Annotated in this window: 54 protein-coding genes and 1 tRNA gene (2 of these 55 running past the window's edge); 22 read left to right on the top strand and 33 right to left on the bottom strand. The window is 29.4% G+C overall.

Annotation, left to right across the window (positions count from 1 at the left end):
• Positions 1 to 395 carry the 5' end (the start) of a quaternary amine ABC transporter ATP-binding protein gene (locus PB7211_RS03920; protein ID WP_008544913.1) on the bottom strand. The gene continues 652 nt to the left of window position 1, outside the view, so 395 of the gene's 1,047 nt are visible here — the first part of the coding sequence; its start codon is at positions 393 to 395; its stop codon lies beyond the left edge, outside the window.
• Between the two features lie 78 nt (positions 396 to 473).
• On the opposite strand from PB7211_RS03920, the gene PB7211_RS07835 reads away from it, so the two are divergent.
• The 4 genes from PB7211_RS07835 (at position 474) to PB7211_RS03895 (ending at position 7,280) form a co-directional block, all read left to right on the top strand.
• On the top strand, positions 474 to 2,603 hold the full coding sequence (locus PB7211_RS07835; RefSeq protein ID WP_008544309.1) for an ABC transporter permease: 2,130 nt from the start codon (positions 474 to 476) through the stop codon (positions 2,601 to 2,603).
• Positions 2,600 to 4,930 (top strand): molybdopterin guanine dinucleotide-containing S/N-oxide reductase, encoded by a 2,331-nt coding sequence (locus PB7211_RS03905; protein ID WP_008543996.1) that lies wholly within the window; start codon positions 2,600 to 2,602, stop codon positions 4,928 to 4,930. The genes PB7211_RS07835 and PB7211_RS03905 overlap by 4 nt, the downstream gene beginning before the upstream one ends.
• Before the next feature lie 10 nt (positions 4,931 to 4,940).
• Positions 4,941 to 6,119, top strand: a complete 1,179-nt coding sequence (locus PB7211_RS03900) for an aminomethyltransferase family protein (protein WP_008545163.1) — start codon at positions 4,941 to 4,943, stop codon at positions 6,117 to 6,119.
• A gap of 156 nt (positions 6,120 to 6,275) precedes the next feature.
• Positions 6,276 to 7,280 (top strand): glycine betaine ABC transporter substrate-binding protein, encoded by a 1,005-nt coding sequence (locus PB7211_RS03895; protein WP_008544287.1) that lies wholly within the window; start codon positions 6,276 to 6,278, stop codon positions 7,278 to 7,280.
• A 62-nt stretch (positions 7,281 to 7,342) separates the two neighbouring features.
• On the opposite strand, the gene rpoZ is transcribed toward PB7211_RS03895, so the two are convergent.
• Both rpoZ and PB7211_RS03885 read right to left on the bottom strand, forming a co-directional pair.
• Complete coding sequence (gene rpoZ / locus PB7211_RS08130) at positions 7,343 to 7,858, bottom strand: DNA-directed RNA polymerase subunit omega (protein WP_008544530.1); 516 nt, start codon at positions 7,856 to 7,858, stop codon at positions 7,343 to 7,345.
• Between the two features lie 43 nt (positions 7,859 to 7,901).
• Positions 7,902 to 9,095 (bottom strand): MFS transporter, encoded by a 1,194-nt coding sequence (locus PB7211_RS03885; protein ID WP_232208831.1) that lies wholly within the window; start codon positions 9,093 to 9,095, stop codon positions 7,902 to 7,904.
• 26 nt (positions 9,096 to 9,121) lie between these two features.
• Between PB7211_RS03885 and PB7211_RS03880 the strand changes: the two genes are divergently transcribed.
• Positions 9,122 to 9,991: an NAD(P)-dependent oxidoreductase gene (locus tag PB7211_RS03880; protein WP_008545382.1), complete on the top strand. Its 870-nt coding sequence runs from the start codon at positions 9,122 to 9,124 to the stop codon at positions 9,989 to 9,991.
• A 6-nt stretch (positions 9,992 to 9,997) separates the two neighbouring features.
• Positions 9,998 to 10,597, top strand: coding sequence for a flavin-binding protein (locus tag PB7211_RS03875; RefSeq protein WP_008545474.1), 600 nt, complete (start codon positions 9,998 to 10,000; stop codon positions 10,595 to 10,597).
• A 9-nt stretch (positions 10,598 to 10,606) separates the two neighbouring features.
• Here the strand turns inward: PB7211_RS03875 and PB7211_RS03870 are convergent, their stop codons facing one another.
• Positions 10,607 to 10,897, bottom strand: coding sequence for a DUF1330 domain-containing protein (locus tag PB7211_RS03870; protein WP_008545951.1), 291 nt, complete (start codon positions 10,895 to 10,897; stop codon positions 10,607 to 10,609).
• A 12-nt stretch (positions 10,898 to 10,909) separates the two neighbouring features.
• Positions 10,910 to 11,422 carry a gamma carbonic anhydrase family protein gene (locus tag PB7211_RS03865; RefSeq protein ID WP_008545612.1) on the bottom strand — a complete coding sequence of 171 codons (513 nt, stop codon included), beginning with the start codon at positions 11,420 to 11,422 and terminating at the stop codon, positions 10,910 to 10,912.
• 20 nt (positions 11,423 to 11,442) lie between these two features.
• On the opposite strand from PB7211_RS03865, the gene PB7211_RS03860 reads away from it, so the two are divergent.
• The 3 genes from PB7211_RS03860 to PB7211_RS03850 are packed head-to-tail and all read left to right on the top strand — an operon-like array spanning position 11,443 to position 14,006.
• A complete protein-coding gene (locus PB7211_RS03860) occupies positions 11,443 to 11,997 on the top strand; it encodes a thioredoxin family protein (RefSeq protein ID WP_008544365.1) in 555 nt (184 codons plus the stop codon).
• Entirely contained in the window at positions 11,997 to 13,079 is a 1,083-nt protein-coding gene (locus tag PB7211_RS03855; protein WP_008546141.1) for a glycosyltransferase family 4 protein, read from the top strand. Before PB7211_RS03860 ends, PB7211_RS03855 begins: the two co-directional genes overlap by 1 nt.
• A gap of 39 nt (positions 13,080 to 13,118) precedes the next feature.
• On the top strand, positions 13,119 to 14,006 hold the full coding sequence (locus PB7211_RS03850; RefSeq protein ID WP_008545626.1) for a DMT family transporter: 888 nt from the start codon (positions 13,119 to 13,121) through the stop codon (positions 14,004 to 14,006).
• On the opposite strand, the gene PB7211_RS03845 is transcribed toward PB7211_RS03850, so the two are convergent.
• From PB7211_RS03845 to PB7211_RS03835, 3 genes are read right to left on the bottom strand one after another with little or no spacing between them, the layout of a single operon-like run.
• A complete protein-coding gene (locus tag PB7211_RS03845; RefSeq protein ID WP_008545422.1) occupies positions 14,003 to 15,502 on the bottom strand; it encodes a tripartite tricarboxylate transporter permease in 1,500 nt (499 codons plus the stop codon). The genes PB7211_RS03850 and PB7211_RS03845 overlap by 4 nt on opposite strands.
• Positions 15,499 to 15,969 (bottom strand): tripartite tricarboxylate transporter TctB family protein, encoded by a 471-nt coding sequence (locus PB7211_RS03840; protein WP_008544892.1) that lies wholly within the window; start codon positions 15,967 to 15,969, stop codon positions 15,499 to 15,501. Before PB7211_RS03840 ends, PB7211_RS03845 begins: the two co-directional genes overlap by 4 nt.
• Before the next feature lie 27 nt (positions 15,970 to 15,996).
• Positions 15,997 to 16,977 carry a tripartite tricarboxylate transporter substrate binding protein gene (locus PB7211_RS03835; protein WP_008545417.1) on the bottom strand — a complete coding sequence of 327 codons (981 nt, stop codon included), beginning with the start codon at positions 16,975 to 16,977 and terminating at the stop codon, positions 15,997 to 15,999.
• 215 nt (positions 16,978 to 17,192) lie between these two features.
• On the opposite strand from PB7211_RS03835, the gene PB7211_RS03830 reads away from it, so the two are divergent.
• Complete coding sequence (locus PB7211_RS03830; protein WP_008544782.1) at positions 17,193 to 18,269, top strand: AbrB family transcriptional regulator; 1,077 nt, start codon at positions 17,193 to 17,195, stop codon at positions 18,267 to 18,269.
• Here PB7211_RS03830 and PB7211_RS03825 read toward each other — a convergent pair.
• Positions 18,259 to 19,200, bottom strand: coding sequence for a glycosyltransferase family 9 protein (locus tag PB7211_RS03825; RefSeq protein WP_008546017.1), 942 nt, complete (start codon positions 19,198 to 19,200; stop codon positions 18,259 to 18,261). The genes PB7211_RS03830 and PB7211_RS03825 overlap by 11 nt on opposite strands.
• Positions 19,201 to 19,232: 32 nt before the next feature.
• Between PB7211_RS03825 and PB7211_RS03820 the strand changes: the two genes are divergently transcribed.
• The gene (locus tag PB7211_RS03820) at positions 19,233 to 19,622 is read left to right on the top strand and encodes a DUF6165 family protein (protein ID WP_008545440.1); all 390 of its coding nucleotides are present in this window, start codon (positions 19,233 to 19,235) and stop codon (positions 19,620 to 19,622) included.
• Here PB7211_RS03820 and PB7211_RS03815 read toward each other — a convergent pair.
• The 8 genes from PB7211_RS03815 to PB7211_RS03780 are packed head-to-tail and all read right to left on the bottom strand — an operon-like array spanning position 19,612 to position 26,345.
• On the bottom strand, positions 19,612 to 20,400 hold the full coding sequence (locus tag PB7211_RS03815; protein ID WP_008544197.1) for a phytanoyl-CoA dioxygenase family protein: 789 nt from the start codon (positions 20,398 to 20,400) through the stop codon (positions 19,612 to 19,614). The two genes, PB7211_RS03820 and PB7211_RS03815, sit on opposite strands and share 11 nt — an antisense overlap.
• Before the next feature lie 9 nt (positions 20,401 to 20,409).
• Complete coding sequence (locus PB7211_RS03810; RefSeq protein WP_008545224.1) at positions 20,410 to 21,084, bottom strand: ABC transporter permease; 675 nt, start codon at positions 21,082 to 21,084, stop codon at positions 20,410 to 20,412.
• Positions 21,084 to 21,776, bottom strand: coding sequence for an ABC transporter permease (locus PB7211_RS03805; RefSeq protein WP_008544056.1), 693 nt, complete (start codon positions 21,774 to 21,776; stop codon positions 21,084 to 21,086). The genes PB7211_RS03810 and PB7211_RS03805 overlap by 1 nt, the downstream gene beginning before the upstream one ends.
• A 44-nt stretch (positions 21,777 to 21,820) precedes the next feature.
• Positions 21,821 to 22,672: a transporter substrate-binding domain-containing protein gene (locus PB7211_RS03800; RefSeq protein ID WP_008544944.1), complete on the bottom strand. Its 852-nt coding sequence runs from the start codon at positions 22,670 to 22,672 to the stop codon at positions 21,821 to 21,823.
• Between the two features lie 59 nt (positions 22,673 to 22,731).
• The gene (gene speD / locus PB7211_RS03795) at positions 22,732 to 23,772 is read right to left on the bottom strand and encodes an adenosylmethionine decarboxylase (RefSeq protein ID WP_008544956.1); all 1,041 of its coding nucleotides are present in this window, start codon (positions 23,770 to 23,772) and stop codon (positions 22,732 to 22,734) included.
• Between the two features lie 4 nt (positions 23,773 to 23,776).
• The gene (locus PB7211_RS03790; RefSeq protein ID WP_008545483.1) at positions 23,777 to 24,409 is read right to left on the bottom strand and encodes a class II aldolase/adducin family protein; all 633 of its coding nucleotides are present in this window, start codon (positions 24,407 to 24,409) and stop codon (positions 23,777 to 23,779) included.
• Positions 24,406 to 25,476 (bottom strand): S-methyl-5-thioribose-1-phosphate isomerase, encoded by a 1,071-nt coding sequence (mtnA, locus tag PB7211_RS03785; protein WP_008544556.1) that lies wholly within the window; start codon positions 25,474 to 25,476, stop codon positions 24,406 to 24,408. Before mtnA ends, PB7211_RS03790 begins: the two co-directional genes overlap by 4 nt.
• Positions 25,473 to 26,345 (bottom strand): S-methyl-5'-thioadenosine phosphorylase, encoded by an 873-nt coding sequence (locus PB7211_RS03780; protein ID WP_008545804.1) that lies wholly within the window; start codon positions 26,343 to 26,345, stop codon positions 25,473 to 25,475. Before PB7211_RS03780 ends, mtnA begins: the two co-directional genes overlap by 4 nt.
• A gap of 41 nt (positions 26,346 to 26,386) precedes the next feature.
• Between PB7211_RS03780 and PB7211_RS03775 the strand changes: the two genes are divergently transcribed.
• Complete coding sequence (locus PB7211_RS03775) at positions 26,387 to 26,914, top strand: adenine phosphoribosyltransferase (RefSeq protein ID WP_008544537.1); 528 nt, start codon at positions 26,387 to 26,389, stop codon at positions 26,912 to 26,914.
• Position 26,915: 1 nt separating this feature from the next.
• On the opposite strand, the gene PB7211_RS03770 is transcribed toward PB7211_RS03775, so the two are convergent.
• Positions 26,916 to 26,992, bottom strand: a tRNA-Met gene (locus PB7211_RS03770).
• A gap of 82 nt (positions 26,993 to 27,074) precedes the next feature.
• On the opposite strand from PB7211_RS03770, the gene PB7211_RS03765 reads away from it, so the two are divergent.
• Positions 27,075 to 27,785 (top strand): class I SAM-dependent methyltransferase, encoded by a 711-nt coding sequence (locus tag PB7211_RS03765; protein ID WP_008545662.1) that lies wholly within the window; start codon positions 27,075 to 27,077, stop codon positions 27,783 to 27,785.
• 57 nt (positions 27,786 to 27,842) lie between these two features.
• On the opposite strand, the gene PB7211_RS03760 is transcribed toward PB7211_RS03765, so the two are convergent.
• The 4 genes from PB7211_RS03760 to PB7211_RS03745 all read right to left on the bottom strand — a co-directional run bounded on the left by PB7211_RS03760 (position 27,843) and on the right by PB7211_RS03745 (position 33,643).
• The gene (locus tag PB7211_RS03760) at positions 27,843 to 28,055 is read right to left on the bottom strand and encodes a hypothetical protein (RefSeq protein WP_008544423.1); all 213 of its coding nucleotides are present in this window, start codon (positions 28,053 to 28,055) and stop codon (positions 27,843 to 27,845) included.
• Between the two features lie 51 nt (positions 28,056 to 28,106).
• Positions 28,107 to 30,551 (bottom strand): GcvT family protein, encoded by a 2,445-nt coding sequence (locus PB7211_RS03755; protein WP_008545370.1) that lies wholly within the window; start codon positions 30,549 to 30,551, stop codon positions 28,107 to 28,109.
• A gap of 93 nt (positions 30,552 to 30,644) precedes the next feature.
• Positions 30,645 to 31,391: a hypothetical protein gene (locus PB7211_RS03750; RefSeq protein WP_008544699.1), complete on the bottom strand. Its 747-nt coding sequence runs from the start codon at positions 31,389 to 31,391 to the stop codon at positions 30,645 to 30,647.
• Between the two features lie 122 nt (positions 31,392 to 31,513).
• Entirely contained in the window at positions 31,514 to 33,643 is a 2,130-nt protein-coding gene (locus PB7211_RS03745; protein WP_008545235.1) for a GumC family protein, read from the bottom strand.
• Positions 33,644 to 33,781: 138 nt separating this feature from the next.
• Here PB7211_RS03745 and PB7211_RS03740 point away from each other — a divergent pair, with 138 nt between their 5' ends.
• The gene (locus PB7211_RS03740) at positions 33,782 to 34,912 is read left to right on the top strand and encodes a polysaccharide biosynthesis/export family protein (protein ID WP_008545259.1); all 1,131 of its coding nucleotides are present in this window, start codon (positions 33,782 to 33,784) and stop codon (positions 34,910 to 34,912) included.
• Here PB7211_RS03740 and PB7211_RS03735 read toward each other — a convergent pair.
• Both PB7211_RS03735 and PB7211_RS03730 read right to left on the bottom strand, forming a co-directional pair.
• Positions 34,909 to 35,817 (bottom strand): O-antigen ligase family protein, encoded by a 909-nt coding sequence (locus PB7211_RS03735; protein ID WP_198001875.1) that lies wholly within the window; start codon positions 35,815 to 35,817, stop codon positions 34,909 to 34,911. The two genes, PB7211_RS03740 and PB7211_RS03735, sit on opposite strands and share 4 nt — an antisense overlap.
• A 413-nt stretch (positions 35,818 to 36,230) precedes the next feature.
• The gene (locus PB7211_RS03730; protein WP_034398978.1) at positions 36,231 to 39,260 is read right to left on the bottom strand and encodes a FecR domain-containing protein; all 3,030 of its coding nucleotides are present in this window, start codon (positions 39,258 to 39,260) and stop codon (positions 36,231 to 36,233) included.
• Between the two features lie 72 nt (positions 39,261 to 39,332).
• Here PB7211_RS03730 and PB7211_RS03725 point away from each other — a divergent pair, with 72 nt between their 5' ends.
• Positions 39,333 to 39,698, top strand: a complete 366-nt coding sequence (locus PB7211_RS03725; protein WP_156773043.1) for a hypothetical protein — start codon at positions 39,333 to 39,335, stop codon at positions 39,696 to 39,698.
• On the opposite strand, the gene ald is transcribed toward PB7211_RS03725, so the two are convergent.
• Positions 39,699 to 40,817 (bottom strand): alanine dehydrogenase, encoded by a 1,119-nt coding sequence (gene ald, locus PB7211_RS03720; protein WP_008544745.1) that lies wholly within the window; start codon positions 40,815 to 40,817, stop codon positions 39,699 to 39,701.
• Positions 40,818 to 40,851: 34 nt separating this feature from the next.
• Positions 40,852 to 42,198, bottom strand: coding sequence for an aspartate aminotransferase family protein (locus PB7211_RS03715; protein ID WP_008545614.1), 1,347 nt, complete (start codon positions 42,196 to 42,198; stop codon positions 40,852 to 40,854).
• 194 nt (positions 42,199 to 42,392) lie between these two features.
• On the opposite strand from PB7211_RS03715, the gene PB7211_RS03710 reads away from it, so the two are divergent.
• From PB7211_RS03710 to PB7211_RS03685, 5 genes are all read left to right on the top strand, one after another.
• Positions 42,393 to 43,334, top strand: coding sequence for an ABC transporter substrate-binding protein (locus tag PB7211_RS03710; RefSeq protein WP_008544829.1), 942 nt, complete (start codon positions 42,393 to 42,395; stop codon positions 43,332 to 43,334).
• Positions 43,335 to 43,419: 85 nt separating this feature from the next.
• The gene (locus tag PB7211_RS03705) at positions 43,420 to 44,217 is read left to right on the top strand and encodes an ATP-binding cassette domain-containing protein (protein ID WP_198001874.1); all 798 of its coding nucleotides are present in this window, start codon (positions 43,420 to 43,422) and stop codon (positions 44,215 to 44,217) included.
• Positions 44,218 to 46,143, top strand: coding sequence for an ABC transporter permease (locus PB7211_RS03700; protein ID WP_008546090.1), 1,926 nt, complete (start codon positions 44,218 to 44,220; stop codon positions 46,141 to 46,143).
• Between the two features lie 2 nt (positions 46,144 to 46,145).
• Positions 46,146 to 47,153 carry an Ldh family oxidoreductase gene (locus PB7211_RS03695; protein ID WP_008546125.1) on the top strand — a complete coding sequence of 336 codons (1,008 nt, stop codon included), beginning with the start codon at positions 46,146 to 46,148 and terminating at the stop codon, positions 47,151 to 47,153.
• Positions 47,154 to 47,466: 313 nt separating this feature from the next.
• Entirely contained in the window at positions 47,467 to 48,432 is a 966-nt protein-coding gene (locus tag PB7211_RS03685) for a hypothetical protein (protein ID WP_034399227.1), read from the top strand.
• Here the strand turns inward: PB7211_RS03685 and PB7211_RS03680 are convergent.
• On the bottom strand, positions 48,425 to 49,270 hold the full coding sequence (locus tag PB7211_RS03680; protein ID WP_008544719.1) for a bile acid:sodium symporter family protein: 846 nt from the start codon (positions 49,268 to 49,270) through the stop codon (positions 48,425 to 48,427). The genes PB7211_RS03685 and PB7211_RS03680 overlap by 8 nt on opposite strands.
• Before the next feature lie 23 nt (positions 49,271 to 49,293).
• Complete coding sequence (locus PB7211_RS03675) at positions 49,294 to 50,433, bottom strand: epoxide hydrolase family protein (RefSeq protein WP_008544122.1); 1,140 nt, start codon at positions 50,431 to 50,433, stop codon at positions 49,294 to 49,296.
• A gap of 73 nt (positions 50,434 to 50,506) precedes the next feature.
• On the opposite strand from PB7211_RS03675, the gene PB7211_RS03670 reads away from it, so the two are divergent.
• Together PB7211_RS03670 and hisD are read left to right on the top strand one after the other, a co-directional pair.
• On the top strand, positions 50,507 to 51,418 hold the full coding sequence (locus tag PB7211_RS03670; RefSeq protein WP_008544713.1) for a bifunctional enoyl-CoA hydratase/phosphate acetyltransferase: 912 nt from the start codon (positions 50,507 to 50,509) through the stop codon (positions 51,416 to 51,418).
• A 164-nt stretch (positions 51,419 to 51,582) separates the two neighbouring features.
• On the top strand, positions 51,583 to 52,869 hold the full coding sequence (hisD, locus tag PB7211_RS03665; protein ID WP_008545297.1) for a histidinol dehydrogenase: 1,287 nt from the start codon (positions 51,583 to 51,585) through the stop codon (positions 52,867 to 52,869).
• Between the two features lie 52 nt (positions 52,870 to 52,921).
• Here hisD and PB7211_RS03660 read toward each other — a convergent pair whose 3' ends face one another.
• The 5 genes from PB7211_RS03660 to PB7211_RS03640 form a co-directional block, all read right to left on the bottom strand.
• Entirely contained in the window at positions 52,922 to 53,764 is an 843-nt protein-coding gene (locus PB7211_RS03660) for a sulfotransferase domain-containing protein (RefSeq protein ID WP_008545462.1), read from the bottom strand.
• 120 nt (positions 53,765 to 53,884) lie between these two features.
• Positions 53,885 to 54,499: a LysE/ArgO family amino acid transporter gene (locus tag PB7211_RS03655; protein ID WP_008545699.1), complete on the bottom strand. Its 615-nt coding sequence runs from the start codon at positions 54,497 to 54,499 to the stop codon at positions 53,885 to 53,887.
• 9 nt (positions 54,500 to 54,508) lie between these two features.
• Positions 54,509 to 56,014 carry an ABC transporter permease gene (locus PB7211_RS03650; RefSeq protein ID WP_034398971.1) on the bottom strand — a complete coding sequence of 502 codons (1,506 nt, stop codon included), beginning with the start codon at positions 56,012 to 56,014 and terminating at the stop codon, positions 54,509 to 54,511.
• Positions 56,004 to 57,065, bottom strand: a complete 1,062-nt coding sequence (locus PB7211_RS03645) for a quaternary amine ABC transporter ATP-binding protein (protein ID WP_008546129.1) — start codon at positions 57,063 to 57,065, stop codon at positions 56,004 to 56,006. The genes PB7211_RS03650 and PB7211_RS03645 overlap by 11 nt, the downstream gene beginning before the upstream one ends.
• 69 nt (positions 57,066 to 57,134) lie before the next feature.
• Positions 57,135 to 57,671, bottom strand: partial view of an ABC transporter substrate-binding protein gene (locus PB7211_RS03640; protein WP_008545035.1) — the 3' portion only. The gene runs 426 nt beyond the window's last position; the window shows 537 of its 963 coding nt (coding positions 427–963); the start codon falls outside the window, past its right edge — the gene reads right to left on this strand; the stop codon is at positions 57,135 to 57,137.

The raw sequence follows: 57,671 nt of genomic DNA, 5'->3' as shown, positions 1-57,671 counted from the left end.
CCGTATGCAATATTTTCAACAACTGTTCTATGAGGAAATAATCCAAAGTGCTGGAAGACCATACTCATTTTGTTTCTTCTTAAATCTAATAATTCTCCACCACTCATTTTAGTTACATCAATATCGTCCATTTTAACTGTACCTGAGGTTGGTTCAATTAATCTAGATATACATCTTACTAATGTTGATTTTCCACTTCCTGATAAGCCCATCACAACAAAAGTTTCACCTTTTTGTATTGAAAAACTAACATTTTTAACAGCCACAACATGCCCAGTTTTTTCTTGAACTTCTTTAATTGAGAGATTTGGATCTAAATTTTCTTTTATTCTTTTTTCATCTGGTCCAAACAATTTCCAGATATTTGTGCAAACTATTTTATTATTATCAGCCATAATAATTCAAAAACTTTAAGCGAGATAAGACAATATTTTACTTTAAAAGTAAAATAGTTTATTTAAATTACTATATTTATGTCTGCTGAAGGTCATGTTTTAGAAAAATCAGACTCGTCAAAGAGTTTAGTTAAATATATTCTTGTGTTAGCTGTGTTTCTGGGTGCCTTATGGCTTTCCTTCCAAAACGACGGTCCTTCAAAATTTCCAAAGCAAATAACAGATGAATTTACTTTTACTGCATGGGTTAATGATGGCGAGGATTACTTAAAAAAAAATTATAGATGGATAACAAAAATAATCGCTAGCTATATTAAAGAAGGATATTATGTCTTAGAGGATTTTCTTATAGACTCTCCATGGTTGTTGATTGCTGCAATTCTCTTTTTGCCTTGCTTAATTGCAGGAGGTTTAAAATTAGGCTTGTATTCTATATTTGTGGTTTATTTTTGGGGTGCAGTAGGAATGTGGGATGAGTCAATGCAAACCTTGGCATTAATGGGATTATCAGTTTTCTTATGTGTGTTTTTTGGAGTTATTCTCGGAATTTTATGTTCTCAAAGTAATCGGTTTGATAATTTCATGAAACCAGTTTTGGATACAATGCAAGTCATGCCAGCATTTGTTTATCTTTTTCCAGCTTTATTCTTTTTTGGAATTGGAGGAGCACCTGCGATATTGGCAACAATGATTTATGCAATGCCTCCTGTAATAAGGTTAACTAATTCTGGAATAAGACAAGTTTCCAAAGAAACAATTGAGTCTGCTACTTCATTTGGTTCAAGCAAACTTCAGCTTCTTTACAAAATTAAAATTCCACTTTCATTACCAAGCATCATGATGGGTATTAACCAGGTAATTATGATGGCTTTGGCACTAGTAGTATTAGCGTGTTTTATTGGTGCGGAAGGTATAGGTGGCCAGGTATGGTTAGCAATTCGAAATCTTGATGTAGGTTGGGCAATGGAAGGTGGATTGTGTATTCTTTTTATGGCTATTCTATTTGATAGGTTTAGTATGTCGTTTAGCAAACAAGAAGAAACTCTTCCATCAGATGTTCAAAAATTTTATTTACTACCTCAAACTTGGGAAAAATATCAAATAGCTAGAATCCTAGAAAGACCTTTAACTTTAATTCATTTAATAATTAAATTTATTTGTGAAAAAGTAACCACTTTAATAGGTGACTTATTTAAATATTTAATTTCTGTTTTTAACAAAGACTTGGGTAATGAAATAGGAGAGTTAATAAGTAAAAGATATTATTTAATTCCATCATTTATAGTTTTTTTTATTATCGTTTTAATTGACGCTTTTGTTGTAAACATTGGATCATTTCCATCAGAATGGAAACTTTCTATAAGACAACCAATAGCAGAAACTGTTAAGTCTCTTACAGTTAATCCTTCATTTATAGGGTTTACAAAAGGTTTGAGAGCATTTGTTTATCTGAACCTTTTAAATCCTCTCGATACATTTTTAACTCATATACCTTGGTGGTACACTATGAGTATATTCGCAGCAATTGGATACTTTACTGTAGGATTTAGATTTGCAATCATTACAGTGTTGTTGTTATTTTTTATTGCTGCTTGTGGAATTTGGACACAATCAATGGTTACTTTATCATCTGTTTTAGTATCAGTAGCTTTATGTTTTGCACTTGGTGTACCATTAGGAATAATAGCATCATATAATAAAAGATTTAGAGATATCCAAAATGTAATATTAGATGCGATGCAAACACTTCCGTATTTTTGTTATTTAATTCCTGTTTTGATGTTTTTTGGGGGCGGTATTGTTTCTGCTGTATTAGCAACTGTAATTTATGCGATACCTCCAATTATTAGATTAACATCTTTGGGTCTTACTCAAGTGTCTGGAAGTTTTTCTGAAGTATCAAGATCATTTGGAGGAACTTTAATTCAAACATTAAACAAAGTTAAATTTCCATTGGCTGTTCCAAGTCTAGTAATTGGTTTCAATCAAACTGTAATTATGGCGTTTGCAATGCAAATTGTTACACCTTTAATTGGGGGTAAAGGTTTAGGTCTTGAAGTGTTTAACGGATTAGCAAGATCTGATACCGGAAGAGGATTGGCTGCAGGAATTGGGATTGTTCTGATGGCTATTATTATTGATAGAATAAGTCTTGCTTGGACAAAAAAACAAAGAATAGCTTTAGGTTTAGAAAAAAAACAAGTATGACCAAAGATAAAGGTCTTCCTTTAACTAGTAATCATTGGGGTACATACAGAGCAAAAGTCAAAGATGGAAAAATTCAGGAACTTTTAGGGTGGGAACATGACAAAGACCCTTCACCTATTGCGCAAGGAATTTTAGATGTACTTGATGGTCCTACTCGAATAGACTCACCAATGATTAGAAAGAGTTGGCTGGAAGGTGGACCAGGTACAAATAATAAATTACGTGGAAGTGAGCCATTTGTAGAAGTTAGTTGGGAAAAGGCTGAACAGCTAGTCGCCGATGAACTTAATCGAGTTAAAGAGAAATTCGGAAACCCGTCTATTTATGGAGGATCATATGGGTGGGCAAGCGCTGGAAGATTTCATCATGCTCAAAGTCAACTTCATAGATTTTTAAATTGTATAGGTGGTTATACTAGTTCAAAATTTACTTACAGCTTTGCTGCAGCTGAAGCAATGGTTCCCCATATACTTGGAAGTTATAGAGCTTATCTAGATACATGTACGAGTTGGAGTTCAATTAAAGATAATACTAAAGTATTTTTATGCTTTGGAGGAATTCCAATAAAAAATGGTCAAATTTCTCAAGGAGGAACAGGAAATCATTATCAGCAAGAAAATTTAATAGAGGCTTCAAAATCAGGAATTGAATTTATTAATGTAAGCCCATTAAAATCTGATTTTATTGATGACGTTAAATGTGATTGGATAGCTGCACGACCAAATACTGACACTGCACTTATGCTGGGAATAGCACACACACTTCACGTAGAAGGTTTAAGTGATAAAGAGTTTTTAAAAAAATATACAGAAGGGTTTGAAAAATTTTTACCTTATCTTTTAGGTGAAACTGATGGAATTAAAAAAGATGCAAGCTGGGCTGCTGAAATATGCAATATATCTCCAGAAAAAATAAAAGAATTAGCTCACAAGTTATCCTCTAAGAGAAGTATGATTTCTCTAAGTTGGTCTTTGACAAGACAAGATCATGGAGAGCAACCGTTTTGGATGGCGATAATGTTGGCATCTATGATTGGACAAATTGGATTACCAGGTGGTGGATTTGGATTTGGATACAGTGCTACAAATTTTATAGGCGGTCAATTTACTATTTTACCAGGAGCAGCCTTTCCACAAACAAAAAATGAAATAGAAAATTTTATTCCTGTTGCTCGGATTAGTGATCTTTTACTTCACCCAGGAGAAAGATTTGATTTTGATGGAAAAAGTTATGAATATCCAGATACAAAAGTAGTTTATTGGGCTGGTGGAAATCCTTTTCATCATCATCAAGATCTAAATCGTTTGATTAAAGCTTGGGAAAAACCAGATACTATTATATCAAATGAATGGTGTTGGAATACATTGGCTAAAAGATCAGATATTGTTTTACCTTGCACAACACCTCTTGAAAGAAGTGATATTATGATGACACCAAGAGATCCTTATGTTGTTTCTATGTCAAAAATAATTGAACCTTATAAACAAGCAAAAGATGATTATGAAATTTTTTCCAATATAGCTAAAAGAATGGGTGTTAAAGACGAATTTACAGAAGGTAGAACCCAAGAAGAATGGCAAAAATGGATATATTCCGAGACTTCTAAACGAGCTGAAGCAGCTAATATTGAAATTCCAAGCTATGAGAAATTTAGAGAGAATAAATGGTTTAAGATTAAAGATCCTTCAGAACCTACACTCATGCTAAAAGAATTCATTGAAGATCCTTTAAAGAATCCTTTAAACACTCCTAGCGGTAAAATTGAAATATATTCCAAAACTGTTGCTGACTTTAATTATAATGATTGCCCTGGCCATCCTGTTTGGTTAGAACCTTGTGAGTGGCTTGGCAAAAAAAATAAAACCTTTCCACTTCATTTAATTTCAAATCAACCAAAGAATAAATTACACAGCCAAATGGATCATGGTAAATACAGTAAATCCTTCAAAATTAATGACCGAGAGCCCATAGAAATTAATCCACATGATGCAAAGAAACGTGGATTAAAAAATGGTGATGTTGTCAAGCTCTTTAATAATAGAGGAGCTTGCTTGGCAGGAGTTAAAGTTAATAAAAAAGTAATGGAAGGTGTTGTACAAATTAGCACTGGAGCCTGGTATGATCCAGAAAAAGCTAATGAACCTAATTCTATGTGTAAACACGGTAATCCTAATGTTTTAACACTGGATAAAGGAACCTCTAAACTTGGACAAGGCCCAATTGCACATTCATGTCTTATTGAGATGGAAAAGTTTATTGATAATCCTCCATCTATTACTGCATACGATCCACCAACTATTTTAAGAAATAAAACAAATATTAATTAAAAGGAATTTAATGGGAAACTTTCAAGAATTATCTGACTTAAAAAAAACTGTAAAGATTAGCGCAAGAAGATTTGAAGAATCCCCTTATATAGAAAGAACTAATTCTCCAGAAATGGTTAGAGGTGTTTATGCTGGAAGATATTTTGCAATTTCCTTAGGAGAAGACCCGGTTCAAAAATATTGGCTGTTAAGACAAAAGGCAGCAATGTTTGATGTTCCTGAAAAACCAATTGAAATATCTGGACCTGATGTGGCTGCATTTTTAGAAAAAGTTATGACTAGAAAAGTTTCAACAATTAAAGAAGGTCGAGGCTATTATTCATTAGCATGTACTCCTCAAGGTGGAATATTTATGGATGGAGTAATTTTTAAATTTAGTGAAAATAAATTTTGGTATGTACAAGCAGATGGGCCTTTTGAAGATTGGTTATTAGCTCACAGCAAAGGATTTGATGTAAAAATTTTAGATCCAAAATCAAGGGTTATACAAATACAAGGACCAGCTTCAATAGATATTATGAAAGCAGCCTCAAATGGAAAGATAAATGAAAATATGCAGTACTATAGATCTGGATTCTTTGATCTTGGAGGACAAAACTTATATGTTTCAAGATCAGGTTTTACTAACGAGCTTGGGTTTGAAATCTATTCTGATGGATTTAAAACTGATCATCTAGCTTTATGGGACCATCTTATGAATTGTGGAAAACCTTTTGGAATGGAACTTTCAGCAACAAGAGCAATGACTATAAGAAGAATTGAAGCTGGGATATTTGGTAATTTAACTGATATTGATACTACAATAAATCCTTTCGAAGCTGGTTTAGGATTTTGCGTAAATATGGATAAAGAGGATTTTATAGGTCGTGATGCATTATTAAATAAAGACAAAGGCACTTGTTTGTTTGGTTTAACTTGTAAAACTGAAACGCCAGTGTCTGGTAGTAAAGTAATCGATGAAGATAAAATTGTAGGTCATATAACTGCTGGTGTTCACTCTTTAACACTTAACACAGGTATAGGTTACGTAAGGTTTTATGAACCAAAAGATTGGCCAGGAAAAGAATTAATTTTAAAATTGCCTAATGGAGAAAATCATAAATCTAAAGTTGTAAATCTCCCCTTTTTTGATCCTGAAAAAAAAATTGTTAAAGGCATAGACAGAAGTATTCCTAAACAAACAAAATAGAGATATTAAAAAAAATTAACCTATTCTGGGTCATTGACAAAAAACCACACCTATACTCGCATAAAATCTTGCTTAAATAATTATTAATACAGTTTACATGGGTATAATTTTTGAATTAGTATGTTTTTTTTAATTAATTAATTAAGAGGAGAAACAATGAAATTAACAAAAACTTTTTCAGCTTTTGTATTATCTTTTGTACTTTTACTTGGAACTTTTTCACAAGCAAATGCTAAAAGATTAACAGCAGCTGTAGCAGACTGGACAGGTGGAGAAATTACTTGTCAGGTTGCTGTCAGTATGTTGGAAGAAGAGTTGGGATACAAAGTAAAAAGGGTAGTATTTCCATCAGGAACAGGATTGTGGGAAGCAATAGCTGCAGGTGAAATTGACTTTGCGTGTGAAAGTTGGCCGAGTTATGCTGAAGCAGATACTGTCATGATGAAAGGACCTCTAGTGTATGATGGTAAGACTATGTTCAATTATGAAGGTGATGGAAGTGTAAAACTTTTAGGTACATCTGGTATAATTGGACTTTCAGATTATTTTATTCCTAAATATGCTGCAGATAAATATGGAATTAAATCATGGAAAGATTTAAATAAACATAAAGACAAATTTGCAACTATTGAAAGTGGTAACAGAGGAAGATTAATTGCTTGTCCTGTTGCAGGTTGGAACTGTCATGATCAAAAAAGACTTGATCTTTTAGGAATTGATTTCCAAGCTGATGAGTTAGGAACTGAGGCTGCTGCGCTTGCTGAAGCCTCTGCTGCATATGAAAGAAAAGAGCCTTTCTTATTATACCTATGGGAACCGCATTGGTTCTTTGGTGCTTACGATATGGTTGGTGTAGGTCTTCCTGAGCACAAAACTTGTGATAGTTTTACTGAAGCTAATAACTGGAAAGATTGTGGAACTGCTGCATGGCCAGCAACAGGTTGGGCAAAAGACTATACGTTCAACTATGGTAACCCAGCAACTTTCGCTAAACCAGAAAATGCTAAAGCTGCAGAATTCTTCACAAAGATGAAGTTTGACAATGCAGATCAAGCTGTAATGCTAGTTGAAGTTAAACAAAAAAATAGAGATCTTAAAGAAGTAGTTAAAGAATGGAAAGACGCTAATCCTGATAAATGGAGTAGTTGGATTCCAAAATAATTATTATTTAAATAAAAAAATTAAAAGGGCTTTGATTTTCAGAGCCCTTTTTTTTGGGAATATTAATCTTCGCTATTAGTATCTTCTTCGTTAGATTGAATTTCTTCTGCCTGCATTTCTTCGATAGAAGCATCACCTTCTTCAGCAGTTTCTATAGGATCAGCAGAACTTGTTTCTGTAGAATTTTGTATTTCAGCTAAGTCTTCTTGAGATACTTGAATTTTTTCAGGAGTTTTTCTTGCTCTTTTAGATGGTAAGATCGGTGTACCACTTTTTGAAATTTCACCCTTATACATATTTTCAAAATCATCACCTATTTCTTCATCGTCATCTGAACCATCATCAACTTGTTCAACGTGTTTTCTAAGTTTGTAAACAGCACTCTCGGTTAAATCTGAAACTTTAATTTTTTTTTCTGCTATTTCTCTAAGAGAGATAACTGTATTTTTATCATTATCTCTATCTAGTAATGGTTCAATACCTGAATTTAATTGAGTTGCCCTTTCTTTAGCAACAAGAACTAATTCGTAAGGGCTTTCTACTTTGTCTATGCAGTCTTCAACTGTTACTCTTGCCATGGGCGATTATTTATACCTGAGACCTGTAAAATGCAAGTTTTTTTTAAATAATAACTGGATTGAGCTTTTTTCTTATCAAAAAAAGAAGGATTAAAGAGATAGAAATATATGTACCTGAAACAGCTACAATTTCTTCTATTGTAAAACCAATATCAATCAAAAATCCATATAAAGCTGTGCCAAATGCTGTAGCAAACACCATTAATGCTGTTGTTAATGCTTTTATCGATCCAATATGTTTTACTCCATAAAGCTCAGCCCAAGTAGAAGACCCTAAAATATTTGAAAAACCATTAGAAATTCCAACCAAACCTAAGAAAACAAAAGCTATAATTGGTGTATCAAAAAAGAATAATACAATTGCTGAGAGTAAAAGCGGGATATTCATAAATATTAATAATTTTCTACTTGTGAATTTATCAATTAAATATCCAGACAAGAATAGAGTCAAAACAGAAAAAATTGAGTAAGACATAAATGATTGAGCGATTGTGTAAGGCCCCCAACCTTTTGATGTTTGTACAAATGATTGAAATACAGCAAAGCCAGTAAAGATCCATGGCATAGCAAGCATATTAAGGCTAATTATATAAAATCTGTAATCTTTAATAACCTCTATTCTCTTCCATTGTTTTATTTCTTCATCTTTTATATTTTCATCTTTAGACTCTCTAGAGTCTAAATTTAAATTTTTAATTAATGAAAAAGAAACTATTGGTAGGAAAATTAAAACTGTAATTGAAAATATTAACCATAAGTTTTGCCAACTAATAATTGTTAATAAGTATACCATTAAAACTGGCATAATGAATTCTGCAGAGGATAATCCAAACCAACTTATACTTAAGGCTTTTCCTCTAGTTTTAGTAAAATATCTTGAAATTGTTGTTGATGCTGTATGAGACATTAATCCTTGACCAGAAAATCTCATTAAAAATATTGCAACAAAAAGAAGTAAAACTGATGAAATTTTTGAAAAGAAAAAACATGCAAAAGATAATAGTATAATTACCAAAAAAGCAAATTTAAAAATATTTACATCGTCAATTTTTTTTCCAACCCAAATTAATAATAAGCTACTACATAAAGTTGCAGATGCATAAATTGTACCAAATTGTCCATGAGTAATAGATAAAGTCTCTCGTATACTAGAATTAAATAATCCTAAAAAATAACTCTGTCCAAAACTAGAAAAAAATGTAAAAATAAATCCGAATAAAATTACTTTAAACTTCAAACTGTTAAACATAGGAAATAAAAATTATGTCTTGTAATGTTGCTTTCATAGGTCTTGGTGTCATGGGTTATCCAATGGCTGGTTATATATCAAAAGCTGGTCACAATGTAACTGTTTATAATAGAACAGACGCAAAAGCTGATAAGTGGATAAGTGAATATAAAGGAACTAAAGCAGTTACTCCTGCAAAAGCTGCTGAAGGAGCTGATTATATATTTACATGTGTTGGGAATGATAATGATTTGAGAGAGGTAACTTTTGGTGAAAATGGAATTTTTAAAACAATTAAAAAAGGTGCAATCTATATAGACAATACAACTGCTTCAGCAACTATTGCACTTGAGATTTATGAATATGCTAAAAAAAATGAGTTTGGTGCATTAGATGCTCCTGTATCTGGTGGTCAAGCTGGTGCAGAAAATGGTGCATTAACAGTTATGATTGGAGGTGATCAAGCTGATTTTGATAAAGCAAAAGATAAAATAGATTGTTATAGCAAAAAGATGAAATTATTAGGTGGAGCTGGAAACGGACAGTTAGCTAAGATGGTTAATCAAATTTGCATTGCAGGATTAGTTCAAGGTTTATCTGAAGGGATAAACTTTGGAATGAAAGCAGGTTTAAATATGGAAGATGTAATTGAGGTTATATCCAAAGGTGCCGCACAATCTTGGCAAATGGAAAATAGATACAAAACAATGATTGATGATAAATTTGAATTTGGCTTTGCAGTTGATTGGATGAGAAAAGATTTAAAAATTGCAATGGAAGAGGCAAAAAATAACGGTTCCATGCTTCCTATAACTGAAGTTGTTGATAAGTATTATGGAGAAGTCCAAGAAATGGGCGGTAATCGATGGGATACATCAAGTTTAATCAAAAGATTAAGTAAGTAATTTTGGATGCATCCTGCGTACTACGAAGATTTTAATGAGATCAAAAATAAAATTTGGTCTATGCTTGATAATGCCATAAAGGATAGAAATTCTCCTTTTAGAATTCCAGTGTTTATTTGTGGTAATGAAAATGATCTTGATGGCAGGATAGTAGTTCTAAGAAAATCAGATAGAGCAAATAACCTTGTACAATATCATAGCGATATAAGATCAGATAAAATTGACAAATTAAAATTAAACAAAAATGCAGCAATGTTATTTTATGATAAAGAAGAAAAAATACAGGTAAGATTAAAAGTTGAATGTATTGTTAATCATGACAATGAAATTACAAAAGAGTCTTGGTTAAAAACACAACATATCTCTAGAAAATGTTACTTAGTTGATAATGGACCAGGCACAGAGTCTGATATTCCAACATCTGGGCTGAAACCTGAACTTGATAATTTTGATTACACTAAGGAACAAAGTGAAGAAGGATATAAAAACTTTACAGTGATTCAGTGTAAAATTCAATCTATGGAGTGGCTATATCTAGCCGCCAAAGGTCATCGTAGAGCTAAATTTGATCTTAAAAATAATAAAGAAAACTGGTTAGTTCCTTAAATTTTTTTTTCATATACCTTTAACAATTATATTGTTTCCTTCAGAATTTTGTAATCGTATATCTTTAACAGGTTTATATTCATCTGAATGATACCACTCTAAAGCTTTTTCGTAGGTTGGAAATTTAATAATTACTAATCTTGGAAAATTATCTTCACCCTCAACAACTTGATATTCACCATTTCTGACAAGATATTCACCTCCAAATTTTTTTACTACCTCACTAACCTTAGCAACATATTCTTTATAGTTTTCTGGATTTGTTACTTTTAATTGTGCAATTACATAGCCCGCTGACATTAAATACCTCCTTTAAAAAATTGATTTTGAATATCTTTTCCAATTATCTTGATAATGTTTTGTATTTTTTAAAACAGCTTCTTTCTCTTCTTCAGTTACTTTTCTAATAATTCTACCTGGAGAACCAACTACTAAAGAGTCATCTGGTATTTCTTTATTTTCAGCAATTAAAGTTTTAGCTCCGATAATACAATTTTTACCAATTTTAGTATTGTTTAGTATTACAGCTCCAATACCAATTAAACTATTTTCTCCTATGGTGCATCCGTGAAGCATAACTAAATGACCAACAGTTACATTTTTTCCTACCTTTAAAGGATATCCAGGGTCTGTATGCAATACACTTCCATCTTGAATGTTAGAACCTTCTCCAATATGAATATTTTCAAGGTCTCCTCGCAATACAGCATTAAACCAAATACTGGTATTTTTTTCCAAAGTTACATCGCCAATTATAGTCGCGTTAGGTGCTACCCAATTTTCACCAGAGTTTTTTGGTTTTTTATCTTTTAAATCATAAAACATAATTTATATATTATTACAGTATGCCGATACAAACTCCAATATGTGATTTTGGTAAAAAAGCTTTACCATTTGAATTAAAATCTACAGAAAATAAAATTATTACTTTAGATAAGATTAAAGGTGAAAATGGTACTTTGATAATGTTTATTTGTAATCATTGTCCTTATGTAAAAGCAGTTACTAAAGAAATTGTTGAAGATTGTAATGAATTAAAAAAAATAGGAATTAATTCAGTAGCAATATGTTCAAATGACTTTGTGAATTATCCAGATGATTCATTTGATAACATGATTAAATTTGCAAACAATAATCAATTTAGTTTTCCATATTTACATGATGATACTCAGGAAATTGCAAAATCTTATGATGCTGTATGTACACCTGATTTTTTTGGTTATAATAAAAATTTAGAACTTCAATACAGAGGTAGATTAAGAGAATTAAAAAAATTTATACCAGTCAATGATGGTGAAAGTGATCTGTTAAAAGCTATGAGACAAATAGCAGAAACTGGTAAAGGACCAGAAAATCAACTTCCAAGTGCAGGTTGTGGTATTAAATGGAAGTTTGATTAATGTATTTAATTATTACAAGATCTTTCCCTCCAGAACTTGGAGGCATGCAAAGTTTAATGTGGGGACTTTCAAAAGAACTATCTAAAAACTTTATGATTAAAGTTTTTGCAGATTATATTAAAAATCATAAAACTTTTGATGAACAAGCATCTTTTTCAATTGAAAGAGTTGGTGGACCTAAATTTCTTAGAAAATATAGAAAAGCGCACTTAATTGATGAGTTTGTTAAAGAGAGTAAAGTTAACGCAATTATTGCAGATCACTGGAAAAGTTTAGAACATCTAAAAACTAATAAAAAAAAGATTTGTTTAATTCATGGAAAAGAAATTAATCATGAAAAAGGATCAAGAACTAATAAGCGTTTATTAGAAGTGTTAGATAAAGTTGGAAAAGTAGTAGCAAATTCTGAATACACAAAAAATCTAGCAATAAAAGTCGGGGTAAATGAAGATAAGATTATTGTGATCAACCCTGGAATTGACTCAATGAAAAATTTAGATCAAAAAATATTAGATAAAGTTGAAAGTTTACTAAAAGTTAAAACGCCTAGATTAATAACTGTTTCAAGATTTGATAAGAGAAAAAATCATGAAAAAGTAATAATGGCTTTAAGAAATCTTAAACAGATCTATCCAGACATAGTATATATTTGTGTTGGCTATGGTGATGAAGAGGAAAATATTAAAAACCTTGTTAAAGAATTAGATTTAGAAGCGCAGGTAATGTTTTTTAAAGATATTACTGATGATTTAAAAAATGCTTTAGTGGAAAAATCAGATGTATTTGTAATGCCATCAGTTATTCATAAGTCCTCAGTTGAGGGGTTTGGAATAGCTTATACAGAAGCAGCTCAATATAGCGTTCCTTCAATTGGTGGTAAAGATGGTGGTGCCCCAGATGCCATAGAACATGAAAAGACAGGGTTAATTTGTGATGGAAACAATCTAGATGCAGTTTATTTTTCATTAAATTCAATTTTAGAGAACAAAAAATATTTAGAGTATGGAAAAAATGCAAAAGAGTTTGTTACAAAGTTCTATTGGTCAAATATTGTTAAAAAATATAAAGATATTCTAAACTAAGATTGTTTATACCTCAGTTATACTTATAGTAATTTATTAATGTCTAATAATAAATTAGCTATTTTTTTAATAATTATTTCTGTTTTTTTTGGAACTGTGATGCTCTCATTTTTAAGGATAGCTCAAGAAGATGTAAATGTTTATGTTGCAGGTTTTTTTAGATTTTTTTTAGGTTTAGTAATAATTATGCCATATATTATCAAAACAAATTTTGCTGTTTTAAAAACAAATCATATTAAAAAACATTTGTTAAGAGCGGCGCTTGGTTTACCTGCAATGCTTTTATACTTTTCCTCATTAGTATTGCTTCCTATTGAAAAAGTTACAGCAATATCTTTTGTTGTACCTTTAATGGTTACAATACTTGCGGTATTTTTTTTAGGGGAAAAGATTTATATCTATAGAACTTTAGCCCTAATTCTTGGTTTTGGTGGAATGCTAATTATCATTAGACCTGGTTATGTAGATATATCTATTGGAGTATATATGATTTTATTTTCAGCATTATTATGGTCAATCAACATAATCATAACTAAAAAAATCTCAAAAGATGATAGCGCTATAACAATTTTAGCTCATCAATCTATTTTTATGAGCTTATTTAGTTTTATTATTGTTTTATTTTTTTGGGAAACACCTAGTTTAAAAACATTTATCTATTTATTTTTAGCAGCTATCTGTGGAACTGTATTACATTTAACGCTAAACCATGCTTTTAAACTAGTAGATGTAAGTATGACACAACCCTACTCTTTTTTAAATTTAGTTTTTGCTTCAATTATTGGATATTTTGTGTTTGGTGAAATTCCAGATCTTTATACTTGGATTGGTGCATTAATAATATTTATAGGTGTATTGATAATTTCTTATAGAGAGATGAAACTTGATAAAGAAATAATTAGAAAAAGAGTAGATATAAAATCTTAATTTTTTTTAGAAAATGTTTTATAAATATGCCAAACAACAATCAAAATTGTTGTTACAAGTATGCATGCAGTCAAAGTCCTATCCCACAAGAATTCCCACGATCCATTACTTAGCAATAATGATCTTCTTAAGTTTTCTTCCATTAAACCACCAAGTACAAAAGCTAAAATAAGTGGTGGCATTGGAAAATCATATAATCTTAAATAAGTTGCAACTACCGCTATGCCAATCATTAAATAAATATCAAAATTATTAAACGACATCACGTATATCCCTGTGACTGAGAAAAATAAGATTAAAGGTATTAAATAATTTTTAGGAACAGCAAGAATTCTAGCTATATAAGGAATTAGAGGTAAGTTTAATATCAATAAGATTACCATACCAATATACATAGACATAATTATTGACCAGAAAATTTCTGGGTTTGTCATATAAAGTCTTGGTCCGGGTTGAACACCAAATCCTAAAAGAGCACCCAACATTACAGCCGTGGTTCCACTTCCTGGAATTCCTAAAGTTAGCATTGGTACAAATGATCCAGAACAAGCTGCATTATTTGCCGTTTCAGGTGCAGATAATCCATTTACACTACCTTTACCAAATTTTTCTTTTTCTTCATCGCTAACTAAATTTCTTTCCATACCGTAAGCTAAGAAGGATGCAATAGTTGCACCAGCACCTGGTAGAACACCAATTAAAAAACCAATCACTGATGATCTTGGAATTGTTTTGTACATTTTGGTTCTCTCTTCTTTGTTAATCTTAATAGAACCTAATTCAGTTAAAGAAACCTGTTTAGCAGCACTAGTTGGATCATTTCTTTTTAAAATAATTGTTAATGCTTCACTCATTGCAAATGTTGCCATAACTACAAGAACAAAACTTATGCCATCAGTTAAGTTCATATTGTTGAATGTAAATCTGGTAATATCAGACAAACTATCTTGGCCAACAGAGGCTAACATTAAACCTAATACCACCATCATCATTGCTTTTAAAAATTGACCTTTAGATGAAAATGCAGCAATTGCTGTTAAGCCTAATATCATCAAAGCAAAATAATCTGGTGATCTAAAAGATAAACTTACTTTAGATAAACTTGGTGCCATAAATAATAAATAAATCGCAGATAGCGTTCCTCCTGCAAATGAACTCCATGCAGCAATAGCTAGAGCTTTTCCAGCTTTACCTTGTTGTGCCATTGGATAACCATCAAATGAAGTTGCAACAGTACCTGGTACACCTGGTGCATTTAATAATATTGACGAAGTAGATCCACCAAACACTGCTCCATAATAAACACCAGCCATTAAAATTAATCCTGTTGCAGGCTCAAAGCCGTAAGTAATTGGTATCATTAAAGCAATTGCCGTCATTGGTCCAAGACCAGGGAGCATTCCTATAATTGTTCCAAAAAAACAACCAACCATAACCATTAATATATTTTTAATTGTAAGGGCTGTCGTTAAACCAATTAATATTCCCTCAATCATCCCATCACTCCAATTGATTGTAAGAATGGATCTCTTAAATAAATATTAAGAACTCCGTGAAGTAGATACATAAATGCTGCTACAAAAGGAAAAGAAAGAATAAACATTAATATCCATCTTCTTTCTCCAAGGAAATAATAAGAAGCAAATAAAAATAAAGAAGTAGTTAAAAAATAACCAACTTTTAAAATTGTAGCTCCATAAATAATTGCAATAAGTATAAGTATTCCAGTTTTTTTATACTCTAAATTTTTGTGCTCAACTTTAATAGTATTTTGATCTGGTAAAATAAGTTTTAATCCAGAAAAAAATAATCCAGCGTAACCTAAGTAGATCGGAAATGTTCTAGCATTAAAAGGTGCATTTTCATCAAATGCAAAAACTTGAATTTGGTATGCAGTATATAAATAAAACGCTGAAAATATAAAAAAGAGCAGTGATATAATTTTTGTAGTATTTATATTCACTGCTCTAATTTTTTATAATCCTTAGGATTAAATAACTCCTAGTTTCTTCATAAGAGCTGTCATTTCTTCTGTTTGTTTTTCTAAGAAAGAAACAAACTTATCACCTGGATTGTATATATTTACCCAAGCATTTCTTGCTCTGACAGTTTCCCATTCAGAAGTTTTTTGTACATCACCTAACATTTTAGCAATTGCATTTTTATCTGCACTGCTCATACCTGGAGGACCAAAAAACCCTCTCCAGTTAACGAATTGTACATCATAACCTTGTTCTTTAAGAGTTGGTGCATCTGGAGCATCAGAAACTCTTGAAGGAGCAGTAATACCAATAATTGTTACTTGATCTCTTGCACCCATCAGTTCACCTAAACCTGTAGAGATAATTTGAGTCTCTCCAGATAAAAGTCCTGCTAACGCTTTTCCACCAGCATCATAAGGAATGTAAGCTACATCATTTGGATTAGCACCCGCAGCTTGGAAAGCTAATGCACCAATTAAATGGTCCATACTTCCTCTTACTGATCCACCAGCCATTTTAATTGAGCTTGGATCCTTTTTATACGCATCAACTACATCTTTAAAGTTTTTATATGGTGAGTTTTTTGCAACAGCAATTGCACCATAGTCACCTATTACACCAGCGATTGGTACAACATCTTTATAAGATAAAGTACCACTTCCACTCACATATCCTTTATGTCTAGTAATTGATCTTAATACTAATGGTGTAGATTGAACTAAAACTGTGTTTGCAGGTTTTGTATTAATCATGAAAGCTAATGCTTTTCCACCACCACCACCTGACATATTTTCAAATGATGCACTTTTTAACATTCCAGCTTTTGTTAAAGCTTCTCCAGTACCTCTAGCAGTTCCATCCCAACCACCACCAGCACCACCACCAATTACAAAGTGCAATTTATCAATTGCTATTGAACTAGTTGTTGTTGCTGAGAATAGTAGGATTGCAGAAAATAATACTGAAATTATTTTTTGTAAGTTTTTCATTATTTTTCCTCTCTAATTTAAAAAATTGAGTAAATTACACTCAGTGGTTTAATGCAACATATAATGTTTTAATTCAACTAATAGTTGATTATAATTATTGGGTTAAAAACTTAATATTAATTATTAAAAAATTTTTATTAAAAAATTAAGATTCACTTTATTGGTTAATTTCTTTTCTGTTATTTTTTTTCAAAGTGGTGATAGAAGATCTGACTATGAACAAGTCTTTTATTATTTTTCATTACTCAAGTTTCAAACAAATTCTATCAAAAAAATTTATTTCTGTAATCTTAATTTCAATTCCTAGCGCTGTTATCGCTGACTATTTTAATATTCCTCTTGCTTGGATGTTGGGGCCAATGATTATAACATCTATTGTAGCTCTAGCTGGATTAAAGGTTGTAATGCCTAAAATTGCTTTAAGTTCGATCTTAATTATCCTCGGGCTGCATATTGGAAATTATATTGATCAAAACTTATTTAATCAGATGATTAATTGGATATGGACTTCAATAATAATGTTAATTTATATTATTATATGTATTTTGATTGTTTCAAAATACCTTCAAAAATTTTCAAGTTATGGTGAAAAGGCTTCAATATTTTCTGCAGCACCTGGTGCTTTAGGTCCATTAATGATTTTGGCAGAAAATGAAAAAACTGATTTATCTCAAGTAGCAACATCGCATTTAATAAGATTAATTATAATCATAACGGTTATTCCATTTATTATTGTTAATAATACTGCTTCAGAAACATTACTACTAGATAACTTTGATTACATAGGCCAAAATCATCTAAATCTAATTTTTCTTATTATTGCATCATTATTTTTTATTTATATTTTTGATAAGATTAGGGTTCCAGCAGCTTTATTATCAGGAACGCTATTTGCTAGTGGATTATTACAAATTACAGATATTGCTTCATATAAATTACCTGATGCATCAATTAACTTTTGTCTTTTAATACTTGGTGCTTCTGTCGGATGCAGATTTGCTGAAAAAACTGTTAAAGAAATTGCTAATAATTCATTACATAGTGTAGTTGCAACAACTATATTGGTTCTTCTAGGTTTAGTTGCGGCCTATGTCGCAACATTCTTCGTTGATAAAAATATTTTAACTTTAATTCTATCTTTTAGTCCTGGTGGCATTTATGAAGTAGCTGTAATAGCAATTGCGTTTGATCTAGATCCAGACTTTGTTGCTTTTCATCATATAATAAGATTACTGTTTATACTTTTTACTGTTCCTATATTTTTAAAAATATTAGAAAAACTTAAGAAATAATCTCAGACATTCTTTCAAAGACTTTTTCCGCTGAAAGTTTTGATAATTCTGGTGCTTCTATTGCTTTAAAGTTTTCTCTTTCAATACTAACTTTAAAAGGACTTGTGTGAGATCCAAATAAAGCTACTCCCCTTGATCCTAAGTGAGCTGTTATATGCGCAGGACCAGTATCATTTGCAACTACAAATGAACTATCTTTAATTAATGATGCTAACTGAGATATAGCTAAGGCTTTACCATTATCTAATATACAAAGTGCATTAATATTTGATGCTTCTTTAATCTCATTAGGTCCTGGTGCAATTACTATCTTGTAATTGTTGTCATAATTTTCGTTAATCAAATTGATCAAGTCATTATAATAGGGCCATTTCTTAGAAGTTAAATGAGGAGAACAAAAAGGAAAAAGAACAATATATTTTTCCAATTGATGGTAATTTTTAATTTGAGATATATCTGTTAAACTCCATGAAAAATCAGGGCTCAAAGTGTGTCTCGTATTAATTCCAGAACTTTTTAACTGATGATCAAATTTAGATAGAACTGAATCTTTATCAAAATCTTCTTTTGAAGTTCCTGTGGGTAATGTGGTTTCGGTAGATGACCAAATATCTTTTGTGACTTTGGGAAATAATATTTTTTTATAAAATGACGTTCTGCTTGAGTTTTGTAGATCGTAAACTTTAGAAAATTTGTATTTCTTAATATTTTTCATTAGTGAATATAAATAAATCAGATTATATCTTGGCAGTCTTTTATCTAAAATCACATTAGAAATATGGGGATTTTTTTTAAATAAACCAAAATAGGGTTTGGTAGTCATTACATGAATTTCATCGTCTTTATGATTTTCTGAAATATCTTTTATTGCGCCAGAAATCTGCGCAATATCTCCTAAAGATCCAAGTTTTATGATCAATATTTTTGCCATAATTGTACTAACTTAACATAGTATTATTTAATATGAATAAAATTCTTGTAGAAGTATCTGTGGGTGAATTATTAGACAAGATTTCTATTTTAGAAATAAAAAAAGAAAAAATTAAAGATCCAGAAAAGTTAGAATATATTAGGGACGAGCTTTCTTTATTAAGAGAAGAATTTAAAAATAATATTAAGTCAGACTCAAAAATACACAAACTGTATCAATCTTTAAAGATCATTAACGCAAGACTTTGGACAATTGAAGATGATAAAAGAAAATGTGAAAAAGAGAAAGATTTTACAGAAAATTTTATCAAACTTTCAAGAGATGTTCATATTTTAAATGATGATCGTGCAAAGATTAAACTTGAGATTAATAATCATACCGGTTCAAAGATTAAAGAAATTAAAGAGTACACTAGTTATTAAAAACTTTAGGAAACCAATCCTCTCTCATCATTTCACCTGTTTTTAAATTGATACCATCAAATGGTGGAGATGTGGGCCCACCTCTATCAATAAATCTTACATCATCACCAATAAATCTCATTGAAAAAGCTCTTCTAGATTTTAAAGTTTTATTACCACTCGATCCATGAACGATTTTAAAATTAAATAGCACAGCATCTCCCAAATTCAATTCTGGTATTAATATATCATCTTTGAATTCTACATTATTTGGCAATTGCATAAATATGCTATCTTGCTTGTACCAAGATTGATTATTTGACCATTTTGTTGGTCTAATTAATTTTTTCCATTTATGTGATCCTAAAATTAACTTCAGATTATTTTCTCTATCTACATTATCTAAAGGTATCCAAAAACTACCTGTATCATTTCCATCTACACAATAATATGGCATATCTTGATGCCATGGGGTTTCTTTTGTGGTACCTGGCTCTTTAATAAAGATATGATCGTGAAATATTTGTGATGAATTAGATAATGTAGCTTCAGTAAAAATTTGTGCAGCAGGTGAATTAAAAATACAATCTTTAAATTCCTCTACCCTTTCCCAATTACAATAATCTTCAAAGAATCTTCCTTTATTATCAGTAACATTTTCCCTTCCATGTTTACTGGGTTTTTCTAAAACTTTTTTAAATCCTTTTTTTAATGGTTCTATCCAATTTTTGAAAACATCTTTAACAACAATCACTCCAAATTTTTGGTAATCATCAACTTGTTTTTTTGAAAGATACATATTTAATTTCTATTGAAAACTATACTTCTTTTCTAAATATTTAATTAAATTGTGAATTAAAAAAGTCATAAATAAATAAATTCCCCCAGCAACAATAAAAACTTCAATTGGTTTAAATGTTGTTGAAATGATATATTTAGCTACACCTGTTAGGTCCATTAAAGTTACTGTGCTTGCTAAAGAGGTTCCTTTCATCATTAAAATTATCTCGTTACCATAAGCGGGTAAAGATTGTCTAATTGCTATTGGTATCTGAATTTTATAAAAAATAATTTTGTTTGAAATTCCCAGACTTTTGCCTGCTTCTATTATACCTGGTTTAATTGTTTGAAATGCTGACCTTAATATCTCAGATGTATAAGCACCAGTATTTAAAGCAAAAGCTATGATTGCGCACCAATATGGCTCTTTTAATATTACCCATATAAATGTAGATCTTAGATATTCTATTTGTCCTAAACCAAAATAAATAATAAAAATTTGAACTAAAAGAGGTGTTCCTCTAAAAACATAAGAATATCCATAAGCAAATTTATTAATAAAAATATTATTGTTCATTCTTAAAACAGCAAAAAATAAACCTAGGAACATCCCTGCGATTAAAGATACAGATAAAAGTTTTAATGTAATTACAGTAGCACTTAGCAATTTTGGAAAACTAGTAACCATTAAATCAAAATCCATTAATAACCCCTACTATATTTTACTTCTAATTTATTGATCAGTTTCATGCTTAAATAAGTTAGCGATAAATATAAAACAGCAGCAAATGAGTAAAAGAATAATGGATCTCTAGTAGAACCTGCTGCAATATAAGATTGTCTCATAATCTCAACTAATCCTGTTACTGAGATAAGAGATGTGTCTTTTAAAGTAATTTGCCAAACGTTACTCAAATTTGGAATTGCTAGTCTTAGCATTTGAGGTAAAATTATTTTATAAAACTGAGCAAATTTACTGACACCAAGAACTTTTGCAGCTTCAAACTGACCTTTATCTATTGATTGTATCGCTCCACGAAAAACTTCAGTTGAATAAGCGCCAGAAATGATACCAATTGCTAATGAACCAGTAATAAACGCATTAATTTCAATATATTCATAATAACCAAAAATTGAGGCCACATACATAATTGCTCCACTTCCTCCAAAAAAGAAAAGGTAAATTACTAAAAGTTCAGGAACACCACGAATAACTGTCGTATAAAAATTTCCGATTAAATTTAACGATTTATATTTAGATAATTTTAAGGGTGTAAATATTAATGCAAAGACAAATCCAACTAACATTGCTGAAACAGATACAGCAATAGTCATTAAGGTTGCGTAAAATAATTCATCACCCCAACCTGTTTTGCCAAATGCGAGAAGTTCCATATAGATTGGCGACTATATATTATAGTCGCCAAATCTGAAATTAATTACATAGAAGCATCGAAACCAAAGTGCTTAATAGCAAGTTTGCTAATAATTCCTTTTTTTCTAGCTTTATCAATTGCTTTGTTGAAATCTTTTAGAAGTTTAGCGTCTCTTTTACCAATCGCATCATCACCACCTTGTCTAATTCCAACTCCAACACCATTACCAAATGCTCCACCTGAAAAAGTTGGTCCAACTAATACAACTGGTTTACCTGATTTGTCAGCATAGTCTGTAAATGCAACCGCCGCAGCTAAAGCAACATCACATCTTCCAGATGTTAAATCTAAGTTTACTTCATCTTGTGTTTTGTAAGTTCTAACATTCACTTTACCAACATCACCAGATTCTAAAAAGTTTTGGTGAATTGTTCCTGTTTGAGTACAAACAGTTTTTCCCGCAAGTGCTCCTGTGATAGTTTTCAAAGCTTTTTTTACTGAAGATCCACCTAAAGTTAGGTTTACACCTTCTGGTGTATCCATTCCTTCTAAGCTTGACCCTTTCATAACTGCAAGTGATGCAACTTCATCTGCATAACCTTGTGAAAATGTAATTGTTTTTTGTCTTTCAGCTGTAATTGACATTCCAGCCATAATCGCATCAAACTTTCTCATTAATAAAGCTGGAATCATTCCATCCCAGTCTTGCTCAACGATAGTACACTCAGCTTTCATGATTGCACAAAGTTCTTGAGCTAGCTCAACCTCAAAACCAATAAGATTGCCAGAAGCATCTTTAGAGTTCCATGGAGGATAAGCACCTTCAGTTCCAATCTTTATTTTATCAGCGTAAACATTTCCGATGACTAATAAAGAAGCAAGAACTGTTAAAATAGTTTTTTTGAATATATTCATTATTTTCTCCTTTAAATTGGAGTGATTATTTCACAAATTTAATAATTAAAAAAGAAAAATTAATGATTTATTGATGATGAAAAATTCCAAGAGCAATCAAAACTAGGGATATAAACTCTTGATAATTTAGTGTTTCCAAAGTGATGGTTAAATACATTCAACCAACTATCAACTTGTTTAGGTTTTTTATCCTGGCTTCCAACCTGAGCAGTGATTACCCCTTTAGGTTTTAAAATTCTAATCATTGAGTCCATATTTTTGGCTGCAAGATCAATGCAAAACTGATCATCATTAAGATCTACAAAAATATGATCGTATGTATCATCTTCCACTGACTTTATACTTTCAAAAGCATCACCCCACACACATTTAACAGAATTTTTTTCAGTAGCTTTTTTTCCAATATCTCCAAGATGTTTATTACAAACATCAACAACTTCAGGATCTAATTCATACCAATCTATAAAACTAAAATCTTTTGATATACATTCTCTTGCGACACCACCGTCTCCACCACCAATAATAGCTGCTCTTTCACTTTGTTTATTTAATTCTAATCCTGCACCTACAAAAGTTGAGCTATACAAATGTTCATCAGTGGCGGCTACTTGAATTTCTCCATCAATAAATAAAGATTTTCCAAATTGCTCTAAATCTAAAATTTCAATGTGTTGACCAACTTTTGACTTAAAATCTTCAAGCACATCATTAACAACATATGATTTTTGTAATCCTGGTGAACTATAGATATCATGATAAAGAGATTTAGTGTCCCTATTAAATTCTTTTTTAACTATTCTTGTATGTTCAAATTCTTTTTTTATAATTTCAATTGCAATTGATGGGTTAACCTTGCCACATGTAAAGAAATCAAAACTAATAATTCCTTTTTCTGGAAAAGTATGAAAACTAATATGGCTTTCAGCTAACAAAGCAAGAATTGTAAAACCTTGAGGTTCAAATTTATATTTTGAAATATTTAGAATTGTAACATCTGCAGCTTTTGCAATATCATGAATAACTTTTTCAAATACGGAAGGATCGTACTCTTTAGTTGTGCCAATAATGTCAAGAGTTATATGCTCTCCAACTTTAGTCATTTTTTTATCCTTTTTTATAATTCTTTGCCTTGGATAAAACTTTTTTCATTTCTTTAACTGAAAGAATTTTAGGTATACCCAATTTTAGGCTCGTTATATACTGAAGCGATATATTTTCAACCTCTTCCGCTAACTCAAAAGCTTTTGATAAATTTTCTTCAAATGCAATCTGTCCGTGATTTGCAATTAAACAAGCTTTACGGTCTTTTAAAGCTTTTAAAATATTATTTGACAATTTTCTGGTTCCAAAGGTTGCATATTTTGCACATTTGATATTGTGGCCTCCTGCCATTGCTACCATGTAATGGAAAGGCGGTATGCCTCTCTTGTGAGTAGAAACCGCGGTAGCATTTGTTGAATGTGCATGAACAATTGCTTTTGCTTCTTTTTTGTTAATATAAATATCTTGATGAAACTTCCATTCAGACGATGGAGTGCCTTTTTTTTTATCATAAATTCCATCCAGCGAAACAAAAACAATATCCTTATCTTTTAAAGATGAGTATTTTTTTCCTGATGGAGTTATTAAAAAACCTTCCTTATATCTAAGAGAAATATTACCAGATCTTAATGCTGAAAGTTTTTTTTTATTCAGCATCTTTGAATATTTAATTATTTCAGATTTAAATTTTTTCATTTAAATAATTTTTTTAAACCATCACGAGAAGCTTCACAAATTCCTCTCTCAGTAATTAAGCCAGTTACATATTTTGCAGGTGTTACATCAAATGCTAAATTCATTGCTCTGCTTTTGTTTGGATATATCAAAACTTTTTTAATTTGATTATTTTCATCAATGCCCTCTATGTGGGATAACTCTTCGGAATTTCTCTCTTCAATGGGGATATTTTTTGCATCCTTAATATCCCAATCAATTGTTGAACTTGGTAGCGCAACATAAAAAGGCACATTGTTATCATAAGCAGCTAATGCTTTTAAATAGGTGCCTATTTTATTACAAACATCGCCATTAAATAAAGTTCTATCAGTTCCAACAATACACATATCCACCTCACCTCTTTGCATTAAAATTCCACCTGTGTTATCAGCAATTATGGTATTTGGAATTTCTTCTTCGTTTAATTCATATGAAGTTAAATTTGCACCTTGATTCCTTGGTCTTGTTTCGTCAACCCATATATGAACTGGAATTCCTTTTTTATGAGCATGATATATTGGTGACGTTGCTGTGCCCCAATTAATAGTTGCAAGCCAACCTGCATTACAATGAGTTAAAATATTAACTGTATCTTTTTTTTTGTTATAAATTTCCTCAACTATTTTTAATCCATTAATACCTATATTTTCACAAAATTTTTCATCTTCATCACAAATTTCTTTAGCTTCATTTAAAGTAATATTTAAAAGTTGATCACTATTAATTCCTGATAAATTTTTCATCGTACGATCAACTGCCCATTTTAAATTTATTGCTGTAGGTCTTGATTGAATTAATTCTTCTGCACTTTTTTTTATAAAATCAAGGTCATTATTTTCTTGAATTGCCAAAGCTATTCCATAAGCTGCTGTTGCACCTATTAAAGGAGCCCCTCTTACCTTCATTTCTTTTATTGCATTAATTGAGTCTTTAACTGTTTTGAGTTCTGTAATTTTAAAGTGATGTGGAAGTTTGGTTTGGTCAATTATTTTAACAACATTTTTTTCATACCAAATTGTTTTATATTCTTTACCTGCAATTTTCATTTGTTTAAAACTCTTCCAGCAACTGTTTTAAGTTTATCTATAGTTTTCTGAGTTCTTTTTTCTGGTGCTGTAATAATTGCTACATCTAAACAATTAATAGCTGGATCATTTGGATCAATATAATTTTCAAAATTATTTATTAAATTTTTAATCATATCTTTTGCCTTTTCTGCATTACTCAATAAAACTTTAATCACTTGCTGAACATCAACATTTGTGTGATCAGGGTGCCAGCAATCATAATCTGTAACCATAGAGACTGATGCGTATCTAATTTCTGCTTCTCTTGCTAATTTTGCCTCTGGCATATTAGTCATTCCGATCACATCTGCCTTCCACGACCTATATAAATTAGACTCAGCCAAGGTTGAAAATTGAGGACCTTCCATTACAACGTAAGTGCCATTTTTCTGATAATCTATATTGGATTTTTTTATAGCTTCTTCGCATGCATTCATTAATCCGTTTGAAGTTGGATGGGCCATAGAAACATGAGCAACAATTTCATCATCAAAGAAAGTTTTTATTCTAGAAAATGTTCTATCGATAAATTGATCTACAATTACAAATTTTCCTGGTGGTAAATCCTCTCGCAATGATCCAACTGCAGATACTGAAACAATATCTGTAACACCTAATTGTTTAAGTGCATCTATGTTTGCTCTAAAATTTATATTTGTTGGTGAAACATAATGCCCTCTTCCATGTCTAGGCAAAAAATAAACTTCTTTATTCTTATAAATTGTCTTTAAAATTTGATCAGATGGTTTTCCCCATGGAGTATTTAAATCAAGTAATTCTCTTTCTTTAAATTCTACAATATCATATAAACCACTTCCACCAATTATTGCTAATTTATTTGTTGTCATAGTTAAAAATTTAATTATTTATACTTTTATATTTTACAATTATGAATTTAAAAAATTATATTCGTTCAATTCCTGATTATCCAAAAAAAGGCATATTATTTAGAGATATCACGACTTTAATTAAAGATGAAAATGCTTTTGCTGAAACTATTAATCAAATTGTAGAAAGATCAAAAAAATATAGTTTTACAAAAGTTGCAGCGATAGAATCTAGAGGTTTTGTGTTTGCGTCAGCTGTTTCCTATATACTAAAAAAACCATTCATAATGTTAAGAAAAAAAAATAAATTACCAGCGGATGTTCATTCTATAGATTTCGAATTAGAGTACGGCACAGCAACAATAGAGGTTCACAAAGACTCTATTCATCAAAAAGATACTGTTTTGATTATTGACGATTTAATAGCAACTGGTGGAACAGCTGAAGCTGCAGCTAAACTAATTGAAATATCAGGAGGAAAGGTCGCGGCTTTTGTTTTTGTTATAAATTTATTTGATTTAGGCGGTTCTGAAAATTTAATTAAAAAAAGCTATGAAGTTGAAAATTTAATTAATTTTCCTGGACACTAATTGGTAGCGGGAAGTGGGATCGAACCACTGACCTCAGGCTTATGAGTCCTGCGCTCTAACCAACTGAGCTACCCCGCCATATAATACATGAGTTTTATACTATTTTTAAATTTTAATTCAATATACTATTAATTTATTAAAATTTTTAAAATTTCATATTTTGAGCAAGTATTTAAACAAATATTATTGGATTAGAAAAATATTTGTTAATAATTTTTTTTCAAAATTTGTAAGTCAAAAAGCATTAAACAAAATTGTCTTTAATTCAATTTACAAATCAAATCATTGGAATAAAAACCAAAAATTTGATTCAAATCAATCTTACTCTGGTCCTGGTTCAGCAGCCAATTCAATTCAAACAAATAATTTAATTTTTGAGTTTCAAAAATTTTTTAAAGAAAACAATATTAAAAATATTTTAGATGCCCCTTGTGGTGATTGTGCCTGGATTAAAAAAATTTTTCAAACAGATATTAAATATACTGGAATTGATGTTGTGGAGGATTTAATAAATCAAAATAAAGTTACATTTAATTCAAATTCAAATATTGAATTTTATTGCAAAGATTTAACGGAATATAATAAATTTAATAATTATGATTTTATATTAATGAGGGATTTCTTTATACACTTACCTCTTCCAATGATTAAAAAAATTTTAACAAATTTAAAGAATTCAAATTGTAAGTATTTTGCTTTTAACAATTATGAAAGTGTAAATTTAAATAAAGAAATTTCAACTGGTCAACACAGAAAAATTAATTTATTGAAAGATCCTTTTAACTTAGAATTACCATATTATAAAATTCAAGAGGTAAATAACGAAAATAATCCTGATCAAGATAATTTTATATACATCTACAAAAACTAAAAAAAATTATGTATTTATTATCAATAATTTTATTAGAGAAATTTAAATTTTTAAAATTCAGATATAAATCATTATAACTGAAAAAAAAATAATTAGAAAAGACAACATTGAAAAAAGATAAACTTTCTTTTTGAAATCATTTTTTTTTTCAATTTTTACTCTATTTAATAATATATTTATATTAGTTGTTTTTATGTGATCTGAAAAATATTTGATTTGAGGATTTAAATTTGCGTTTAATGAATATTTATCTTTAATCATTTTTTTCATATCCTATTTAAACAGCTAATATACAAAAAAACAATTCATTTATTCTATAAATTATAAATTTTTAAAATTTGTTAGTTTTAATGGTTTTAGCAAAATTTCTGCTGAATATTTTTTTTTTTCAATTTCAATATATAAGTTCTCTTTTAATAATTCCTCATTGCTTAAATTTGAATTTATATATCCAAAAGATAAATTTTTATTATAATTAAATGAAAAATTACCAGAGGTAGTTACTCCTATTATTCTATCATCTAAATAAATTGGTTCGTCGTGTAAAAGTAAAGGCTCACCAGGGTTGCTATCTTTTAAACATAACATAACAAATCGTTTGTTTAATTTTTTATCTTTGATCTTTAATAAAGTATCTCTTCCTATAAATTTTACATTTTTTTTATAACTAATTGCAAAATTTAAACCTGCCTCATATTGATTTTCATCAGGTGAAATATCGTGCCCCCAATGTAAAAATCCACTTTCCATTCTCATGATATCCATTGTATGCATGCCACAATTTGAGAGATTAAAATTTTTTCCTACCTCTACTATTAACTCATATATTTTTTTTGTATCTTTTAATTTTACATAAAATTCATAACCTAGTTCACCAACATAAGATAATCTTTGAATCCAAATTTTAATTCCTTCAATATAAATAAATTTAGCTGTTGCAAATTTAAAATCATTATTTTCAAAATTGTCATTACTTAAACTTTTAATCAAATCTCTACTTTTGGGACCAAATAGTCCAAAAACACAAAAATCATCAGTGACATCTTTTAATTCAATATCTGAAGAAATGTGTTTTTTTATATGAAATTTATCTCTTTCTCTAGTTGCAGCTGAACTAATTATCCTAAAATAATTTTTATCAAGACAAATAACTGTTAAATCTGTTTCAATTCCACCATCACTATTTAGCATTTGTGTATATGTACATTTTCCAATTTCATTTTTAATATTTGCTGTACAAATTTTTTGTAATTCTTCATGAGCATTTTCTGAAAATATCTCAAACTTAGAAAAAGGTGTTAAGTCAAATAGACCAACATTCTTTATTGTATTTTTACTTTCATATTCTGCTGATGGATACCAATTTTGATAATTATAACTGTATTCATATTCAGCTTTTTTTCCATTTAAAGCAAACCACATTGGTCTTTCATATCCACCTGAAACACCGAAACATGCGCCAAATCTTTTTAGATTTTCATGATGTGGTAATGTTTTAATATTTCTAGAAGTTTTATGTTGTTTGAAGGGCCAATGCACTCCATATAAATCACCTAAACTTTCTGTAATTCTCTCTTTAATAAAACCAAGTTCTGAATGAAAGTTTTGAAATCTTTTTATATCATAACTAAAAATATCCTCATTGATATGACCTGTCATTAACCATTCAGCTGTAACTTTACCAATTCCACCACCGCTTCCAATTCCAATACTATTTAATCCGCAACTTACAAAAAAATTTTTAATTTCTGGGACTTCTCCTAGTAATGTGTTTGTATCAGGTGTAAATGATTCTGGACCAGAAAAAAACTTTCTAATTCCAGTAGTTTCTAAAACTGGAAATCTTTTTATTGCAGTATTTAAATATGGTTCAAAATGTTCAAAATTTTCTTGAAATTCTCCAAAAGAAAAATCCTCTGGCACTTTATTTGTTTTATCAAATGCTGGTATGGAATTAGCTTCAAAAATACCAACTAATAATTTACCTGCATCTTCTTTAATATAGGTGCGATTATCAAAATCTCTAATTGTAGGTAAGGTTTTTGATAGATTTTCTATAGGTTCAGTAATTATATAAAAGTGTTCCGCAGGATATAATGGAATACTCACTCCTGCTTTTTCACCAATTTGTCTTGACCACATTCCAGAAGCAAGAACTATATATTCACACTCAATTATTTGACCTTTAACTTTTACACCCTCAATTCTTCCATTCTTGGTTAAAATTTCATCAACAGGTGATTGTTCAAAAATTTGAGCGCCTTCTCTTTTTGCAGCTTTTGCTAACATATAAGTAACACCTGATGGATCTGCTGCACCATCTCCAGGCATAAAGATTCCTCCTAGAATATCTTCAGTGTTAATAATTGGATAATCTTTTTTAATTTGATCTTTTTCTAAAATTCTTACATCAACATCATAAAGCTGTGCATTTGTTGCTTGTCTCTGAAGTTCTTGCCATCTTCCTTGATTTTGTGCAATAGAAAGTGCTCCGTTTAATCTTAGTCCAGCTGAATGCTCGACTTTTTTTTCTAATTCTTTATATAAATCTAAAGAATATTTTCTTATTTTAGTTACTGCTGCAGAGGGTCCTAATTGGCTAACCAGTCCAGCAGCATGCCATGTTGTTCCTGATGTTAATTGATCTCTTTCTAAAACGATTGTTTCTTTCCATCCAAACTTTGCCAAATGATAGGCAACAGAACAGCCGATTACCCCTCCTCCAATTACAACTACTTTTGTTTTGTTTGGAATTTTTTTATTCATTAAAATGTTATTTATTTAAATTATTAAATGATATTAGGTTACATAAATTAATCTTAAAATTCAATTTCCATTACTATTTTGGTAAAAATAAAATTATATTTTTTTTGAAAAAATAGCTTTAACCTGCTCATTTAAATCAGGTTCAGATTTTTTTTGAATATTTTGAGGATCTATTATATTTATTTTTGGCTCAATTTTATTTTCAAAAACATTAGTCAATACATTAGAGTCATTAATAACCTCATTAACTGAGTTAATTTTTGAAATTAGATTACTTCTTTGATTTTCATATCTTTCTATTTCGCTCTTTAAAATTTCAAATTTCTTTTTAGTTTCTACTAATTCACTTCCAAGTCTTAAATTTTCTTCTTGATAAAAGTCAACTTTTGTATTTGAATTGTGTCCTATTACATCATTTTTATTTTCTTTCAAATTTGTTTGAAATTTACTAAAATTATTGATTATCTCATTATTAATATAATCAACTTCTTTTTGTAATTTAGAATTTAAATTAAAGCTTCGTTCAATTATTAATTGTTGGCTATCTATTTTTTGTTCTAATGACTCAAATTTAGATAAAAGTCTGCTTGTTTGGTTCGATCGTTTAACAATTAATCTATAAATCTTAACTAAAAAATTATTTTTTAATTTTTTAAGATTATTTAAAAAGAAATTTTGAAAAATATCTAAGTATTTATTCATAACTAATCCAACTATATCTTGTTCACATACAAAATATTCAGATTTATTTAAAAATTTATTCTTAAAGTTGTTAATTTCCTGCTTTAAATTATCAGATTTTAGACTTGGTTTAATAATATTATTATTATTATTTTTCATAATACAACTTACAGTTTTATTAAAAACGAATTATTTTGTCTACGTTAAATAATCGAGTAATAGAATCAATTTTTGAGTTCTTAAATTTTTTTTAGAAATTTATTCATAAAATTTTCAAATCACTAAATTGATTTATAAGCCTTTCCATAATAGTTTTGATAATAATTATAATAACCATAACTACCTTTAGAGGTATCAACATCATTTAAAATAATTCCATCAATTTTTGCACCAACACTTTTAACTTTCTTAATTGAAGACAATAACGAACCTGTGGTTGTTTCATCTGCTCTAATTATAAAAAAATTTTTATCTACTGCTTGTGCAAGTATCAATGTGTCAGAAACTGGTTGAACTGGAGGAGAGTCAATAATTACATAATCGTATTCAATTTTTAATGTATCAAAAAATTTTTTCAATTGGTCTTTGCTTACAACATCTGACATGTCTATCTTTGTCTCTCCAGATGTAATAATATTTAATTTTGTTCCAGGTATTTCGTGTACGACATCACTTAATTCAGAATTACCAGATATAATCTCACCTAATCCATTTTTTTTTGTACTAATACCAATAAATCTATTTAGTACTGTTGGCCGTCTTAGATCACCCTCTATGAATAAAACTTTATTTGATTTTTCAAGCGATAAAGCAAGATTAAATGCAAATGTGGTTTTTCCCTCAGAGGGATTGGAAGAGGTAATAAGAAAGCTACTATTTTTATCAAACTTTGATTCAATAATTGTTCGAGATGATCTAATTGACTCTGAAAAATGAGATTCGTTGTCAGAACTAAACATTTGTATTATATCCGAACTATTTTTAGACTTATATACACGAGGCAAAACCCCTAATTGTAAAATTTCCAGTGACTCAATAGCATCTGTATTTCTTAAAGCAGATGAATTTATTTCTTTAATAAATAATAAAGAAAACACTCCAATGGCTGAGACAATAAAAGCTATTATAGAATTTTTTTTGGGGTTTGGATAAAAATGACTACCTGGTAAGTTGGGGCTTTCAAGAATTTTTAATTTTGATACTTGAAGATTTTGAACCTCATTTGTCTCTTTTACTCTTTGTAAAAAAGATTTGTATAAATTTTTACTACTTTCAAGTTCTCTTGTAAATTTTAACATCCCTGACTCTTTTTCTTCAATGTCTCTAAGCTCACTTGTTACTTTTTCCATTTCTTTTTCAGAAAGTTTTATAAAACTGTTAAGATTGCTAAGCTCAAATGCTTTTAGTTCTATATTCTTATTTAAAATATTTTTTAATTGTTTTTTAAGATTTTTTTTTTTATCTATTGCTTGAATTATTTTTGGATGTTGATCAGTATAAATTAATGAAAGAGATTGAATATTACTCTCATTAGAACTTAAGAGATCTTTAATATTTGAAATATCTTTTCTTGAGTTTAAATCTTTTATAGCAAGTAATGCATCAATATCTCCTTCAGCTACTTTAATAGATAACAAATCATTTTGTTGTTTTTGGTATTTCTGTTTAGCTTCAATAATTCTTCTAGAAATTGACTGTATTTCATTAATTTTTAGTTGTTTTACATTTCCTGTATCTATTAATTTATTTTCTTTTTTATATTGTGATAGTTTTTTTTGCGCTATATCCATTTCTTGCACTAAAATTTTTAATCGATCAGATATTTTTTCATTTGCATAATTTGTAATCTGAATTTTACTATCTATTTCATATCTTTGATAAGAATTTATAATTCTCTCCAGAGCTAATCTAGCTACTCTTGGATTTGTAGAAACAAAAGATAAAACCAAAATATCGCTATTTTTTATATTTGAAATTGAAATACTGCTTGATAAGATGCCTTTTAAAGATTGAATGTTAAAAGTTTTTTTTTTATTCAATAATTTTTGGACAAAATTTTGATCGTTTTCAGCGAAAAATAATTCAAATTTTTTAGAATTTTCTTTATCCTGTATAATATATTCTAAAACCTGATCACTTTTAAATATAGCTATCTGATTATTAATTCTATTACTTCTATTAAAACTAGCATACTCTTGAATATTAACTACGTTTCGATCATCTTGCTCAATTACAATTTTAGCTGTGCTTCTGTATCTTTTATCTAAGTTTAATGAAAATAGATAAACAATCGTAGCAATTAAAGAAGTAATGATGATTAAATGAATTAAATATTTTCTAAATATGGATAATAAAAACTTAGGTTCTAAATTAATAAAATCTAATGTTTTATCAATTTTTTCATTTATCATTAATATAATATCTATTTCTTTTTACAGAAATTTCAATAAATACAGTTACTTACTGATTATAATACAAAAAAAAATTAAGATTAGCTCAAATTTTTTGTATAAAATTAAACTATAGTTATAATATTAATAGTTCATTACATGTATATTTTAAAAAAAATAACATTTTTATTAATCTTAATTTTATTTTTATTTAACAATTGCACTATTCTGCCGGGTATTAATAAAAGTCCAAATAAAAAAAATCCTAATAAAAAATTACAATCAAGTGAATATTCGATTAATGATGTAAAAATTAATATTATAAACATTAATAATTTATCTAAAGATGAAATTTTAAAATATAGTAAAAATCAAATTGATAATTATAAAAAACAAATCAAAGATTATTCTGAAATTTATAATTATAGATATGAATATATATTAGGTCCATCAGACACAGTTAGTATTGATTTAACAGATACAGATGATTTAGATGGATCTTATAAAATAGATCAAGATGGAATGATTGATCTACCATTTATTGGTAAAATCAAAATAAATGAACTTTCTTTAAATGAAGCTCAAAATCTATTAATTCAAATTATTAAAAGTTTTTATAAAAACCCAGATCTTCAAATAAATATTGCAGAATTTAATAGTAATAAAGTATATATTGTTGGAGCTGTAAGAAATCAGATAACAATTACTTTAAATCAACAACCATTATCATTAATAGAAGCTGCTATTCAGGCAAACTTTAACCCTAGTGCTGAAGATAAACTTTTTGGAACTAGTGGTTTGTTAAGAAGAGAAGGGAAAGTCTATGAAATTGATTTAATAAATACATTTAAAAATAGAGATGAAAAAGAGAATTTTTACCTAAAAAAAGATGATGTAATTTTTATTGATAAAAATTCAAATTCAATTCATGTGTTTGGAGAAGTAACACAACCAGGTATTTATTTTCCTGATATGAACTATACATTGACAGAATTAGTGTCCACAGTAGGAATAAATCAATTAACTGCAAATGCTAAAAAGGTTTATATAATAAGAGAAAAATATGAGTCATTCTTGGAAGTTGATATTTTCCAACTAGATATAAGAAACCCAGTAAATTTAATTGCTGGTAAAAAATTTAAAGTACAAAAAGGAGATATAATTTTTATACCACCAGCTGAAATAGTAAAATGGAATAGAACTATAAGCTTATTACTTCCTCAAACAAACTTATTCAAGTCCTATAACCCAATTATAAATAATGGTTTACAAACTTATCGGGAACCTTAAGATAGTTTAATAAATTTTTGATTAAGAGTTAGAAAAGTTACAAATAAAAATTGTATAAATGGTATATGCAATGAAAAGTCAAATAATAGAATAATGAATAAATAAATAAAAAGTAAGTTATTTTTAAAATTAAATTTTAATCTTATAAAATAATTTGCGATTGATAATAGAAATATTGTAAAGCCAATCAACCCAAACTCTCCAACAAACTGTATTAAATCAGAATGTGCGTGATTAGCGTAGTAATTTGTTACATTAGGAAATTTAACTTGAAATAATAATTCAAAACTTCCTGGTCCATAACCGAAAATAAAGAATTCATATATTTGATAAAATGCAAATTTAATTATTTGGAATCTTGATAAATTAACATCTAGATTTTGAATTTCAGCAAACTCATTATCTAAAATACTGAATCTATCTATAATACGTGAGGAACCAAAATAAATTCCTAATATAAAAATATCAATTAAAATAATTAACAAAATAATATTTCTAAAAATATTATTTTTTTTCTTTTTAAAGAAAATTTCATCAATCATATAATATAATAAAGTTACAAGAAGTAAGAAATTTCCAATTCTAGAAAACGTTGTGATTAGAGCAATTGCAATAAAAATAATAAATAGTCTAACGTAAACACAAGTTAAAAAATTATCTCTAATATTTCTTGAGTTTCCAAGATAATCTAAGCTGGATATTAGACAAAATAGTAAAAAAACAGAAAAAACTGTTCTATTTACAAAAAAACCAGTTGACGCACTAGAAGTATTGTTAATTTTAAAATTTAAAATTTCAATATTTTCACTTAAAAATAAAAAAGTTGCAATGAGTGATGATAAAAAGCCTATAAATGATAAAAATAAAGATAATCTATTTTTGTGCCTTTCCCTATAAAAAATCATCTTTAGGATAAATATCAAAATTAGCATTGAGCAAAAATTTAATAATTGAAAAAATGAGCTAGTTGGAGCTAAACTTATAGATGAATATTTAAAATCTGAACTTAAATTAATTAAATAAATATACTTTTCTGAAGAAAAAAATTTCAATATTTCAATTGGCAGAGGTAATATTTGAAATAATAGATAAAACAAAAACAAAATATAAAAATTAATCGATATTTTGTTTTCTTTAATAAAATATTTAAAATGTGAATTGTAATTTTTATCTTTTAAACAAAAAATAAAAAAAAAACTAATGAATAAAAAATTGATTTGAATTAATAAAGGTGAATTGCCTCCATTAAATATTGAATAAATAAATATTAGTAAAAAAAAAGTATATTGATATTTTTTATTTTTTGAAAGATGCATAATCAATTTGCAGATATATTGGTGTCAATTACGTCTTTAATTTCTATAATTTTTTTAGGTTTTTTAATTTTTTTTTGAATTTCTTTTTTTTTTTCTTTTTTAATAATTTCTTTGGCTTTTTTTGGATCTTCTTTAATAATATTATCTAGAATCTTGCTAATTTTAGACTTATTTTCATTTTTTGTTTTTTTATCAATCTCTACAATTTTTTTGGATAAAAATTCCCCCCCTTTTTTAATTATATCTTTAACCACAGTTATATCTTTACTATCTTTTATATCGTCAATAGATTTCTCAATCAGCTTTTCAACAGCATTTTCAGAAATTACAGATTTTTTAGAAATAGACTCTATTTTTTCCTCAAATTTTTCTTCTTTTGCTAGGTTTTTAAATACATTAAGTGATAAACTTGATTTTGTCTTTTCTGATTTATCATTTAAATTTTCTAAAACTATTAATGAAGTGTTTTCATTTGAATTTATAATAATTTTAGAAACTACGGAACTAAGATCAGTATCATTTTTTATAACATTTTCTGCTTGATTTTTAGCAGCTTCAATAGTCTGGTTAATTATAGTCTCTTTATTTTTGTAACTTAAAGTCTCTATTTTTTCTGGATTAGTCTCTACTATTGATTTCATGACTTGTGCAGATAAAGTCTGTTTTTCTTCAGTTGAACTTTTACTTACTTCTTCGACTACTTTGTTAACCAATTCATCACTTGAAACTGCAACGACTTTTGCAATTAACTCTGCACTTTCTTCGGAGGCATCTGCATTTTTAATTGCTGTTTCTGTTAACTTTTCAATCTGTTCTTTATTGTTTTCAGATAATACATTTAATTTTGTTGTGTCTTTTTCAGATATATCAGAGATAACTTTTAACGATAAATCATTATCTTTGTCTGCCGCAGAATTATTTAATTCTTCAATCATTTTAGAGCCAGTTTCTGTATCTGTATTCACAATAATGTCAGAAACGATACTAGTCATATCCTCACTTACTTGAACTCCTGTTCCTTCTGCCTGATTTTGTGCTGACTCGATTGTTTGTTTAATCATAGTGTCTTTAACATCTTCATTAATAATATCAATTTTACCAGAATTGCTATCGACAATAGCTTTTAAAACTTGTGCAGATAAAGTCTGTTTTTCTTCAGTTGAACTTTTACTTACTTCTTCGACTACTTTGTTAACCAATTCATCACTTGAAACTGCAACGACTTTTGCAATTAACTCTGCACTTTCTTCGGAGGCATCTGCATTTTTAATTGCTGTTTCTGTTAACTTTTCAATCTGTTCTTTATTGTTTTCAGATAATACATTTAATTTTGTTGTGTCTTTTTCAGATATATCAGAGATAACTTTTAACGATAAATCATTATCTTTGTCTGCCGCAGAATTATTTAATTCTTCAATCATTTTAGAGCCAGTTTCTGTATCTGTATTCACAATAATGTCAGAAACGATACTAGTCATATCCTCACTTACTTGAACTCCTGTTCCTTCTGCCTGATTTTGTGCTGACTCGATTGTTTGTTTAATCATAGTGTCTTTAACATCTTCATTAATAATATCAATTTTACCAGAATTGCTATCGACAATAGCTTTTAAAACTTGTGCAGATAAAGTCTGTTTTTCTTCAGTTGAACTTTTACTTACTTCTTCGACTACTTTGTTAACCAATTCATAATTTGCAACTGCAACGACTTTTGCAATTAAATCAGCATCTTCTTTAGAAGACTCAGCTTTTTCAACTGCTGAGATTGTTAATTTCTCAATTTGATCTGCATTATTTTGAGATAGCGTTTCTAGTTTTTCTGGATTTTTTTCTGAAAAATCTGCCATTACTTTTAATGACAGTTTGGAGTCTTCATTTGTATTTTTTTCAGTAATATTGTTTATAACTGATGCTACAGTTGCGTCATCAGCTTTAGCCATTACTTTACTTAAAATAGCTGCAGATTTATCAGTTTCTTTAGCAACTATAGTTTCAAAAATTTTTTCTTTTATGAGTCCAGCTCCCTCTGATGTAGAAGAGGTTAAAAATTTGTTATCTTTGTCGGATAGATTTTCAACCACCCCTTCGACAAGATTATCTTTACCTTCAATAATTTTCTCAATTACTTCAACTGTACTTTTTTCATCAGATTGATTGATTACATCTGATAAAAATTCAGTGTTTTCATCTTTAGAATTTTCAACAATAAAATCTATGTTTTGTTTCTTTTCATTCGTAATCTGTTCTTTTGTAACCTCAACATCACTTCCATCAACAACACCATCATTATTGGCATCTTGAAGATTTCCATCTTGTAATTTTTGTTGAAGTTGTTTAATAATCTCTTCCTCATCTATTTTTGAAGATTTAATTAAAGTTTCACCAACAGATTTTGCCTCTTCTTTTTCTTCCTCTGTTTTATCTCTTGATGTGGTTTCGTTATTTTCTGAAATTTCTAAAACTTGTTCAGTAGAAGTAATATTTGAGGTTTGACCTCCTGAATTTACTTCTATTACTCCAACATTACCAAAACTATCTTTCGCTAAAGAAATATTTGATTTACCACTTGGTTTTAAATCAATATCTACTCTAGTTCCTCTTAGTCCAAGTGAGGAAGTGGTCACTCCAACTATCATTTCACCATTATCTTTTTTTGCAATGGAACCAGATTCAATAATTATTTTTCCTTTTACTAACTCTGCTTTTAATTTTGGGTTTTTTTTTGAATTTTCAAATTCACTTACATTTATTGATGTAAGTTCTTTCATAATAACTGTTGTGCTATCATTAAATTGAATAGTTGCGGAAGAACCTTCAGTTACAAATATTTCTTCATTAAGAAAAAAAGGATCATGTATCAATAAATCCCTTTCTTCTAACTCATCATTAATTGCAACTATAGTTCCATTTATCTCTGTTACAGTCCCTATCTTATCATCGTTTGCCAATGTGTATTCGGATAATAATGAAAATAATAATACTTTGATTAAAAAACTGAAATAATTTAAAAGTTTAATATTATGGTTTTTCATTATAAAAAAATTTTTAAATATATATTTATATCATTAATTACATATAATCTGATTTCATTGTTTATATTATTTGTGCCAATAAAATCACTAAAATATAATTTTTGGAAATTTACACCTTATGATTATAATTTTTTACTAAAATTTCCCAACAATTATGAACAAAAATCTCTTTTAAATGAATTTGAACGTGATGAAATTAGCTCACTTCTTGCAAAAAATAATAATAGAAATTTACTTAATATTAATTTTTGGAATAAAAGATTATACATTGATGATTTTTCAAAAATTAAAAATAATAATTTTGAAAAATCTTTTTTAAATTTATTTTTTTTAACAAAAAATAATGAAAATAAAAATTTTGAATTAAAAAAATATTTTGTTTTAAATTATGATTATTTTTCTGAAAAAAATAAAAAAATTATCTTAGATAACTATTGATTATTTTTTAATAGCTTCTTCTGGAGCAACATAATTATGACCAAAAACTTCAGCCACTGCTTTATAAGTAATATCTCCTTTATGAACATTTAATCCAGCTAAAAAATTTTTATCCTCACTTAATGCTTTTTTATAACCTTTGTTAGCAAGTTTTACTAAAAAAGGTAATGTTGCATTATTTAATGCCAGTGTTGAAGTTCTTGGAACGCCTCCTGGCATATTTGCTACACAGTAGTGTACAACATCATCAACAATATATGTGGGATCACCATGTGTTGTTGGTTTGCTTGTTTCAACACATCCACCTTGATCAATTGCTACATCAACTATAACTGATCCTCTTTTCATTAATTTAATCATTTCTCGCGTTACTAATTTTGGAGCTTCTGCTCCAGGAATTAAAACCCCACCTACCAAAAGATCAGCTTCTGAAACTAATTTATTCAAATCTATTTTATCACTTTGCTCTGGAATAATTTTGTCTCCAAACATTTCAACTAATTGTTTTAATCTTGCTTCAGATTTATCAACAATATGAACTTTTGCTTGCATACCAGTTGCAATTATAGCTGCATTTTCACCAACAACTCCTCCACCTAAAATGACTACAGTTCCACCATCAACTCCTGGTGCTCCACCTAAAAGAAGTCCTCTTCCTTTTTGATTTTTTTCTAAACAATGTGCGCCTGCTTGAACTGACATTCGACCAGCAACAGCACTCATAGGTGCAAGTAATGGTAATCTTCCATTGTCATCCGTTACCGTCTCATAAGCAATATTTATACTTTTAGATTTAATCAAACCTTCAGTTAATTCTTTTGCTGCTGCTAAATGAAGATATGTGTAAACGATTTGATTTTCTCTAATCATATCTACTTCGACCTTTTGAGGTTCTTTAACTTTAACTATTATTTCTGCATCATTAAATATGTCAGAAGCGGTGTTAGCAATTTTAGCACCAACATTTGTGTATTGTTCATTATCAAAACCTGCTTCAAATCCTGCGTCGTTTTCAACGATAACTTCATGACCTTCAGATACTAACGTCTTTACACTTTCAGGAGTTAGTCCTATTCTGTTTTCTTGAGGTTTAATCTCTTTAGGTACGCCTATCTTCATTACCTTACTTCTTTCTTAATTTAAAAAAAAATAATTAGTTCTTTTGGTTTTTTTGATAGTTAGTGATACCTGTTCTAAGCTTATCAATAATTTCATCAATATGCTTTTCTTCACAAATAAACTGTGGAGCAATAATTAAACAATCTCCTGTTGCTTTAAAATTTACACCAGCTTCATAACAAGCTTTAAAACATTCAAGACCTGCTCTACCTGGTTTAATATTTAATTTCATATCAATACCACCCATCATTCCATAACCTCTTATATTATCAACAGATTCTAAGTCTTGGAGAGAAAATAAACTTTTTTGGAAATATGGTGCTAAATTTTTTGCTCTATTAAAAATATCATCTTTCTCGAAAATATCTTGAACAGCTAGCGCAGCTGCTACTGCAACTGGAATTCCTGAATAAGTATAGCCATGAAATAACTCTACAGCACCTGTTGGAGAAGCATCCATTACAGCATCATAAATATCATCATGACATGCAACAACGCCCATTGGAACAACACCATTTGTTGTAGCTTTTGCCATTGTCATAATATCTGGTGTAACACCAAACTCATGAGCTCCAAATTTAGATCCTGTTCTACCCCAACCAGTAATTACTTCATCAAAAATAAGAAGAATTCCATGTTTATCACATATCTCTCTCAATTTTTGTAAGTAACCTTTTGGTGGAACTAAAGTTCCTGTTGATCCTGCAATTGGTTCAACAATACATGCTGCAATATTTTCAGCTCCAAAGTTTTGACAAATAGTTTCTAAATCATTTGCTAAATAATCACCTGTTTCAGGTTGTCCGCTAACAAATTTATGTTCTGGTAGATGAGTGTGTCTTATATGTTGAACACCTGGCATTAAAATACTTGCAAATGTTTTTACATTATTAACCATTCCACCGACTGAAACACAACCAATATTCATACCATGATATCCACGTTCACGACCTACAAATCTAAATCTTTGTGCATTACCTTTTGCTCTATGATAAGCAACCGCGATTTTAATTGCAGTTTCAACAGCTGTAGATCCACAAATTGTAAAAAACATTTTGTTTAAATCACCTGGTGTATGTTTTGCAATTTTTGAAGCTAATTCAAATGATCCACCAAAACCTTGTTGGAAAGGTTGTGCATAATCTAAAGTTTCTAATTGTTTTGTTACAGCTTCTGTAATTTCTTTTCTTCCATGACCTAGAGGATTACAAAATAATCCTGAGCTTGCATCAATTTGTGTTTTTCCATGATGCGTTTTTAAATAAACCCCTTTTGCTTCAGTGATTAATCTTGGATTTGCCTTAAAATCTTTATTAGATGTAAATGGCATCCAATGTTCGTTTAATGAATTTGGAACTGAAGTTCTATTTTCTGAGCTCATAAAAAATTCTTTCTATAAATAAAATTTTTATTTTGTAATAACTAAACTTATGGCCTCTTTAGACTAAAATAAATACTTTAAAAGAATAATATTGACACAACCCAAGATTGTAAAAATACTTACTTTTTGTTTTACATCGCTTCCGAATTGAATTTTAATGTCTCTAATTTAATTAATTAAACAGAGGTAAAATAATGAAAAAAATACTAAGTTTTATTCTTGGATGTTTTGTAGCTCTTAATCTTTCAATGTCAGTTGCAAATTCTGCAGCTAATGAGGTAAGAGTTGCATATTTCTTAGAATGGCCAAGTCCAAATTTAGAGGACATGCAAAAAAAGAATTTTGCAAAAGCTTTGGGTGTTCCAGTAAAATGGACTAACTTCACAAATGGTGGAGCAATGACTGATGCTATGTTAGCAGGAGATATTGATATCTCTTATTCGCAAGGATTAGTGCCATATATTAATGCTGTAAAATCTAACGCTCCTATCAAATTAGTTGATATTGCTATGGAATATGGAATGGGTGGAACAACATGTGTAACATCTAATGCTTCTGGGATTACAAAAGCAAATGCAACTGAATTAGAAGGTAAAAAAGTTGCTGTTCCATTAGGAACAATGGCTGAATATGTTTTTGACGAAAGTATGAAAGTTGTTGGTGCTGACAGATCTAAAATGGATATTATTCAAATGGATCCTGAAGAAGGTGCTGCTGCATTAGTAAGTGGTGATGTTGTAATGGCATGTTTGTTTGGTGGTAACTCTATTAAAGCTGCAGTTGCTGTAGGTTCAAGATTACTTACTGTAGATGAAGCTAGAGCTGCTGGTATCCTAGGTATAGATATTACATCTGTTACAGATAAATTCATGAAAGAAAACCCAGGTATGTTAAGAACTTTTATTGAAGTAACTCATGAAGCTAATGCTAGATACAAAGCTGGTAAAGCTGATATGAATGCTATGGCTAAAGCTTCTGAAATGAAAGTTGGAGATATGAAAGACACTTTAAGTGGCTTCAAATTTTTAACACCAGAAGAAACTAAGAAATCTATGGAAAGTGGAAATCTTGATGCGTTTCTAAAAGGTATGGGAACTCCAGGTGGATCTGTAGATACAAGTTTCTTACCTTTATAATTTTAAGGATTTAAAACTTCAAAATAGGCACTGATTAATTAATTGGTGCCTATTTTTTTTATAAATTTTCTAATATAAGATAACTATGAGTGATTTAGTTTCTCAAAATCTAAATATGATTTTTAAAACTCCAAAAGGAGAAACAGTTCACGCATTAAAAGATGTAAGTTTTACTCTTAAGAAAGGCGAATTGCTTACAGTTCTTGGGCCATCAGGTTGTGGAAAAACAACTTTGCTTAATATTACTGCTGGGTTTTTAAGACCTACTTCAGGAAAGATTACTTTGAATAATAATGAAATAGATGGTCCTGGTGTTGAAAGAGGAATGGTATTTCAGCAGGGTGCATTATTTGAATGGTTAACTGTTGCTGAAAATGTGAACTTTGGACTTAGAATGAAAAAAGAAGACTCTGATGTAACAGCAAAAAAAGTTGAGGAGTGGTTAGATATCGTAGGACTAAAAGGATTTGGTAATACTCCTACATATCAATTATCTGGTGGAATGCAGCAAAGAGTTGCTCTTGCTAGATGTTTAATTAACGATCCTGATTTAATTTTAATGGATGAGCCTTTAGGAGCATTGGATGCTTTAACTAGAGAAAAGATGCAGTCTTTAGTTTTAAAAATTTGGAAAGAAACAGGTAAAACAATTATTTTAATTACTCACTCAGTAGAAGAGGCATTATTACTTGGTGAGAGACTGTATGTAATGGCACCAAGACCAGGAAGAATACATAAAGAGTACAATCTTCCATTTGCAGAAATGGGCCTTACGCAAGACTTAAGAGAAATAAAAAAAAATAAAGAATTTTCATCAACTAGAGAAGAAATTTTATCCATGATTTGGGATATGGAAGAAGAAATAATGGGAAAAGATATATAAATGTTAACTCAATTTGTAACAATATTAATCATTGTAGCTGTTATCGGATGCATCCTTTATGGAAGAAGATTAATAAAAACAGAGAAAGTAGACGCTGTATTTGGTAATCCAGAAAGATCTAAAGGTGGAACTCACTGGGTAATAGTTGGAACTAGTGCAATTCTTATGCTGTGGCTATATTATTCATGGGACATCGCAAAAGGCTTTTATCCTAAATCGGCAAATGAATTGTGCCAAGTAGCAAAAATAAATGAGTCGTTGTTAGGATTAAAATATCAATTCCCTATTGAAGAAAGAGAATTCAAAAGCACATCCATTATTAAAATTGAAAATAAGAATCTTTTAAAAATTGCAAATGAAATAAAAGGTTCACCTGACTTAAATGATCAACAAAAATCAATTCTAGTAAGTTATATTGATAGAACTTCTAAATTAATTCCATTCTTAACAAGCGAAGAGTTAATGGAAATGGATACGAAAATTAAACTTAAGGAAATGACAGAAGAGATAAAACTTTTAAGTTTTAATTTTAAAAAGAAAGATTACCCTTATGAAACAGATGGTCAAAAAACTGAAAGACAAAAACTTATTGATGCGCAAGGTGGTTGGGGAATTACAACAATAGATTCTGGAAGTGGTTCAATAGAAAATACTATTGAAATTCCAACTGCACCACAAACTAATAAAGGCTTAAAATTTCATGCAGCTGCAGAACAATTAAGATTAATTAATGATAAATTTTTTAAGTTAAAAAACCATAACCCACAATTCAAAAGCTCAATCAAACAATTAAAAGATGACATTAAAACTTACAGAATAGGATTAGACGATAGTGAGGAGATAGCATCTGATTATGCAAAGAACATTGTTAAAATTGCAAGAAGAATAGAATTTGCTAGTATCTACCCTCCTAATGCATTAAATGAAATGCAAGCTGCAATTATTGAATTTGATGAATTACAAAAAAAAGAACAGGGTGGATTAAGATTAATTGATATCCTTTTATTTCCTGCGGGCACTATTGTAGCTAGTGGACCCACTTGTTCAGAACAAGGTTCAGGTAGATGGTTACCAAAACCATCTGACACTTTTAATAAGTTTATATTGATGTCAAAACCAAGTGTTGGTTACAAAAATATTCCTCTTTTATGGATTGAAATGGTTGATGTAAGCAAAATGATTGGCTTCCTTTTACCAGATTGGATAGCTGATATCTTGCCAGGTGAATATCCTGTTCATACAAAAGACGGAATAGTTAAAGAGAACTTTAAAAGTAATGTCTTTAAAGTTGTAACTGGTGATTTTAAATTATTTAAAGTTCCTGTTCCTTACGGTCACATTTGGGATTCATTTTTAAGAGTATTCTTAGGATTAGTTTTTGGAATAATTATCGGTGTTCCTTTAGGATTATTTATGGGTCTGAATAGATTTGCAAAAGGTTTCTTTGACCCATTAATAGAATTATACAGACCTGTTCCGCCACTTGCTTGGGCACCTTTAATTATTTCTGTTCTTGGTATTGACAACACTGGTAAAATATTTTTACTTTTCATGGTTTCATTATCAATTATGATTATTTCAGCAAGAGCTGGTGCATCTGGTACTCAGCTTTCAAAAATACATGCAGCTCACTCATTAGGAGCATCTAAAAAACAGATTTTAAGATATGTAATTTTCCCCAATTCTTTACCAGAAATACTCACAGGAATTAGAGTGGCCGTTGGGATGTGTTGGGGAACATTAGTTGCAGCTGAATTTTTAGCAGGAACAACAGGTATAGGTTTTGTGGAAAATGTAGCTAAAAAATACTTCCAATATGAAGTTATTTGGATAACGATATTTATCATGGGAATGCTGGGATTATTATTTGATGTAACTCTAAGAAAACTTATAGACAGATATATTCCATGGCGTGGTAAAGGATAACAGTGAAAACTCCTGTTCTTAAAAAAGAAATCATAAAAATCTTTCAAAAACATGGTCTTAGCAAAGAGCATGCTTTAATTTCAGCTAATGCATTAATTAATGCTGAATTAGTTGGGGCTTATGGTCATGGTTTATCAAGATTAAAAATGTACTGTGATCGAATTTCAAAAAAAGTAATAAATCCAAAACCTAAAATTAAAATAAAAAAGATTTCTCAATCAATTTCTCATATTGATGCAAACAATAGTATAGGTTTTGTTGCAGCAGAAATTGGAATTAAACAAGCTATAAAAAATGCAAAAAAAACAGGAATTGGAATGGTTGCTGTTAAAAATAGTGGTCATTATGGATTATCAGGTTATTACGCAGAGCAAGCTGTTAAAAAAAATTTAATAGCAATGATTTATACAAATGCTCCTCCAGCAGTTGCACCGCATGGTGCGTTAAAAAGTTTATTTGGAACTAATCCTATTTGTTTTGGAACTCCAACTGGTTCAAAAATACCATTTATATTAGATACATCTATATCTGTTATTAATAGAGGTAAGATAAGAGTTGCGGCAAGGAACAATCAAAAAATTCCTGAAGGTGTTGCGTTAGATAAATTTGGTAAACCAACTACAGATGCAAAAAAAGCATTAAAAGGAGTTCAGCTTCCAATAGCTGGCTTTAGAGGATCAGGTCTTGCTTGGATGGTTGATATCTTAAGTGGAGTTTTAACAGGTGGAAATCATGCAGGACGTGTTAAGGATCCTTTTGACGATTTTACAGGTCCACAAAACATTGGTCATTTATTTATAACTTTTAAAGCAAATTTGTTTCAAAAAAATTATAATCAAAGAATAAAAGATAATATTAAAACGATAAAAAAACTTCCAAAAATAAAAGGTATTAAAGAAATAATGTATCCAGGACAAAATAAATTTAATCGCTATAAAAATAATTTAAATAGAAGAATATCTATTCCAGATTTGATTAAAAAGGATTTAGAAAATTTAAAGAGTTTCTAACCGACAATAAATCCTAGCAACCCTATTGTTAAAAAAACTGAACAAATAATTACAGTGTTTCTTAATTTGTCTTTTTTTTGAGAAATGTGCAATTTGTGATTAAGTTTATTGAAACACACTTTTTTTGATTTTTGAGTTTCTTTTTTTTGCTTTAGAACATCTAATTTTATACTTGGGGTCTGAACATTATCAGATGTTCTATTAAAGCTTTCAGTACTCATGACCGTAATAAATCATAGAATTTAAATATTAAAATAAGTCTAATGTCCAAAATGGGTTGACAGTAGTTTTTATATTGTCCAGAATGGGTTTTATGAAGTCTATACCAAGTATATCATCTCAAATTGATGAAAAAATAATTTTTAAAACTATTGCAAAAAATTTTAGCAAACTTGCTCCATACTACTACACGTTTATTAGTAATTGGCTAATTCGATCTTATAAATCTTATCAAGATATTGATAAATTTATTATTGTTATTTATTTAATTAATAAAGACTTAATATTCTTTAGAAGAAATGGATTAATAATTGATTATGATACTTTTTATAAGGAAAAAACAATAGAAATTGAGAAAATTAATATTACTGATATCTCAAAAGACCTAAAAATACCGAAAGAAAGTGTTAGGAGAAAAGTTCTAGAATTAGAAAAAAAAAATGTAATTAAAAAAACAGGAAAAAAGATTTTTGTTAACAGATCTGCTTTTTATTCTGCTCAAGCAATAAACACATTAAAAGATTTAACAATTTTACTTCATGAATTTAGTAAATTACTAAAAAAAATAAAAGTAGGGGAAAAAGTTATTGAACCAAATGAAATCTCTATTTCAATTAAAAAAAACTTTTCTTTTTGCTGGTATCAATTTTATAAATTTTTATTTATTTTTACAAATCGATGGAGAAATGAAGTACGTGATTTGGAAACTTTTTCTATTGGGATTTTAGTTATGTTAAATGCATCACATAATGATAGCTTCAGGATTAAAGATTTAAACCTACGAGCTTATCAAAAATTTATTCAGGGTTCAGACGAAAGAGGAATGAATGCTATGTCAATTGCAGAAATAACTGGAATACCAAGACCAACTGTTGTTAGAAAATTAAAATTTTTAATCAATAATAGGTTTCTTCATATTAATGAAAAAAAACTTATTTCGGTTAACATTCAAGGACTAGCCTTGAGTAGAAGTCGAAAGCTACAAGATCAAAACATGTTAAGCTTAAGTAATTTTATTTTTAGAGTATTTAATCAAATTAAAGTTATAAATGTTAATTAGATTTTCTTAGTATATAAATAAATATAAAACCTGTAATATACATTAAAAGAGCATACGCTCCTGTAGGGATAACATATGCAATATCATCAAAAATCAATGTTGCTACAAACACTGCTAAAGTTCCATTTTGTAAACCACACTCTAGAGCAATACATTTTTGTTGTGGTATTCCAGAAACAAATTTTTTTGCAATAAAATATGCTAATACCATCATTGTCACATTTAAAATCAATACTGCCAAACCTGCTTCCGCAAGATAAGTCCAAATATTATTTTTTTCTTCAATCCAAATTGCAGCAAAGACAACTATAAATAACCAACCAGTTAATTTATTAATTATACTAATTTTAGATGAAATAAAGTTTTCAGCAAAACCTCTTATAACCATGCCAAGAATTACTGGTACAGTAACTACTAATGCCATCTTTAAAGCTATACCAGTCATTGAAATATCTTTTGCAATTTCAACTCCTAAAAAATTAGCTGAATTAATAACAACTAGTGGAACAGATATAATACTAATTAAGCTTACAATAGATGTTAAAGAAATAGAAAGAGCAACATCTCCATCAGCAAATTTTGTTAATACGTTTGAAGTAACTCCCCCTGGTGCAGCGGCGATAATCATCAAGCCAACTGCTAATGGTGCAGATAAATTTAATATTAATGCTACTAATAGAGCAATAATTGGCAAAATTACCAATTGAGAAATAAAACCAACAAAAAAATCTCCAGGGTTTCTTAAAATTCTTGTAAAATCTTTAATCGATAATCCAAGACCTAACCCTAGCATAATTATCGCCAATACAATTGGCGCAATCTTTGTTACTATCTCCATATCTACTTACCCTTGAATTTGTATTATAAATTCTTGAAGAACTTTCTAATATCTTCAATTAAAAGTCTAGGTTTTTCTAATGCAGGAAAATGACCACCTTCATCCATTTTACTTATTTGTTTCACGTTAAAAATTTTTTCAATGTAAGATTTGGGTGGCCAAGCTGACATTTCTTTTGGGAACATTGCTATACCAGTTGGAATATTAATCTTTTTAAAATCATTTGGAAAATAACGTCCACCCTCTTCTCTTCTTCCAAAGTAAATCCAAGCAGCTGTATTGAAAGTATTAGTTAAAACATAAACCATAATATTTGCTAACAATGTATCTTTTGAATGAGCGCTCTCAATATCATTGTTTTTTATGTCTGACCATCCATGCATCTTTTCAATAATCCATGCAGCAATTCCTACGGGGCTATCAACCATCGCATAACTTAATGTTTGTGGTTTGGTTGCTTGTTGAGTTCTATATCCATCTTGAATGATTTGATCATTATCAAAATCGCTTAACCATTGTTTCTCCTCATTTGTTTCTGGACCATCAGGATGTCTCATCGTCAAACAATTGATATGCATAGCAATACAGTTTTTATGATGATCGTATCCTAACCAATTAGCTATAGTGGCACCCCAATCTCCTCCTTGCGCAAAATATTGTTTATAATTTAAATTTTCACTCATCAATTTATTCATAATGTTTGCAATTTTTCTTGGACCCATTGGATTTTTAGGAGCGTTAGAAAAACCAAATCCAGGTAACGAAGGTGCTATAACTGTAAAGGCATCTTCAATATTACCTCCAAATTCTTCAGGATGGGCTAATGGTTTAATTATTTCTAAAAATTCAACAATTGATCCAGGCCACCCATGCATTAAAAGTAATGGTTTAGGATTTTTTCCACTTCCTTCTTCTTTAATAAAATGAATATCAACACCTTCTACATTTGTTTTAAAATTAGAAAAACTATTGATCAATTCTTCATGTTTTTTCCAATCAAATTTTGAAACCCAATATTCACAAATTTCTTTCAAATATGTTTTATTAGTTCCATGCATCCATCCTTCCATATCTTCAATAGATTGCCATGGGTAATTCTTAACTTTATAATTTATGTTAGAAATTTGTTCGTCTGATACATTAATTCTAAATTCTTTAATCATTTTTAGTTATTTTATTATCAATAATTACAAAAACTACTATATACATTTTAAATATTATTTATAATCATTGTTCATGCTTTCAAATAAAGAAATTATCTGTCCTAACAACCTTTTAGATGTTGCTCACAAAAAAAAAGGTGTCAAAGTTGCAGTTGTTAATGCTGGAAAACCATTGCCTATGCTTTCAGTACAAGATGCAGTCAATGAAAATTTAATTGAACCAATTTTTATTGGAGATAAAAAAGAAATTTTAAAGTGTGCGGATGATTTACAATGGGACATTTCTCAATATGAAATAATTGATGAACCTGTTGAAAACAATACTGCAAAAATAGCTGCAAAACTTGCTAGTGAAGGTAAAATTAAAATAATTGTTAAAGGTCACATCCATACTGACGTTTTAATGAAAGAGGTTCTTAAAAGAGAATATGATCTGTTAGGTAAAACTAGATTAAGTCATATTTGGCATATGACGATTGAAAAAGATGACAAACCTTTAATTATCACTGATGGCGCTCTTAATGTTTTACCTAATATTAAAACCAAAATGCATATTCTTAGAAATGTAATAAACTTTTCTAATAGAATAGGAATATCAAGGCCAAAAATAGCAGTATTATCTGCAACAGAGGAAGTTTTAGATAGCGTTCCGAGTTCGTTAGATGCAGCGGAATTAACTAGATTAGCCAAAGAAGATAATTTAGAAGCTGATGTCTTTGGGCCACTTGCTTTTGACAATAGTATTTCAAAAAAATCTGCTGGAATAAAAGGAATTAAAAATATTGTTGCGGGAGAAGCTGACGTACTTTTAGTTCCAAGTGTTGAAACTGGTAATGCATTGGTTAAAATGATGATTTACTTTATGGGAGCTTGTGCAGCTGGTGTTGTTGTTGGTGGAAAAGTTCCTGTTGTAATTACAAGTAGATCTGATGAAGCACAAGCAAGATTAGCATCAATTGCTGCAGCTGTAGTTGCTTTAGATTAATTCTAAATTAAATAATAAAACCTTTCGATCATATTAGCTTATATTTTTTAGTCACAGTGTTATGTATTGTTAGTGTAAATTTATTTTATAGATATTATTTTTAAATTATTGAATTAAAACATTTTATGCTTTATTAAGAACATCACAAAATAAAGGATTAATTAATGGCAATACAATATTTAAAAAAATCACCAAAAACATCTTCAACAGATGACACAAAAACTGCAGAAATAGTAAAAGGTTTATTAAAAGATATTGAAAATAATAAAGAACAAGCTTGTATAGATCTTACAAAAAAATTTGATAAATATGATGGTGAAATTATTGTTTCCAAAGAAAAAATTGAAGAAATTAAAAAAAGTTTAGATCAAAAGACTAAGGATGATATTCAATTTTCATACGATAGAGTAAGAACATTTGCAGAAGCACAATTAAAAAATTATGGTCAAGATTTTGAGGTTGAACTTTCACCTGGACTTTTTGCTGGCCAAAAACTAATCCCAGTTAATACAGCAGGTTGTTATATACCTGGCGGTAGATACGCACATATTGCTTCAGCTGTAATGAGTGTAACAACTGCAAAAGTTGCTGGTGTTAAAAACGTAATAGCTTGTAGTCCTCCTAAGGAAGGAGTTGGTGCACATCCAGCGATTATCTACACTGCTGATTTATGTGGTGCAGATGTTATTTTAAATTTAGGTGGTGTTCCTGGTATTGCAGCAATGACTAATGGATTGTTTAATAATCCTCCTGCAGATATTTTGGTTGGTCCAGGAAATCAATTTGTTGCTGAAGCTAAAAGAATTTTATTTGGAAAAGTTGGAATTGATTTATTTGCAGGTCCTACAGAAATCGCTGTAATAGCAGATGATAAAGCAGATGCTGAAATGGTTGCTGTAGATCTCGTTGGTCAAGCAGAGCATGGTTATAATTCACCTGCTTGGTTATACACTACTAGTAAGAGAGTTGCTGATAAAGTAATGAAAAGAGTTCCTGAACTAATAGCTGATTTGCCTGAACTTCCAAGAACGAGTGCGGAAGCTGCTTGGAGAGATTATGGTGAGGTCATTCTTTGTGATACCGATGAAGAAATGGCTGCAATTAGTGATGAATACGCACCTGAGCATTTAGAGGTTCAAACTGAAAACTTAAGGTGGTTTCATAAAAGATTAAAAAACTATGGATCATTATTTATTGGTGAAGAAACTACAGTTGCTTATGGAGATAAATGTTCTGGAACTAATCATATTCTGCCGACAAAAGGAGCAGGTAGATATACAGGTGGATTATTTGTTGGAAAATTTATTAAAACATTAAGTTTTCAAAGAATGACGAAGGAGTCTACAAAAACTGTAGGTGCTGCTTGTGCAAGAATTTCTAGATACGAAGGAATGGAAGCACATGCTAGGACTGGTGATGTTAGGCTTAGAAAATATGGTTTTTCTAATTAAATAGAATCAATATTTAGTAATCATTAAAGCATGACTATTAAACTGAAAATTATTAGAAATAATCTAATTCTTTAAGATCATTTTCAAAATAAATATTTATATCTTTTTGTAATTTTAATGGAATTTTTTGTGCCCATTTATTTTCAGGTCCAAAATTAAAAAAAGGAATTTTTTTTTTATCTTTTGAAAAAACATTTTCTGTAAATAAATTATTTTTTTCAATTTCTCTTAAATTATCAAATTTTGTACTTTCAATAGCATTATTTAGTTTTTGTGAATTAATTGGGTCATTTAATTTAGCAAGAGTATTTATAAAGACAGATAAATCTCTAAAAGTTTCATATGGATTTTTAATTAAATCTTCATATTTTATAATCATTCTTCTAAACAAATTTGTATTTATCCAAGATTTATAGTGATTTGACCAAGAACCTAAAAATTGAAAAGTTGAATAATCAATATTATCTGGTGTTCTGTCATCATAAATAAATTTTTTTTCATTCAACATAAACTTTATTGCCTCATCATAATCTAAATCATAATGATTTTTTAAAGAAGTAAGAATATTTCTAGGATCTCTTAAAATATAAACAACACCAATAGTGTATTTTGGTTTTGTAAATGGAATAGAGTTAATTGAAGTTAGACTATTATGTGTTTTTAAAATTGTAATTTCTTTTTTGGATAAAATTTTATCCTGAGTTTCTAACCAGTATTTATGAGCTTCATTAGGTTCATCTATTTTTTTATCAAAAAAAACTGAACTAGGATATTGTTTGATTTTTTTTAATAAGTTAGGGTTAAAAATTCCATTATTACTATAATAGTATGCAGACAAGAAAGATCTAACCCATGTATTTCCACTTTTTGGATATGATGCCAACCAAATAATCATTAAATAAATTTTTACTAAGATCTGTATATAGACAACTGAACCCTAAACAATTATGCATCTTTCAAAACAGGTATGCAAATTTAGAGTAAATATAAAAACCCATATTAGGTTTTGAAAATCTTATTTATCAGTAAAAAAATTTATTGCGACAAAAAAACATAAATGACTCATAAAAAGAATTATAAAAATATTAATTACTTTCCATACTTTTTGATTTTGAGCATACTTTGATAAATATTTAGAAAGATATCCAATTATATAAAAAAAAATAAATGAAGCAACTGCAGCTCCAATACCAAATGTTATTTTTTGATTCAGTAAAAAATTTTTAGAAAAATTTCCTAAAAAGAAAACAGTATCTGAATAAACGTGTGGATTAAGGTAAGTAAAAGCAAGAGTTTTAAAGGAAATATTAAGTGCTGAAATATTTGTAAAATCTTTATTGAAATTAATTGTTTTATTGTGGGATCTTATTTTTGAATAAATAAAATGAATTAAAAAAACAATCAAAGCTATGTTAAAGATTAGTTCAATTATTGAATTAAAATATTGACTAAAAAAATGGAATAAAAAAACTCCTGCAAAAATCAATATTAAATCAGAAACTGAACATATTAAACAAACTAGAAATATATGTTGTTTTTTTAATCCCTGTTCAATTACAAAAATATTCTGAGCACCTATTGCTAAAATAAGACTTAAGCCAGTAAAAAAACCTAATAATAGATATTCCATTAATTTCTATTAAACTCTTTTCTTACCTTGAACAACCCTATCTAAAATTAATGCCACAAATAAAATGGCAACACCTGCAAGAATACCTTGACCTACATTTGCATATTGTAATGCCTCCAAAACGTCTTGACCTAAACCTTTGGCACCAATTAAAGATGCAACAACAACCATGGCTAAACTTAACATTACTGTTTGGTTTACACCTGCTAATATTGAAGGTGTTGCTAAAGGTAAATCTACCTTTCTAAGTAGATACCATTTAGTTGCACCGTAAGCTATCGCAGCTTCCCTGATTGTTTCTGGAACTCCTCTTAATCCAAGCACTGTTAATCTGACAACTGGAGTTCCACCAAATATCATTGTAATTATTACTGCTGCAACTTTTCCTGTTCCAAAAAATGCAATAACAGGGATCATAAACACAAAGGCTGGCATTGTTTGCATAAAATCCATTATCGGTCTTATCATTGAATAAAATCTTTGACGTCTTGCGCAAAAAATTCCAAGTGGGATTCCAATTGCGATACTTAAAATCGCAGCCGTACCCAGTAAGGCAAGCGTAGTCATAGCTTTTACCCAAAAGCCTAAAAAGCCCATATAACATAAAAACCCAGCCGAATATATGGCAGCTCTTGGTCCTGCTGATAAACCAGTTAAAGTTACAATCGCAGTTATAATTACTATCCATGGGGTTTTAACAAACAATAGTTCTAAAAAATCTAAAACAGATCTAATACCAATTGTAATTGCTGTAAACAAAGCATCACCTTTTAGGACAGCATAATTAAATATAGTTTCTACCCAGGCAATAGATGTTAATCTGATATCTGGATGTGTTGGGAATTCATTCATGATTACAATTAAACCTGGAAAACTATAGTGAACTACTGAAAAAAACATAATTACTGAAGTGAAAGTTGTGCTTAAAATATAATTTTTTGTTTGCATACCAGGACTTATTGATTTGTCTGACAACCATTCAGAATATCTTTTTTCTAATGTTGAGTTAGCAAGAATGCCTTGAACTATTTTAATAGAAATTAATAAAATAATTCCAAAAATAGTAATCCAAATAGCAGAAGCTTCAATTCTACTAACTTCATCAATATAGCCTTGCATAGCATCTTCTAGTGACTTTATATTTCTCTTATAAACATCAACCTTGTCTGGATTATTAGTTATCGCTGCTTCTAATTGTTTATTTCTAAAAGCAATAGTAGACTGTACTTGTTCAATTTTTTGAATAGCATCAGCTGTAATATTACCAAACAAACCTCGTATAATTTGTACAACTGAAAAAGTTTCAATAATTAAAAAAGTTAATGCCCAATTCCAGATATTTCTCATCCCAAACCAAATAGGTCCAAGAATTGCAGCATACAAGTTAAATGAAAAAGAAAATGTGGGTTTGCTTCCTATTTTCTGAAATTGATCAATATAATAATTTGGGTTCGTTTTTACAAAATCAGTTATTAATTCTGATCTAGATGGGTTGTTAACATCTTTACTCACCATCCCCTCCTTCAATAACTGCTTTTAAAAGGTCTGCTTGTGAAATAACACCAACTTTTTGATTTTGAGAATTATGAACAACTACTGGCTTGTCTTTTGAGGCCGAAGTTTCAATTAATTTACTTAATAAATCATCTTCTCTAACTACTTCTAAATCCTCAGATAGTTTTCCATTATTTTTTTCAAACTTTTCGATTGATTGCATGATTGATTTTGCTTGAACTACTTTTAATCTAGAAATTCCTTTTACAAAATCAGCAACATAATCATCAGCTGGACTAACTACAATTTCTTCAGGTGTTCCAACTTGAATTACTTTTCCATCTCTCATAATTGCAATTCGATGACCTACTCTTACTGCTTCATCTAAATCATGAGTAATAAAAACAGTTGTTTTTTTCATTTGTTTCGAAAGTTTAATAAACTCTGATTGAAGTTGTCTTCTAATTAGTGGATCTAGTGCACTAAAAGGTTCGTCCATTAATAAGAATTCAGGGTCTGCAGCCAAAGCTCTTGCAAGTCCTACTCTTTGTTGCATTCCACCAGATAGCTCATGGGCAAATTTATTTCCCCAACCTTGAAGCTCAACAGTATCTAAGATTTTATTTGCAGCATCCAATCTATCATTTTTACTTACTCCTCTAATTTCAAGAGGCATTGCAATATTATCAACTACTGATCTATGGGGCATTAAGGCAAAGTTTTGAAAAACCATCCCTATTTTTTTATTCCTTAATTCTTGCAAACTTTCTCTATCAAGAGTCATTACATCTTGATCATTAATTAAAATTTTTCCAGACGTTGGCTCTAAAAGCCTATTAATATGTCTAACTAAAGTAGATTTACCACTACCTGAAAGACCCATCACGCAAAAAATTTCTCCTTGTTTTACGTCAAAAGATACATCTGACACCCCAATTACTGAATTATATTTTTCTAAAGCTTCTGTTTTTGAAATTTTATGATTTTGAATTGCATCTAACGCTTCATTTGAAGTGTTACCAAACACTTTCCAAACATTTTCAATCTTTATAGCTGAACTTGATGGATCCATTTTATCTTTTATTTTAAGAAAATATACTCGGCAATATTTAATTGCCGAGTATAAATGATTTGTTTTAGACTAAAGTCCTAACCAACCATCAACAGTTGATTTATTTGCATCCATCCATGCTCTTGCTACATCAGCTGGTTGTTTTTTCTCAACTGAAATTGCGTAAGCCATAGCTGATACATCGTCTGCTGTTAATTGAAAGTTCTTAAAGAATTCAACAATAGCTGGTGATTTACTTTCTAAAGAAGTACCCCAACCAATTTGAATTTTTTTAAGTGCATCTTTCGAAGCTACATAAGACTTGTTATACCAGTCAGCATCTTCTTTAGGTTGTACCATTTTGTATTTTGCTGGATCAAACTTTGGCTCTTCCAACATAACTACATCTGCCATTCCCCAAATTGCATGTGGTTTGTAACAATAAAATGCATACCCTTCACCTTTTTTAATTGAGTCAAGTACTCTTGCATTCTTAACTGCTTCTGCTGCTCTGATTGGTTCAATGCCTGCATCATATAAACCATAGTCTCTTAATTTAACTTGGTTAACATTAGCTGAAGCCCAACCATCTGCACCAATCCAGAACTCACCTTTACCATTGCCATC

Origin of the sequence: Candidatus Pelagibacter sp. HTCC7211 (genome assembly GCF_000155895.1) — a bacterium.
GTDB lineage: Bacteria > Pseudomonadota > Alphaproteobacteria > Pelagibacterales > Pelagibacteraceae > Pelagibacter.
The sequence above is the reverse complement of the archived record's forward strand: the minus strand, read 5'-3'. Positions and strand labels throughout refer to the sequence as shown.

What these genes read in the sequence shown, in the direction of transcription:
- rpoZ (WP_008544530.1), bottom strand. Translation starts at nt 7,858, where the DNA reads ATGGCAAGAGTAACAGTTGAAGACTGCATAGACAAAGTAGAAAGCCCT.
- PB7211_RS07835 (WP_008544309.1), top strand. Translation starts at nt 474, where the DNA reads ATGTCTGCTGAAGGTCATGTTTTAGAAAAATCAGACTCGTCAAAGAGT.
- PB7211_RS03865 (WP_008545612.1), bottom strand. Translation starts at nt 11,422, where the DNA reads ATGTTTTATGATTTAAAAGATAAAAAACCAAAAAACTCTGGTGAAAAT.
- PB7211_RS03685 (WP_034399227.1), top strand. Translation starts at nt 47,467, where the DNA reads ATGAAGTCTATACCAAGTATATCATCTCAAATTGATGAAAAAATAATT.
- PB7211_RS03675 (WP_008544122.1), bottom strand. Translation starts at nt 50,433, where the DNA reads ATGATTAAAGAATTTAGAATTAATGTATCAGACGAACAAATTTCTAAC.
- PB7211_RS03745 (WP_008545235.1), bottom strand. Translation starts at nt 33,643, where the DNA reads ATGATAAATGAAAAAATTGATAAAACATTAGATTTTATTAATTTAGAA.
- PB7211_RS03845 (WP_008545422.1), bottom strand. Translation starts at nt 15,502, where the DNA reads ATGATTGAGGGAATATTAATTGGTTTAACGACAGCCCTTACAATTAAA.
- PB7211_RS03700 (WP_008546090.1), top strand. Translation starts at nt 44,218, where the DNA reads ATGTTAACTCAATTTGTAACAATATTAATCATTGTAGCTGTTATCGGA.
- PB7211_RS03645 (WP_008546129.1), bottom strand. Translation starts at nt 57,065, where the DNA reads ATGGATCCATCAAGTTCAGCTATAAAGATTGAAAATGTTTGGAAAGTG.
- mtnA (WP_008544556.1), bottom strand. Translation starts at nt 25,476, where the DNA reads ATGAAAATTGCAGGTAAAGAATATAAAACAATTTGGTATGAAAAAAAT.
- PB7211_RS03895 (WP_008544287.1), top strand. Translation starts at nt 6,276, where the DNA reads ATGAAATTAACAAAAACTTTTTCAGCTTTTGTATTATCTTTTGTACTT.
- PB7211_RS03820 (WP_008545440.1), top strand. Translation starts at nt 19,233, where the DNA reads ATGAATAAAATTCTTGTAGAAGTATCTGTGGGTGAATTATTAGACAAG.
- PB7211_RS03875 (WP_008545474.1), top strand. Translation starts at nt 9,998, where the DNA reads ATGCATCCTGCGTACTACGAAGATTTTAATGAGATCAAAAATAAAATT.
- PB7211_RS03710 (WP_008544829.1), top strand. Translation starts at nt 42,393, where the DNA reads ATGAAAAAAATACTAAGTTTTATTCTTGGATGTTTTGTAGCTCTTAAT.
- hisD (WP_008545297.1), top strand. Translation starts at nt 51,583, where the DNA reads ATGGCAATACAATATTTAAAAAAATCACCAAAAACATCTTCAACAGAT.
- PB7211_RS03755 (WP_008545370.1), bottom strand. Translation starts at nt 30,551, where the DNA reads ATGAATAAAAAAATTCCAAACAAAACAAAAGTAGTTGTAATTGGAGGA.
- PB7211_RS03815 (WP_008544197.1), bottom strand. Translation starts at nt 20,400, where the DNA reads ATGTATCTTTCAAAAAAACAAGTTGATGATTACCAAAAATTTGGAGTG.
- PB7211_RS03750 (WP_008544699.1), bottom strand. Translation starts at nt 31,391, where the DNA reads ATGAAAAATAATAATAATAATATTATTAAACCAAGTCTAAAATCTGAT.
- PB7211_RS03715 (WP_008545614.1), bottom strand. Translation starts at nt 42,198, where the DNA reads ATGAGCTCAGAAAATAGAACTTCAGTTCCAAATTCATTAAACGAACAT.
- ald (WP_008544745.1), bottom strand. Translation starts at nt 40,817, where the DNA reads ATGAAGATAGGCGTACCTAAAGAGATTAAACCTCAAGAAAACAGAATA.
- PB7211_RS03870 (WP_008545951.1), bottom strand. Translation starts at nt 10,897, where the DNA reads ATGTCAGCGGGCTATGTAATTGCACAATTAAAAGTAACAAATCCAGAA.
- PB7211_RS03810 (WP_008545224.1), bottom strand. Translation starts at nt 21,084, where the DNA reads ATGGATTTTGATTTAATGGTTACTAGTTTTCCAAAATTGCTAAGTGCT.
- PB7211_RS03880 (WP_008545382.1), top strand. Translation starts at nt 9,122, where the DNA reads ATGTCTTGTAATGTTGCTTTCATAGGTCTTGGTGTCATGGGTTATCCA.
- PB7211_RS03655 (WP_008545699.1), bottom strand. Translation starts at nt 54,499, where the DNA reads ATGGAATATCTATTATTAGGTTTTTTTACTGGCTTAAGTCTTATTTTA.
- PB7211_RS03680 (WP_008544719.1), bottom strand. Translation starts at nt 49,270, where the DNA reads ATGGAGATAGTAACAAAGATTGCGCCAATTGTATTGGCGATAATTATG.
- PB7211_RS03860 (WP_008544365.1), top strand. Translation starts at nt 11,443, where the DNA reads ATGCCGATACAAACTCCAATATGTGATTTTGGTAAAAAAGCTTTACCA.
- PB7211_RS03790 (WP_008545483.1), bottom strand. Translation starts at nt 24,409, where the DNA reads ATGAAAAAATTTAAATCTGAAATAATTAAATATTCAAAGATGCTGAAT.
- PB7211_RS03670 (WP_008544713.1), top strand. Translation starts at nt 50,507, where the DNA reads ATGCTTTCAAATAAAGAAATTATCTGTCCTAACAACCTTTTAGATGTT.
- PB7211_RS03650 (WP_034398971.1), bottom strand. Translation starts at nt 56,014, where the DNA reads ATGGTGAGTAAAGATGTTAACAACCCATCTAGATCAGAATTAATAACT.
- PB7211_RS03800 (WP_008544944.1), bottom strand. Translation starts at nt 22,672, where the DNA reads ATGAATATATTCAAAAAAACTATTTTAACAGTTCTTGCTTCTTTATTA.
- PB7211_RS03850 (WP_008545626.1), top strand. Translation starts at nt 13,119, where the DNA reads ATGTCTAATAATAAATTAGCTATTTTTTTAATAATTATTTCTGTTTTT.
- PB7211_RS03775 (WP_008544537.1), top strand. Translation starts at nt 26,387, where the DNA reads ATGAATTTAAAAAATTATATTCGTTCAATTCCTGATTATCCAAAAAAA.
- PB7211_RS03735 (WP_198001875.1), bottom strand. Translation starts at nt 35,817, where the DNA reads ATGATTTTTTATAGGGAAAGGCACAAAAATAGATTATCTTTATTTTTA.
- PB7211_RS03660 (WP_008545462.1), bottom strand. Translation starts at nt 53,764, where the DNA reads ATGATTATTTGGTTGGCATCATATCCAAAAAGTGGAAATACATGGGTT.
- PB7211_RS03780 (WP_008545804.1), bottom strand. Translation starts at nt 26,345, where the DNA reads ATGACAACAAATAAATTAGCAATAATTGGTGGAAGTGGTTTATATGAT.
- speD (WP_008544956.1), bottom strand. Translation starts at nt 23,772, where the DNA reads ATGACTAAAGTTGGAGAGCATATAACTCTTGACATTATTGGCACAACT.
- PB7211_RS03855 (WP_008546141.1), top strand. Translation starts at nt 11,997, where the DNA reads ATGTATTTAATTATTACAAGATCTTTCCCTCCAGAACTTGGAGGCATG.
- PB7211_RS03825 (WP_008546017.1), bottom strand. Translation starts at nt 19,200, where the DNA reads ATGGCAAAAATATTGATCATAAAACTTGGATCTTTAGGAGATATTGCG.
- PB7211_RS03805 (WP_008544056.1), bottom strand. Translation starts at nt 21,776, where the DNA reads ATGGAACTTCTCGCATTTGGCAAAACAGGTTGGGGTGATGAATTATTT.
- PB7211_RS03760 (WP_008544423.1), bottom strand. Translation starts at nt 28,055, where the DNA reads ATGAAAAAAATGATTAAAGATAAATATTCATTAAACGCAAATTTAAAT.
- PB7211_RS03705 (WP_198001874.1), top strand. Translation starts at nt 43,420, where the DNA reads ATGAGTGATTTAGTTTCTCAAAATCTAAATATGATTTTTAAAACTCCA.
- PB7211_RS03830 (WP_008544782.1), top strand. Translation starts at nt 17,193, where the DNA reads ATGAACAAGTCTTTTATTATTTTTCATTACTCAAGTTTCAAACAAATT.
- PB7211_RS03900 (WP_008545163.1), top strand. Translation starts at nt 4,941, where the DNA reads ATGGGAAACTTTCAAGAATTATCTGACTTAAAAAAAACTGTAAAGATT.
- PB7211_RS03835 (WP_008545417.1), bottom strand. Translation starts at nt 16,977, where the DNA reads ATGAAAAACTTACAAAAAATAATTTCAGTATTATTTTCTGCAATCCTA.
- PB7211_RS03740 (WP_008545259.1), top strand. Translation starts at nt 33,782, where the DNA reads ATGTATATTTTAAAAAAAATAACATTTTTATTAATCTTAATTTTATTT.
- PB7211_RS03730 (WP_034398978.1), bottom strand. Translation starts at nt 39,260, where the DNA reads ATGAAAAACCATAATATTAAACTTTTAAATTATTTCAGTTTTTTAATC.
- PB7211_RS03905 (WP_008543996.1), top strand. Translation starts at nt 2,600, where the DNA reads ATGACCAAAGATAAAGGTCTTCCTTTAACTAGTAATCATTGGGGTACA.